At 67.4% G+C, this 57,671-nt stretch carries 54 protein-coding genes and 2 tRNA genes (2 of these 56 running past the window's edge); 20 read left to right on the forward strand and 36 right to left on the reverse strand.

What is annotated here, in order from left to right:
* Positions 1-486: the 5' portion of a DUF881 domain-containing protein gene (locus tag AAHH99_RS03895; RefSeq protein ID WP_418767450.1), read on the reverse strand. 300 nt of this gene lie to the left of the window's left edge; only the first 486 of its 786 coding nucleotides appear in the window; it begins with the start codon at positions 484-486; its stop codon lies off the left edge, out of view.
* 80 nt (positions 487-566) lie between these two features.
* Between AAHH99_RS03895 and crgA the strand changes: the two genes are divergently transcribed.
* Together crgA and AAHH99_RS03905 are read left to right on the forward strand one after the other, a co-directional pair.
* Positions 567-830 (forward strand): cell division protein CrgA, encoded by a 264-nt coding sequence (gene crgA / locus AAHH99_RS03900; RefSeq protein ID WP_418767451.1) that lies wholly within the window; start codon positions 567-569, stop codon positions 828-830.
* 154 nt (positions 831-984) lie between these two features.
* A complete protein-coding gene (locus tag AAHH99_RS03905) occupies positions 985-1,410 on the forward strand; it encodes a PH domain-containing protein (RefSeq protein ID WP_418767452.1) in 426 nt (141 codons plus the stop codon).
* 106 nt (positions 1,411-1,516) lie between these two features.
* Here AAHH99_RS03905 and AAHH99_RS03910 read toward each other — a convergent pair whose 3' ends face one another.
* Positions 1,517-2,044 carry a peptidylprolyl isomerase gene (locus AAHH99_RS03910; protein ID WP_418767453.1) on the reverse strand — a complete coding sequence of 176 codons (528 nt, stop codon included), beginning with the start codon at positions 2,042-2,044 and terminating at the stop codon, positions 1,517-1,519.
* Between the two features lie 106 nt (positions 2,045-2,150).
* Here AAHH99_RS03910 and cwsA point away from each other — a divergent pair, with 106 nt between their 5' ends.
* Entirely contained in the window at positions 2,151-2,591 is a 441-nt protein-coding gene (cwsA, locus tag AAHH99_RS03915; protein ID WP_418767454.1) for a cell wall synthesis protein CwsA, read from the forward strand.
* A 27-nt stretch (positions 2,592-2,618) separates the two neighbouring features.
* On the opposite strand, the gene AAHH99_RS03920 is transcribed toward cwsA, so the two are convergent.
* From AAHH99_RS03920 to dnaA, 11 genes are all read right to left on the reverse strand, one after another.
* Positions 2,619-2,691: transfer RNA gene (locus AAHH99_RS03920), tRNA-Ala, on the reverse strand.
* Positions 2,682-2,810, reverse strand: a complete 129-nt coding sequence (locus AAHH99_RS03925; protein ID WP_255392538.1) for a hypothetical protein — start codon at positions 2,808-2,810, stop codon at positions 2,682-2,684. Before AAHH99_RS03925 ends, AAHH99_RS03920 begins: the two co-directional genes overlap by 10 nt.
* 16 nt (positions 2,811-2,826) lie before the next feature.
* Positions 2,827-2,900 (reverse strand) — tRNA-Ile (locus AAHH99_RS03930).
* Between the two features lie 95 nt (positions 2,901-2,995).
* On the reverse strand, positions 2,996-3,898 hold the full coding sequence (locus AAHH99_RS03935) for a DUF3566 domain-containing protein (RefSeq protein ID WP_418767455.1): 903 nt from the start codon (positions 3,896-3,898) through the stop codon (positions 2,996-2,998).
* Positions 3,899-3,928: 30 nt separating this feature from the next.
* Positions 3,929-7,699 (reverse strand): intein-containing DNA gyrase subunit A, encoded by a 3,771-nt coding sequence (gene gyrA, locus AAHH99_RS03940; RefSeq protein ID WP_418767456.1) that lies wholly within the window; start codon positions 7,697-7,699, stop codon positions 3,929-3,931.
* Between the two features lie 46 nt (positions 7,700-7,745).
* The gene (gyrB, locus tag AAHH99_RS03945; protein ID WP_418767457.1) at positions 7,746-9,782 is read right to left on the reverse strand and encodes a DNA topoisomerase (ATP-hydrolyzing) subunit B; all 2,037 of its coding nucleotides are present in this window, start codon (positions 9,780-9,782) and stop codon (positions 7,746-7,748) included.
* A gap of 234 nt (positions 9,783-10,016) precedes the next feature.
* The gene (locus AAHH99_RS03950; protein ID WP_418767458.1) at positions 10,017-10,571 is read right to left on the reverse strand and encodes a DUF721 family protein; all 555 of its coding nucleotides are present in this window, start codon (positions 10,569-10,571) and stop codon (positions 10,017-10,019) included.
* Entirely contained in the window at positions 10,568-11,728 is a 1,161-nt protein-coding gene (gene recF / locus AAHH99_RS03955) for a DNA replication/repair protein RecF (RefSeq protein ID WP_418767459.1), read from the reverse strand. The genes AAHH99_RS03950 and recF overlap by 4 nt, the downstream gene beginning before the upstream one ends.
* Before the next feature lie 11 nt (positions 11,729-11,739).
* Positions 11,740-12,633 carry a phosphogluconate dehydrogenase (NAD(+)-dependent, decarboxylating) gene (gnd, locus tag AAHH99_RS03960; RefSeq protein WP_066840976.1) on the reverse strand — a complete coding sequence of 298 codons (894 nt, stop codon included), beginning with the start codon at positions 12,631-12,633 and terminating at the stop codon, positions 11,740-11,742.
* A 30-nt stretch (positions 12,634-12,663) separates the two neighbouring features.
* Entirely contained in the window at positions 12,664-13,863 is a 1,200-nt protein-coding gene (gene dnaN, locus AAHH99_RS03965) for a DNA polymerase III subunit beta (protein ID WP_418767460.1), read from the reverse strand.
* A 550-nt stretch (positions 13,864-14,413) separates the two neighbouring features.
* Positions 14,414-15,898, reverse strand: coding sequence for a chromosomal replication initiator protein DnaA (gene dnaA / locus AAHH99_RS03970; RefSeq protein WP_418767461.1), 1,485 nt, complete (start codon positions 15,896-15,898; stop codon positions 14,414-14,416).
* A gap of 552 nt (positions 15,899-16,450) precedes the next feature.
* Between dnaA and rpmH the strand changes: the two genes are divergently transcribed.
* From rpmH to AAHH99_RS04015, 9 genes are all read left to right on the forward strand, one after another.
* Positions 16,451-16,594: a 50S ribosomal protein L34 gene (gene rpmH, locus AAHH99_RS03975; RefSeq protein WP_418767462.1), complete on the forward strand. Its 144-nt coding sequence runs from the start codon at positions 16,451-16,453 to the stop codon at positions 16,592-16,594.
* A gap of 33 nt (positions 16,595-16,627) precedes the next feature.
* The gene (gene rnpA, locus AAHH99_RS03980; protein WP_418767463.1) at positions 16,628-16,987 is read left to right on the forward strand and encodes a ribonuclease P protein component; all 360 of its coding nucleotides are present in this window, start codon (positions 16,628-16,630) and stop codon (positions 16,985-16,987) included.
* An 8-nt stretch (positions 16,988-16,995) separates the two neighbouring features.
* Positions 16,996-17,364 (forward strand): membrane protein insertion efficiency factor YidD, encoded by a 369-nt coding sequence (gene yidD / locus AAHH99_RS03985; protein ID WP_418767595.1) that lies wholly within the window; start codon positions 16,996-16,998, stop codon positions 17,362-17,364.
* Positions 17,357-18,481, forward strand: a complete 1,125-nt coding sequence (gene yidC / locus AAHH99_RS03990) for a membrane protein insertase YidC (protein WP_418767464.1) — start codon at positions 17,357-17,359, stop codon at positions 18,479-18,481. Before yidD ends, yidC begins: the two co-directional genes overlap by 8 nt.
* A 34-nt stretch (positions 18,482-18,515) precedes the next feature.
* The gene (locus AAHH99_RS03995) at positions 18,516-19,061 is read left to right on the forward strand and encodes a protein jag (protein WP_418767465.1); all 546 of its coding nucleotides are present in this window, start codon (positions 18,516-18,518) and stop codon (positions 19,059-19,061) included.
* A 59-nt stretch (positions 19,062-19,120) separates the two neighbouring features.
* Positions 19,121-19,810: a 16S rRNA (guanine(527)-N(7))-methyltransferase RsmG gene (gene rsmG / locus AAHH99_RS04000; RefSeq protein WP_418767466.1), complete on the forward strand. Its 690-nt coding sequence runs from the start codon at positions 19,121-19,123 to the stop codon at positions 19,808-19,810.
* Positions 19,807-20,883: a ParA family protein gene (locus AAHH99_RS04005; protein ID WP_418767467.1), complete on the forward strand. Its 1,077-nt coding sequence runs from the start codon at positions 19,807-19,809 to the stop codon at positions 20,881-20,883. The genes rsmG and AAHH99_RS04005 overlap by 4 nt, the downstream gene beginning before the upstream one ends.
* Before the next feature lie 58 nt (positions 20,884-20,941).
* Positions 20,942-21,925: a ParB/RepB/Spo0J family partition protein gene (locus tag AAHH99_RS04010; protein ID WP_418767469.1), complete on the forward strand. Its 984-nt coding sequence runs from the start codon at positions 20,942-20,944 to the stop codon at positions 21,923-21,925.
* Between the two features lie 206 nt (positions 21,926-22,131).
* The gene (locus tag AAHH99_RS04015; RefSeq protein ID WP_418767470.1) at positions 22,132-22,971 is read left to right on the forward strand and encodes an acetyltransferase; all 840 of its coding nucleotides are present in this window, start codon (positions 22,132-22,134) and stop codon (positions 22,969-22,971) included.
* Here the strand turns inward: AAHH99_RS04015 and AAHH99_RS04020 are convergent.
* The 8 genes from AAHH99_RS04020 to AAHH99_RS04055 form a co-directional block, all read right to left on the reverse strand.
* Complete coding sequence (locus tag AAHH99_RS04020; RefSeq protein WP_418767596.1) at positions 22,926-24,122, reverse strand: N-acetylmuramoyl-L-alanine amidase; 1,197 nt, start codon at positions 24,120-24,122, stop codon at positions 22,926-22,928. The two genes, AAHH99_RS04015 and AAHH99_RS04020, sit on opposite strands and share 46 nt — an antisense overlap.
* 143 nt (positions 24,123-24,265) lie before the next feature.
* Positions 24,266-24,601, reverse strand: coding sequence for a thioredoxin (trxA, locus tag AAHH99_RS04025; RefSeq protein WP_068201416.1), 336 nt, complete (start codon positions 24,599-24,601; stop codon positions 24,266-24,268).
* 13 nt (positions 24,602-24,614) lie between these two features.
* Positions 24,615-25,586, reverse strand: a complete 972-nt coding sequence (trxB, locus tag AAHH99_RS04030) for a thioredoxin-disulfide reductase (RefSeq protein WP_418767471.1) — start codon at positions 25,584-25,586, stop codon at positions 24,615-24,617.
* A 90-nt stretch (positions 25,587-25,676) separates the two neighbouring features.
* Positions 25,677-26,294 carry a hypothetical protein gene (locus AAHH99_RS04035; protein ID WP_418767472.1) on the reverse strand — a complete coding sequence of 206 codons (618 nt, stop codon included), beginning with the start codon at positions 26,292-26,294 and terminating at the stop codon, positions 25,677-25,679.
* A gap of 57 nt (positions 26,295-26,351) precedes the next feature.
* The gene (gene sigM, locus AAHH99_RS04040) at positions 26,352-26,924 is read right to left on the reverse strand and encodes an RNA polymerase sigma factor SigM (RefSeq protein WP_418767473.1); all 573 of its coding nucleotides are present in this window, start codon (positions 26,922-26,924) and stop codon (positions 26,352-26,354) included.
* Between the two features lie 85 nt (positions 26,925-27,009).
* Complete coding sequence (gene murJ, locus AAHH99_RS04045) at positions 27,010-30,720, reverse strand: murein biosynthesis integral membrane protein MurJ (RefSeq protein WP_418767474.1); 3,711 nt, start codon at positions 30,718-30,720, stop codon at positions 27,010-27,012.
* Positions 30,717-33,128, reverse strand: a complete 2,412-nt coding sequence (locus AAHH99_RS04050) for a hypothetical protein (protein WP_418767475.1) — start codon at positions 33,126-33,128, stop codon at positions 30,717-30,719. Before AAHH99_RS04050 ends, murJ begins: the two co-directional genes overlap by 4 nt.
* Positions 33,125-34,012, reverse strand: coding sequence for an NUDIX hydrolase (locus AAHH99_RS04055; protein ID WP_418767476.1), 888 nt, complete (start codon positions 34,010-34,012; stop codon positions 33,125-33,127). Before AAHH99_RS04055 ends, AAHH99_RS04050 begins: the two co-directional genes overlap by 4 nt.
* Before the next feature lie 187 nt (positions 34,013-34,199).
* Between AAHH99_RS04055 and AAHH99_RS04060 the strand changes: the two genes are divergently transcribed.
* Complete coding sequence (locus tag AAHH99_RS04060) at positions 34,200-35,642, forward strand: CCA tRNA nucleotidyltransferase (protein WP_418767477.1); 1,443 nt, start codon at positions 34,200-34,202, stop codon at positions 35,640-35,642.
* Between the two features lie 144 nt (positions 35,643-35,786).
* Entirely contained in the window at positions 35,787-36,269 is a 483-nt protein-coding gene (locus tag AAHH99_RS04065) for a pullulanase (protein WP_418767478.1), read from the forward strand.
* 6 nt (positions 36,270-36,275) lie between these two features.
* Here AAHH99_RS04065 and AAHH99_RS04070 read toward each other — a convergent pair whose 3' ends face one another.
* Together AAHH99_RS04070 and AAHH99_RS04075 are read right to left on the reverse strand one after the other, a co-directional pair.
* Positions 36,276-37,052 carry a TIGR03084 family metal-binding protein gene (locus AAHH99_RS04070; RefSeq protein ID WP_418767479.1) on the reverse strand — a complete coding sequence of 259 codons (777 nt, stop codon included), beginning with the start codon at positions 37,050-37,052 and terminating at the stop codon, positions 36,276-36,278.
* A gap of 10 nt (positions 37,053-37,062) precedes the next feature.
* Positions 37,063-38,349 (reverse strand): MFS transporter, encoded by a 1,287-nt coding sequence (locus AAHH99_RS04075; RefSeq protein ID WP_418767480.1) that lies wholly within the window; start codon positions 38,347-38,349, stop codon positions 37,063-37,065.
* Between the two features lie 111 nt (positions 38,350-38,460).
* Here AAHH99_RS04075 and AAHH99_RS04080 point away from each other — a divergent pair, with 111 nt between their 5' ends.
* Positions 38,461-39,066 carry a YqgE/AlgH family protein gene (locus tag AAHH99_RS04080; protein WP_418767481.1) on the forward strand — a complete coding sequence of 202 codons (606 nt, stop codon included), beginning with the start codon at positions 38,461-38,463 and terminating at the stop codon, positions 39,064-39,066.
* A 3-nt stretch (positions 39,067-39,069) separates the two neighbouring features.
* Here the strand turns inward: AAHH99_RS04080 and AAHH99_RS04085 are convergent, their stop codons facing one another.
* Both AAHH99_RS04085 and AAHH99_RS04090 read right to left on the reverse strand, forming a co-directional pair.
* On the reverse strand, positions 39,070-39,423 hold the full coding sequence (locus tag AAHH99_RS04085) for a hypothetical protein (protein WP_418767482.1): 354 nt from the start codon (positions 39,421-39,423) through the stop codon (positions 39,070-39,072).
* Between the two features lie 80 nt (positions 39,424-39,503).
* Positions 39,504-40,640, reverse strand: coding sequence for an LpqN/LpqT family lipoprotein (locus AAHH99_RS04090; protein ID WP_418767483.1), 1,137 nt, complete (start codon positions 40,638-40,640; stop codon positions 39,504-39,506).
* A gap of 177 nt (positions 40,641-40,817) precedes the next feature.
* Between AAHH99_RS04090 and leuS the strand changes: the two genes are divergently transcribed.
* Both leuS and AAHH99_RS04100 read left to right on the forward strand, forming a co-directional pair.
* Complete coding sequence (gene leuS, locus AAHH99_RS04095) at positions 40,818-43,661, forward strand: leucine--tRNA ligase (RefSeq protein WP_418767484.1); 2,844 nt, start codon at positions 40,818-40,820, stop codon at positions 43,659-43,661.
* 98 nt (positions 43,662-43,759) lie between these two features.
* Positions 43,760-44,617 (forward strand): type IV toxin-antitoxin system AbiEi family antitoxin domain-containing protein, encoded by an 858-nt coding sequence (locus AAHH99_RS04100; RefSeq protein WP_418767485.1) that lies wholly within the window; start codon positions 43,760-43,762, stop codon positions 44,615-44,617.
* A gap of 45 nt (positions 44,618-44,662) precedes the next feature.
* Here AAHH99_RS04100 and AAHH99_RS04105 read toward each other — a convergent pair whose 3' ends face one another.
* Positions 44,663-45,328 (reverse strand): SDR family oxidoreductase, encoded by a 666-nt coding sequence (locus AAHH99_RS04105; RefSeq protein WP_064399009.1) that lies wholly within the window; start codon positions 45,326-45,328, stop codon positions 44,663-44,665.
* A gap of 53 nt (positions 45,329-45,381) precedes the next feature.
* Between AAHH99_RS04105 and ggh the strand changes: the two genes are divergently transcribed.
* Entirely contained in the window at positions 45,382-46,722 is a 1,341-nt protein-coding gene (gene ggh, locus AAHH99_RS04110; protein ID WP_418767597.1) for a glucosylglycerate hydrolase, read from the forward strand.
* Positions 46,723-46,726: 4 nt separating this feature from the next.
* On the opposite strand, the gene AAHH99_RS04115 is transcribed toward ggh, so the two are convergent.
* The 10 genes from AAHH99_RS04115 to AAHH99_RS04160 all read right to left on the reverse strand — a co-directional run bounded on the left by AAHH99_RS04115 (position 46,727) and on the right by AAHH99_RS04160 (position 55,959).
* Positions 46,727-47,173 (reverse strand): MarR family winged helix-turn-helix transcriptional regulator, encoded by a 447-nt coding sequence (locus AAHH99_RS04115; RefSeq protein ID WP_418767486.1) that lies wholly within the window; start codon positions 47,171-47,173, stop codon positions 46,727-46,729.
* A 77-nt stretch (positions 47,174-47,250) separates the two neighbouring features.
* Positions 47,251-47,994 (reverse strand): amino acid ABC transporter ATP-binding protein, encoded by a 744-nt coding sequence (locus AAHH99_RS04120; RefSeq protein ID WP_418767487.1) that lies wholly within the window; start codon positions 47,992-47,994, stop codon positions 47,251-47,253.
* Entirely contained in the window at positions 47,994-49,724 is a 1,731-nt protein-coding gene (locus AAHH99_RS04125; protein ID WP_418767598.1) for an ABC transporter substrate-binding protein/permease, read from the reverse strand. The genes AAHH99_RS04120 and AAHH99_RS04125 overlap by 1 nt, the downstream gene beginning before the upstream one ends.
* 99 nt (positions 49,725-49,823) lie before the next feature.
* Positions 49,824-50,501 carry a GntR family transcriptional regulator gene (locus tag AAHH99_RS04130; protein WP_418767488.1) on the reverse strand — a complete coding sequence of 226 codons (678 nt, stop codon included), beginning with the start codon at positions 50,499-50,501 and terminating at the stop codon, positions 49,824-49,826.
* Positions 50,502-50,553: 52 nt separating this feature from the next.
* The gene (locus AAHH99_RS04135) at positions 50,554-51,354 is read right to left on the reverse strand and encodes an LLM class F420-dependent oxidoreductase (RefSeq protein WP_418767489.1); all 801 of its coding nucleotides are present in this window, start codon (positions 51,352-51,354) and stop codon (positions 50,554-50,556) included.
* A 102-nt stretch (positions 51,355-51,456) separates the two neighbouring features.
* Positions 51,457-52,356, reverse strand: a complete 900-nt coding sequence (locus AAHH99_RS04140) for an alpha/beta fold hydrolase (RefSeq protein WP_418767490.1) — start codon at positions 52,354-52,356, stop codon at positions 51,457-51,459.
* Positions 52,357-52,450: 94 nt separating this feature from the next.
* Entirely contained in the window at positions 52,451-53,527 is a 1,077-nt protein-coding gene (locus AAHH99_RS04145) for an inositol-3-phosphate synthase (protein WP_064417760.1), read from the reverse strand.
* 47 nt (positions 53,528-53,574) lie between these two features.
* The gene (locus AAHH99_RS04150) at positions 53,575-54,129 is read right to left on the reverse strand and encodes a PadR family transcriptional regulator (RefSeq protein WP_064395160.1); all 555 of its coding nucleotides are present in this window, start codon (positions 54,127-54,129) and stop codon (positions 53,575-53,577) included.
* 118 nt (positions 54,130-54,247) lie between these two features.
* Positions 54,248-55,102, reverse strand: coding sequence for a DUF1707 SHOCT-like domain-containing protein (locus tag AAHH99_RS04155; RefSeq protein WP_418767491.1), 855 nt, complete (start codon positions 55,100-55,102; stop codon positions 54,248-54,250).
* Positions 55,103-55,125: 23 nt separating this feature from the next.
* A complete protein-coding gene (locus AAHH99_RS04160; protein WP_418767492.1) occupies positions 55,126-55,959 on the reverse strand; it encodes a thioesterase family protein in 834 nt (277 codons plus the stop codon).
* Between the two features lie 127 nt (positions 55,960-56,086).
* Between AAHH99_RS04160 and AAHH99_RS04165 the strand changes: the two genes are divergently transcribed.
* Positions 56,087-56,512: a DUF5318 domain-containing protein gene (locus AAHH99_RS04165; RefSeq protein ID WP_064421324.1), complete on the forward strand. Its 426-nt coding sequence runs from the start codon at positions 56,087-56,089 to the stop codon at positions 56,510-56,512.
* A 211-nt stretch (positions 56,513-56,723) separates the two neighbouring features.
* Positions 56,724-57,671, forward strand: partial view of a transglycosylase domain-containing protein gene (locus AAHH99_RS04170; protein ID WP_418767599.1) — the 5' portion only. Its footprint extends 1,473 nt past the window's final position; 948 of the gene's 2,421 nt are visible here — the first part of the coding sequence; the start codon lies at positions 56,724-56,726; the stop codon falls past the right edge of the window.

Here is a 57,671-nt window from a genome sequence, read left to right on the forward strand (position 1 = left end):
GGCCCCCGCACTCCACAACGCGTTGAGCACGGCGTCGATGTCCTGCTGGTGCACCACGAGGTCGTCTGGGGTCGCGTCGCGGGGGAAGCGACCCTCGGCGTCGCGTTGCGCGTCGTTGAGCGTGACGACCAGGCCTGGGCCGCGTAGCGGTTCCAGGCCCGCCTCGGTGGCCAGTCGCGCCGAGCGGGCGGTGATCGCGGTCAGGGCCGCATCCGCGCCCGGGCTGCCCCCGTGGTGGCTGTCGACGGTCGACACCAGCGCATCGCGTTCTGCGCTGAGCCGGTCCACGGACTGCTGGGTTTCGCGGACCAGATCGACCAGACGGGGGGCGTCGCTGCGGCGGATCTCGTCTCCGCCGGAGACGCCGTGGGTGGCGGCGAGCAGCAGGCCGGCGAGCAGACAGACCACCGGAACCCCGTACCGCCACGACGTCGACCGCCGACCGACCGCCTGCGGCGTCGGCTTCCGACGATGCGACCGCTGCAACTGCTTCCCTGACTCTGGTGTGCCGGGCCTACGTTAGGCTCGTAGGTACATCGTCGCACTCAGTTGTCCCGAAGGTAGCCATGCCCAAGTCCAAGGTCCGCAAGAAGAACGACTTCGCTGCCAACCCGGTGAGTCGTACGCCCGTCAAGGTCAAAGCCGGGCCGTCGAGCACCTGGTTCGTCGTGCTGTTCATCAGCTTGATGCTGATCGGCTTGGTCTGGCTACTGGTCTTCCAGCTGGCGTCGTCGGCCATCCCGTTCCTCGCCGAGCTCGGCCCGTGGAACTACGCGATCGCCTTTGCTTTCATGATTACCGGGCTGTTGCTCACCATGCGGTGGCGCTGAGATTCTTCCCTCTGAAATGAATTCAACCTCGTCGCCTGGCGTTACCCTGCCAGCAACCGTTCGGTAATCGGATCACACGGATGTGATTCATCCCCATTGGGGATAGCACTTGTGGATAACCGCATACATCCCGGTGGAAGGGTGTGGAGAACGCGTGCAGCAAACTCAGTGGAGCCCTCCCGCCGGCGGCGTCGCAGCATGCGCCGTAGGCGGAATTATCTTGGCTACCGTCGCTGTGAGCCTGATCACAGACCCGCCGGGGCGTCTCCTCGGCGGCGTTGCCGGGGTGGGTTTGCTCGTGTTTGCAATCTTCTCGTGGCGCGCACGACCCAAGCTGGCAATCAAAAATGACACCCTCGTCAGCCGCGGGTGGTTCGGCACCAAGGTTTTGCCACGCACCGAGATCAAACTGATCCGGATCACGGAGTTCCGCCGGTTGGCCCGCAAAGTCCGGCTACTCGAGATCGACACCCACAGTGGTGACCTGATCGTGTTCACCCGTTGGGATCTGGGCACCGACCCGCTGCACGTGCTCGACGCGCTGACCCAAGCCGGCTATGCCGGCAAGGGATCCTCCTGAGCGGTTACGTTGCCGGTGCCGAGACTGCGGTTACTGATGCGTACGGCGCGAACTTCGTCAGAAACCGTCGTCTCGGTGGTCTCGGCAAGCCTTCGGCGGTCGCGCGTCAGGCGATCGTGATCGAATCGACGACCACCGGATCGGTTGGCCGGTCGCTGCGGTCGGTCGCGGTGGTCGCGATGGCGTCGACGACCTTCCGCGACTCCGGGTCGACGACCTCACCGAAGATTGTGTGCTTGCGATTGAGGTGCGGGGTCTTGGTGACCGTGATGAAGAACTGCGACCCGTTGGTCCCGGGTCCCGCGTTGGCCATCGCCAGCAGGTAGGGCCGGTCGAACTGCAACTCGGGGTGGAATTCGTCCTCGAACTTGTAGCCCGGCCCGCCGCGACCCGTACCGGTGGGGTCGCCGCCCTGGATCATGAAGCCGTCGATGATGCGGTGGAAGACCACGCCGTCGTAGAAGGGTCCGGACGTGCCGCCCGATGCGTTCTCACCGCTGTAGTCCTTGGTCCCCTGCGCCAGGCCGACGAAGTTGGCCACGGTCTTGGGCGCGTGGTTACCGAAGAGTGCGATCTTGATGTCGCCGCGATTGGTGTGCAGTGTCGCAGTCGCTGTCTGAATGGGGCTCGTCACGGGATGTCAGTGTGCCACGCCGCGTTCGGTGCCCTTCCGGCACCGTTGGGTTCGGGTAAATGGCAGTCTGTTGTGGTCGCACCCCGGCCGCGAGAAAGGCACGCCCATGAGCACCAGGACCGAGATCCGGTTGACCCCCGGCCAGCGGTTGAGCCGCGGCCTGAAGTACACGGCGGTCGGGCCGGTCGATGTCACGCGAGGCGCTCTGGGTCTCGGAGTCGACGGCGTGCAGTCGTCGGCGGCGTGGGTGGGGGACCGGTATCGCCGGGGCCGCATCAAAGCTCAGCTGAGCGAGGATCTGGCCGCCGCGCAACAGGCGATCGCCCAGGAGCTCGCCGCGGCGCAGGAAGCCGTTTCCCAGGTGTTGCAAGGGACGGCTCCCACGCGTGCTGTCAAGGCCAGCCAGCGGAGGCGCCGGCTCTTGTTGGCGGCGGCCGGTGTCGTCGCGGTGGCCGGGGGAGCGGTCGCGTTCTCGATCGTGCGCCGGTCGACGCAACCCGAGCCCTCGCCGCTGCCGCCGAGTGTGGAAGTGACGCCGAAACCCTGAGCGATCTCAGGCGGCCGGGAATCGAAGTGGAGCCTAGGAGAATCGAACTCCTGACATCTACCTTGCAAAGGTAGCGCTCTACCAACTGAGCTAAGGCCCCTGGTCTGCAGGCGGCGCGTCGGGCGCCGCGTGCCACACCTCGATGCCGTGGCGCGAGCGCCAGACCGCGACGGTGACTGCCGCGGCGATCGCCGTGGCGATCAGCAGCACCCGCCTCATGGTGTGAACCTTTCCGTGGGGCTAGGAGGACTCGAACCTCCGACCTCTTCGTTATCAGCGAAGCGCTCTAACCGCCTGAGCTATAGCCCCGTACCGGCTCCGATGGCCGAGCGACGAGATTACCGCAATCGTGGGCTCGCGCCCAAACCGCGGTGTAGGCCTCAGTTCCGTCGGCGGGCCGACAATCAATCCCGGTCGGCGAGCGTGACTTCCACGCCGCCGACCAAGTCTGTGGTCAGGTTGTAGATGAACGCGCCGATGGTCGCCATCGCGGTCAGCAGCACGATGTTGACCAACCCGATGAGCGTGGCGCCGCCGAAGATGGTTCCGCTGGACACCAGCTCGCCGCCGGAACCACCGCCCGCGCTGGTGAGCAAGTCACCGACGTTGGTGTTTAGCTTGCTCCACACGCCCATGCCGCCGAGCACGAGGTACAGGAACGCGACGGCGATCATCCACACGAAGAACAGCGCGACCGACAGCACCGCCGACACCTTGAGCGTGCTCCACGGGTCGATCCGGCGGATCTGCATGCTGGCCCGCACCGGGCCCTTGTGCCGGGCGCCGACCTGGACGCGAGCCCCGACCGGGGGCCGGCTTCCCGGTTCCGGGTGCGGGCGGTCGGCGGGCTTGCGCTGCTGCGCCGGACGCGGCATCGGCCCGGAGAGGTCCGGTAGCTCGCTGGCGTACGCCTCAGGCCGTGGCGACTCGGACCGCTCGCTGCGCGCCGGCACCTCTTCAGTCGGCGTCGAACCGCCCACCATGAAGCGGTTCGGTCGGCCACCGACATTCGGGGAGTTGTTCGGATTGCCGCGCTGGTCCTCGGCCGTCCGCTCGGGTGGATGCCCGTCGTCGCCCTGGCTGCCCTCGCGCGGGCCCGGCCCAGGAGCCCGCCTCGGTGGCTCCGGAGGCCGCTGACCCGGCTGTGCGGTCCGCGCCGCCGCGGGGCCGCGCTGCCACGGCGGCACCTCGGCGCGGTCGGGAACCTCGGACCGCGTGCCGAGGGCGTCCTGGTTGGTCGCGGAGCCGTTGGCGCCGCCTGGACTGTCGCCCCCGCGGGGGCGTCCCGGCTCGTTCGGTGAACTCACCTACGGCTCCTCACTGGTCCCGTCCCCGGATCAGGCACCGGGGTCGGTGTTGACCTCGTCGGTGCTGTCGCCTTCCTCCGCGTTGCGCGCGATGGCTATCAGTGTCGTGCCCTCACCCAGGTTCATCAACCGAACGCCCTTGGTTTGCCGCCCGGCCTTGCGAACCTGGCGAGCCGCCGTCCGGATGACGCCCCCACCGGAGGTGATGGCGTACAACTCTGTGTCGTCATCGACGATCAACGCACCCACAAGATTGCCACGGCGCTTGTCGAATTGGATCGTCAGTACCCCTTTACCGCCGCGGCCCTGTACCGGGTACTCCTCGATCGCGGTGCGCTTGGCGTATCCACCGGAGGTTGCGACCAGCAGATACGTATCCGGCCGCACCACGTTCAGCGACAGCAGCTCGTCGTCCGTGTTGAACCGCATGCCCTGCACACCGGAGGTCGCCCGACCCATCGGCCGCAGCGCCTCGTCGGTTGCCGAGAACCGGATGGACTGACCCTTGGCCGACACCAGCAGCAGGTCGTCGTCGGCCGAGCACAACACCGCACCCACGAGTTCGTCGCCGTCGCGCAGGTTGATCGCGACGATGCCGCCGGAGCGGTTGGAGTCGAAATCGACCAGCCGCGACTTCTTCACCAGACCGTTGCGGGTGGCCAACACCAGGTACGGCGCATCCTCGTAGGTCTTGAGCTGGATGACCTGCGCGATCCGCTCTTCGGGCTGGAACGCCAGCAGGTTCGCCACATGCTGGCCCCGCGCGGTGCGCGACGCCTCGGGCAGTTCGTATGCCTTGGCGCGATAGACCCGGCCCTGGGTGGTGAAGAACAGGATCCAGTCGTGCGTCGAGCAGACGAAGAAGTGGTTGACGATGTCGTCCTGCTTGAGCCCGGCGCCCTGCACGCCCTTGCCGCCGCGCTTCTGGCTGCGGTACAGGTCGGTCTTGGTGCGCTTGGCGTAGCCGGTCTCGGTGATGGTGACGACGACGTCCTCGCGGGCGATCAGATCCTCGTCGGCGACCTCACCGTCGGCGGCCACGATCCGGGTGCGCCGGTCGTCGCCGTACTTGTCGACGATCTCTTTGAGTTCGTCGCGCACGATCGCGCGCTGCCGCTCGGGCTTGGCCAGGATGTCCTCGAGGTCGGCGATTTCTGCCTCGATCTTGGCCAGGTCGTCGACGATGCGCTGCCGTTCCAGGGCGGCCAGGCGGCGCAACTGCATGTCCAGGATCGCCTGGGCCTGGATGTCGTCGATGTCGAGCAGCTCGATCAGGCCCTGGCGCGCCGCGTCGACGGTCTCCGACGCCCGGATCAACGCGATCACCTCGTCGAGCGCGTCGAGCGCCTTGACCAGACCGCGCAGGATGTGGGCCCGCTCGTTGGCCTTGCGCAACCGGTAGCGGGTGCGCCGCACGATCACGTCGAGTTGGTGATTGACGTAATGGCGGATCAGCTGGTCGAGGCGCAACGTCCGCGGAACGCCGTCGACGATGGACAGCATGTTGGCCCCGAAGCTGGTCTGCAGCTGGGTGTGCTTGTAGAGATTGTTGAGCACCACCTTGGCGACCGCATCGCGCTTGATCTCGATGACGATGCGCAGTCCGACGCGGTCGCTGGACTGGTCCTCGATGTTGGAGATCCCACCGAGCTTGCCGTCGCGGACCTGCTCGGCGACCGAGGTGATGAAGTTGTCGTGGTTGACCTGATACGGCAACTCGGTGATGACGATCCCGGTGCGGCCGCGGCTGTCCTCCTCGATCTCCACCACACCGCGCATGCGCACCGACCCGCGGCCGGTGGTGTACATGTCGCTGATGCCCTGGGACCCCACGATCAGGCCCGAAGTGGGGAAGTCCGGACCTTTGACGCGGTCGGTGACGGCGGCCAGCGTGGCCTCCTCGTCGGCGTCGAAGTTCTCCAGGCACCAGTACACCGCGTCGGCTAGCTCACGCAGGTTGTGCGGCGGAATGTTGGTGGCCATACCGACGGCGATACCGCCCGAACCGTTGGCCAACAGGTTGGGGAACCGGCTCGGCAGTACCGTGGGCTCCTGCACACGCCCGTCATAGTTCGGGATGAAATCGACTGTCTCCTCGTCGATTTCGCGCAGCATCTCCATGGCCAGGGGAGTGAGCCGCGCCTCGGTGTTGTGGCTGACGAAGCCGTTCGTGATGAACGAGTGGTCTGCCGTATCGACTCGCAGGCTGTACACGGGCTGCACGCCCGCGTCAGTCACCGATGCCACACGGGCGTAGAAGAACCGACCGTCGGTGAGTTCCTGAGCGATCGCCCGGACGTCTGGATCGGCGATACGGCCGAGAATCTCAGCGCCATCGCGCTGCCAGCGAGACAGCCGATCGATGTTGTGTCTGTTCAGCCAGTCCCTATCGACCCAGCGGCTACCGCTATGCTTGCGAACAAATTGCGCGAGACCTGGGACGTAGTCACCGTCCCGGCCGGCTGCCGCCTTGGGAAGTGCGTCCAGTAACCGCTGCAGCTTTGCCTGCTTCATTCCGCCGAATCCAAGCTGCGCAGCGAACAGTTCTGCCTGCGCCCTGCTTGTCAGCACGACTTTGTGCTCCCCGGTCGCGTGTACGTAGCGGCGCGAGATCACCCCGAATTCCAACAGCATCTGCTGGATGTCCTTGGCAAGGCGTCCGCTGCGTGTCGAATACGAGACCTGAATCATGTTACGCGGCAGCGCAGAACACGATCCGTCTCCCTCGAACAGCGCCTGCAAGAACACTCGTTTAACGGCAGCCGGTGCATTCCACAGCCATTCCGGCACCGCCTTGTCGGCCGAGCGCTGCCCCACCAATTCGCCGAGTCGGGTCTTCTTCAGCGCAGTGAGGTTCTGTATGTCGAGCTCGTGGAGCACGGAGCCCGAGGCGATCGTGCGCGACGATACGTAGCGCCGACCACCGACAATTGTGTCGTAAGCAGTCAGGACGGCGTTGAAGAAATCGCGGTCCAGATTGTTGAAACCAGCACGGGTTTCCGATACGAAACCCTCGCTGATGAAGGCTCCGAGCAGTAGCGCCTCCAACGTGTCCTGCCAGTCCGCGGGACCGAACTCCGTCGGCGCGGTGCGCTGGAGAACTACGTAGTCGCCCGGTCGAACTTCTTCGGTCAGTTTCCATAGCAGCGTCGGCACACCACCCACGTCAACGAGGCATAGCAACGGGTGGTTGGCAGTGCCCGTGACCTCATAACCCTCTGCGGTGCGGACGGTGTATGTCTCATGTTCGCCGGAATGGAACAATTTGTCGGCAATCACGGGATTCCCGTGCCGGTCGAGGACCTTGAGATCAATGCTGTTGTCCGAGTTCGGATGGGCTCCGGCGACGACGTCACCGATGCGAACCGATTGCCCAAACGGCAAGCGCACCAATGCGTCGCCCGTCAGGCAATAGCGCATGGCCGCAGGTGGGTCGTTGCCCGGCGAGCCGAAGTTGCCCTGCCCGTCGACCAGCGGGTAACGCAGTGACCATGGCTGGGCCATCCGGACCAGGGTGTCGTAGATCGACGCGTCACCGTGCGGGTGGTAGTTACCCATCGTTTCGGCAACGGAGCGTGCGGATTTCGCGTGGCTGCGGTCCGGACGGAAGCCGGAGTCGAACATCGCGTAGAGCACCCGGCGGTGCACGGGCTTGAGGCCGTCGCGCACCTCGGGCAGCGCGCGCCCGACGATCACGCTCATCGCGTAGTCGATGTAGCTGCGCTGCATCTCCTGCTGGATGTCGACCGGTTCGATGCGATCGCCTGCTTCGTCGCCGGGCGGCAACGTCGTGTCAGTCATCAGTCAGCCTTAGTATCGGGTTGAATTTGCGCCGGTGTCCTTGTCGCTAAACATCAAGGAAGCGAACGTCTTTGGCATTTCGTGTGATGAAGCTGCGGCGAGCCTCGACGTCCTCGCCCATCAGGATCGAGAACAGCTCGTCGGCGGCCGCAGCGTCGTCGAGGGTCACCTGCCGCAGCACCCGCACCGACGGGTCCATCGTCGTCTCCCACAGCTCCTTGGCGTCCATCTCGCCCAGACCCTTGTACCGCTGGATGCCGTCGTCGGGGTTGATCTTCTTGCCCGCCTTGCGACCCGCCTCGAGCAACCCGTCGCGCTCGCGGTCGGAGTAGGCGAATTCCGGCTCGCTGCGCTGCCACTTGAGCTTGTAAAGCGGCGGCTGCGCGAGGAACACATGGCCGTTTTCGATGAGCGGTTTCATGAACCGGAATAACAGCGTCAACAGCAGCGTCGAAATGTGCTGGCCGTCGACGTCGGCGTCGGCCATCAGCACTATCTTGTGATAGCGCAGTTTCGAGATGTCGAACTCGTCGTGGATGCCGGTGCCCAGCGCGGTGATGATGGCTTGGACCTCGGTGTTCTTCAGCACCCGGTCGATGCGGGCCTTCTCGACATTGATGATCTTGCCGCGCAGCGGCAGGATCGCCTGAAACATCGAGTCACGGCCGCTCTTGGCCGAGCCGCCTGCCGAATCACCCTCCACCACATACAGTTCCGACTTGCGCGGATCGGTGGAACGGCAGTCGGCGAGCTTTCCCGGCAGACCGCCGATGTCGGTGGCGCTCTTGCGGCGCACCAGTTCCCGTGCCTTGCGCGCGGCGATCCGGGCCTGCGCCGACGAAACCGCCTTGTTCACAACGGTCTTAGCCTCAGCGGGGTTCGCGTCGAACCAGTGAGTCAGCTCCTCGTTGCAGATCTTCTGCACGAATGACTTGACCTCGGTGTTGCCGAGTTTCGTCTTGGTCTGGCCTTCGAACTGCGGTTCGGCGACCTTCACCGAGATCACCGCGGCCAGCCCCTCGCGGATGTCGTCACCGGTGAGGTTCGGGTCCTTGTCCTTGAGGAGCTTCTTGTCCTTGGCGTACTTGTTGACCACCGACGTCAATGCGGCCCGGAAGCCTTCCTCGTGGGTACCGCCCTCGTGGGTGTTGATGGTGTTGGCGAAGGTGTGTACCGACTCGGAATAGCCCGCGTTCCACTGCATCGCGATCTCGACCTCGTGGCCGGGACCCTTGCCGTCGAAGTCGATGATGCTCTGCTGGATCGCCGTCTTCGTCCGGTTGATGTGCTTGACGAAGTCCACCAGACCGCCGGGGTAGTGGAAGACACGGTGCTTGACCTTGTGCGGCTTCGAGTTCTCGGCGGCCTTCTCGTCGGCGCTCTTGGGCGCCTCGGCGGTATCGCTGACCACCTCGTCGACGACCTCTTCGGCGGTCACCCGCTCGTCTATCAGCTCGATGGTCAGGCCCTTGTTGAGGAACGCCTGCTCCTGCAACCGGCGAGCGACCGTCTCGAAGTCATATTCGGTGGTCTCGAAGATGTCCGGGTCGGCCCAGAACCGCACCGTCGTGCCGGTCTCCTTGGTCTTGCCGCCCTGCTTGAGCTCACCGGGCACCGAGCGGTCGTAGTACTGGAACCACTCGTAGCCGTCCCGCAGGATCGTAACCTCGACCCGCCTGGACAGCGCGTTGACCACCGAGACACCGACGCCGTGCAGACCGCCCGAGACTGCATATCCGCTGTTCTCGCCGCCGAACTTGCCGCCGGCGTGCAGTTGGGTCATGACGACGTCGACGGTCGGGATGCCCGCCTGCTTGTGTTTCTCGACGGGGATGCCGCGCCCGTCATCGGTCACGCTGACGCTGCCGTCGGCGAGGATCTTCACGTCCACCCGGGTGGCGTAGCCGGCCATCGCCTCGTCGATCGCGTTGTCGACGACCTCCCAGATCAGGTGATGCAGACCACGCTCGCCGGTGGACCCGATGTACATGCCCGGACGTTTGCGGACGGCTTCGAGACCCTCGAGAATGGTGATTGCATCGGCGCCGTACTCCTTAGGAGCACTCTTCTTCTGGGCAGCCACGTTGGACGGGTCTCCTTGGTCTCTTGCCGGGAAAGGCGGGCGCGGCGGTCGACCACCGCCTGCGGATCTGCCTTCCATCCTACCGGCAGAGCTTGACAGCACCGACTCTGAGGCGGCGTTTCTGCACACCTATTTGGGCCGCCTGTGGAATTTCTCGATCTCGGGAGCCTGAAGACGCTTGAGAACTAGGATTGCGGCGTTCTCGCGCCATTCAGGCAACGGCGGTTCCCGCCGCTATCCATATGTGTCGCGCGGTCCTCTGCCGGCGATGTGGTAGCGGCCCTTGCGCCACGACGGCGCGACCGGGCCGACGATTCTCAGCGATTTGACGACGCCGTCGCCCACCGCATCCGCAATCTTGGCCAACACCTGCGCCTGCACCATCCGCAACTGCGTCGCCCACGCGGTGGACTCCGCCGAGATGGTCAGCACACCATCATTCAGGGAGGTCGGCGTCGCGTGCGCGGCAATGCCCTCACCGACCACACCGGTCCAGCGGCCGAACACCGTGCCCTCGGCGACGCGGCCGGACCATCCGCGGTTGCGGGCCAGATCACTGGCCGCGGGTCCGAACGGCTGGGGATCGCGTGAGTCCGGGCCGGGACCCGACCACCGCCGACGACTGTTACCGGCGATCCTTCGAGGCGCCGCGCCGCGACCGCGACCGACCTCCTTACCTTGGCTGCGTGCCGCACCGCGCGCCTCCTCGAGCGTGCGCCGGACCAGATCCATACCGCGCAGGTTCGCCAGGTGCTCGGGCGGCCTCACTTCATCGTCGGGCGACGTCACCGCTCCACCCCCGAAATTCGTCCGGAATCCTCGTCGCGCATCGTCACTCCAATCCTGCGCGCATCCCAGTCCGCCGGGACGTCCTCTGAGACCGCGGCGGTGACCAAGACCTGCTCGGCCGAGGCCGCGACGGCTGCCAGTGCCTGCCTGCGCGCCTTGTCCAGTTCGGCGAACACATCGTCGAGTAACAACACCGGATCGCTCCCCTCGGCGCGTAGTAGCTCGTAGGCGGCCAACCGCAACGACAACGCCATCGACCATGATTCCCCGTGGCTGGCAAAGCCTTTGGCGACCTGATCGCCCAATCGCAGTTCGAGGTCGTCGCGGTGGGGCCCCACCAGGCATATGCCGCGTTCCAATTCGGTGTCGCGCCGGCGCGCCAACGCATCGAGCAGGGCGGCCTCGAACATCTCCGCATCAGCGGTGCCTACCGCCGCCTCTGCTTCCACCACGTCCACACCGCTGCGGTAGCGAATCCCCGCGGGCCGCGACGACGGCGCCAGCAGTTGGTATGCCTTCTCCACCTCGGGGGCCAGTTGGGTGGCCAGATCCACCCGTGCCGCGATGAGCTTCGCGCCCTTCTCGGCGAGGTGGCCGTCCCACACGTCGAGGGTGTCGAAAACGCTTCGGTCACCGCGGAATCGAGCACCGGATGCCGTCTTCAGCAGCGCGGTCCGCTGGCGCAGCACCTTGTCGTAGTCCGCGCGGATCGCGGCGACCTGCGGACGCCGGGTGGTGGCGAGTTCGTCGAGATATCGGCGCCGCTCACCGGGGTCGCCACGCACCAGCGCCAGGTCCTCCGGGGCGAACAGCACGGCCTGCAGCACGCCGAGAATCTCGCGGGCGGAGCGAACGGGGGAGCGGTTGATACGTGCCTTATTGGCACGCCCGGCCGTGATCTCCAGGTCCACCGACAGTTCCCGGCCTTCGTTGACGACGATGGTCGACACCACCGCGCGTTCGGCGCCGGTCCGGATCAGGGGAGCGTCGGTGGCGACCCGGTGTGATCCGAGCGTCGACGAATACCACAGCGCCTCAACGATATTCGTCTTACCGAAGCCGTTCGGGCCGACGAATACAGTGCGGCCTGGTTCGAGATCCAGTTCGAGGCGCGGCCACGATCGAAAGTCGGTCAACGCCAGGCGGCGGACGTACACGACGCGACCGCCTACCCCGACTCGCTGACTCGCTTGACCGCGTGCCCACCGAATTGGTTGCGCAGAGCAGAGACCGCCTTCATCGCGGGCGAGTCCTCCTGCCGCGAGGCGAAGCGCGCAAACAGCGACGCCGCGATCACCGGCATCGGCACCCGATGGCTGATGGCTTCCTCGACGGTCCACCGGCCCTCACCGGAATCCTCGGTGTAGCCGCTGATCTCACCGAATTCGGGGTCTTCCTTCAGCGCCTTGGCCAACAGCTGCTGCAGCCAGGACCGCACGACGGTGCCGTTGCTCCACGCCTGGATGACGGCCTGGGTGTCGGTGATCAGTTCTTCGGCGGCCAACAACTCATAACCCTCGGCGTAGGCCATCATCAAGCCGTACTCGATGCCGTTGTGCACCATCTTCGCGTAATGGCCCGCACCGACCGGCCCGGCGTGCACGAACCCGTCTTCGCGCGGCCCCGGCGGTCGCAGCGTGTCGAAGATCGGCATCGCGCGTTCGACGTCGGCGTCGCTGCCGCCGACCATCAGGCCGTAGCCTTCCGTCAAACCCCACACACCGCCGGAAACACCGGCGTCGATGAAGGTAATTCCCTTGTCACCCAACAACTTCGCGTGTGGGCCGTCCTCGGTGTAGCGCGAATTTCCGCCGTCGATCACCAGGTCGCCCTCGCCGAGCTCTTCCGCGAGGGCGGCGATGGTGTCGTGGGTGATCGGTCCCGAGGGCACCATGACCCACACCACCCGCGGGGCGACGAGGGCCTCGGCCAGCGCCGCGAGCGTGGGCACGTCGGTCACTTCCGGTCTCGGGTCATAACCGACGACCTCATGGCCTCCTTCGCGCAGACGCTCGCGCATGTTGAAGCCCATTTTGCCGAGACCGACCAGGCCGAGTTGCATGTGTGCGCCCCTTCCGTGGCGTCGGGCCGGTCAGCCAGGTAGGCGCACCGGCATCAGCAGGTAGACGTAGTCGGTCTGCTGGGCGGGGAACGGTCCCGTCGCACCGACATCTGCGTCGTCGTCATTGGCCGGACGCAACACCGCGGGACGGCTGGGCGTCGTGAAACCGAAGGTAACCCGCTCGGAATGCAACGAGCTCAGGCCGTCGGTCAGATACGTGGGGTTGAACGCGATGGTCAGTGGATCGCCGGCGAAGCTGACCGGAAGATCCTCCTCCGCGCGGCCCACGTCGTCGGCGCCCGCCGACAGGTGCAGCGAGTCCTCGGAGAATTCCATCCGCACCTGGGCGCCGCGATCGGCCACCAGCGCCACACGCTTGATGGCCTCGGTGAGTTCACCGACACCGATCGTGGCCATCGCGGTGTGCTCGGTGGGCAGCAATTGCCTGAATTTCGGGAACTCCGCATCGAGCAGACGAGTGGTGCTGCGCTTGCCCCCGCTGCTGATACCGAGCAGGCCTTCCTTGCCGACCGCCGATCCGGCACCCAGCGACAGGTGCACGTCGCCGCCATCGGAGCCGGCTTTGGCCGCTTCCGAAAGTGTCTTGGCGGGCACCAGCACGGCGGCTTCCAGGTCAGGCCCGGCCGTGGACCACGTCAATTCGCGGACCGCGAGCCGGAACCGGTCGGTGGCGGCCAAAACGACCTTCTCCCCGGCGATTTCGACGCGGATACCGGTCAGCATCGGCAGCGTGTCATCGCGGCCGGCCGCGACGGCGACCTGGCCGATCGCCTCGGAGAACAGTTCGGCGGACACCACGCCGGTCTCGTCGGGCAGTGCCGGCAGCGTGGGGTAGTCCTCGACGGCCATCGTCGGTAGCGAGAAGCGCGAACTACCGCACGTAAGCGACACCCGCGTGCCGTCGACGCTGACGTCGATCGGTTTGGCGGGCAACGCCCGCGTGATGTCGGACAACAGCCGACCGGAAACCAAAACGCTGCCGGGTGAAGCGATCTCGGCGGGCACCCGCACCTCGGCGGAAACCTCGTAGTCGAATCCGGAGATCGTCAACCCGTCCTCGGAGCCGGTCAGCAGGACGCCGGCGAGCACTGGGACCGTGGGCCTGGTGGGCAGATTGCGGGCCACCCATGCCACGGCTTCGGCGAAGTCTTCACGTACCAGACGGAACTTCAGATCGGTGACACCAACCGTTGTCGTCGCCACGTCCATAGGGTCCCTTCGATCACAATCACGACAAGCCTCAACAGCGGTTTCCCGGTGTCTCACCACGCGTCTCAACGATGCGTCCCCGACGACGGTAACGGCTGTGCTGAATCACCGTAGAGCTTTCCGCCCCAACTTGAAAGCTAATCGATCGGGGTGACATCGAGGCCCTTCGGCCGCTGGGACCGTCGATGGTTCCGTGCTTCCCCAAGTGCCTTCTTCGAAGGAGATTCTTCAGAGATATACAAGCAACAGTATTAGGGCCTGTGGAGACTGGGGATGAATACATGTCAGCGCTGCTTACGGGCGTAGGCGGCTGTGAGGTAACTGTGGATGACCGCGGCGCCGGGCGGGACAGACTGTGGAGATGCTGGAGGTTGTGTAGCAATCGGGTGGCAGTTCGGCCGTTGATCCCAGGTTCTCCACACCGGTGTGCACAACGCCTCGCTGTGACTGGCGATGCCAGCGGTACAGAAGATTTTTGACGAAATTTCTGTCGGGACGGCCGCATCCGGACGCGAACGAGCGCGACAGCAGGGGAGTGGGGCGAAGTGAGTCAGCGCTTGGAGCGTTGACGGATGCGCGTCGTGAGTTCTTTCACGTGATCGAAGACCTCACGCCGCTCGGCCATCTCACCGCGAATCTTCTTCTCCGCGTACATCACGGTGGTGTGGTCACGGCCGAACGCCTGCCCGATCTTCGGCAGGGACAGGTCGGTCAGCTCGCGGCACAGATACATGGCGATCTGACGCGATTGTGCGAGCGCGCGGGTCTTACCGGGGCCGCGTAACTCCTCGACCGTCGTCTCGAAGTACTCGGCGGTGGCGGCCATGATCGCCGCGGTGCTGATCTGCATGGTGCTGGCATCGGAGATCAGATCGCGGAGCACGATCTCGGCCAGCGACTTGTCGATCGCGGTCTTGTTCAACGACGCGAACGCGGTGACCCGGATCAGGGCGCCTTCGAGTTCGCGGATGTTGCGCTCGATGCTGCTGGCAATGAGCTCGAGGACGTCGTCGGGCACATCGAGACGGTCCATCTGGGCCTTCTTGCGCAGGATTGCGATGCGCGTCTCCAGCTCCGGGGGTTGGACGTCGGTGATCAGTCCCCACTCGAAGCGGGTGCGCAACCGGTCCTCGAGGGTCGCCAACTGCTTGGGCGGCCGGTCCGACGAGATCACAATCTGCTTGTTGGCGTTGTGCAGCGTGTTGAAGGTATGGAAGAACTCCTCTTGGATACCTTCCTTGCCTTCGATGAACTGGATGTCGTCGACCAACAACACGTCGATGTCGCGGTAGCTGCGCTTGAACGAGGCCTTGCGGTCGTCGCGCAGCGAGTTGATGAAGTCGTTGGTGAATTCCTCGGTCGACACGTACTTGACGCGCATCCCGGGAAACAGCCGCTGGGCGTAGTTGCCCGCCGCGTGCAGCAGGTGGGTCTTGCCCAGCCCGGACTCACCCCAAATGAACAACGGGTTGTACGCGCGCGCGGGGGCCTCGGCGATCGCGAGCGTCGCCGCGTGAGCAAACCGATTCGAGGCGCCGATGACGAACGTGTCGAAGGTGTAGCGCCGGTTGAGGTTGACTGCCGTCGGGTCGTCGGTCAGCGTGTTCGGTGGCCGGCTGGTGAAGTAGGTCGGCCAACTTTCCTCGGCGCTGACCCTGGCTTCGAGATCCTCGTCGACTTCGTCGGGTTCACCGACGGCCGAGAGTCCGCTGAGCGGACCATCGGTGTCGTCGGGCCCGGGGTCGGCAATGCGCACACCCAGTTCGACGCGCTGTCCGAGCTGGCGGCTCAACGCGGTGATGATCGGCTCCCGCAGATGACGTTCGATCTCGTTCTGCACGAACGGGGTGGGCACCGACAGCAGGGCAAAGCCTTCGGTGATCACAAGGGGTTTGACCAGCTTCAACCAGGCTCGTTGCTGAGGAGTGAGGCCCGGACCCGCCATGTCGCCACCCGCACCTGCGGGGCTGCCGTTGAGTTCGGCGACCACGGTGTTCCACACGGCCACGAACGGGGGGTCGGGGTCAGCTGTCAACGACGACTACCCCCTTGCGGCCGGCCCAGAGACGACCAAAGGAACGATGACGATCTGTCCACAAAGTTATCCACAGGCTGTGGAGACTGGACAGTCGTCGTCGTTCTGTTTTCTACCGGCGGGGAGGCCGCGGGTCGGGCCACATCACAGATGTGAGGCATCCTGTGGGCTCACGACTGGTCGGGCATCCTCGCTTCGTTGTCCGTCGCCGTTTCGTTATCGAACGGCACTGGCAGAAGCTAACAGTTTTCTTCGCGGGTGCCAACCGTTCTGCAACATTGCGTGGACGGATATTTTCCGCTGTTGGTCGGGGGTGACGCGTGTTGCAAATGTGGCTGTCCACACTGACATTCGGCCAGGTTTGACCCAGCGAAATCTCCTCAGTACCCTCGAACAGTCGCCCGTACGAGGCGATACGGCTGCGACCCGGGCATCGACCGGGGGCCGCGCCGGCTAGCAAGATGGACGAGCTTACCAACGGCAACTGCGTCCAAACCGATTCGTACGTCGTCGGTGGGGGCTGCGGGTGCCAGACGCAACAAGGAGACAGCCGTGGCCAAGGGCAAGCGGACCTTCCAGCCGAACAACCGGCGCCGGGCGCGCGTGCATGGCTTTCGGCTGCGGATGCGCACCCGGGTAGGCCGTGCGATCGTCACGAACCGCCGGAGCAAGGGTCGGCGCAAGCTGACTGCGTGACTCCCACGTGACTTCGAGCGGGAGTTGACGCTGGTGCTTCCGGCGCGGTACCGCATGACGCGTTCGACGGAGTTCGGAAACACGGTCAGCCGAGGGGTGCGCGCTGTGCAGCCCGATCTCGTCGTGCACGCCTTGCGGTCCGACGAGGCCTCAGAGCCCGGACCCCGGATCGGACTGGTCGTCTCCAAAGCCGTCGGCACCGCGGTGCAACGCCATCGTGTCGCGCGGCGGCTGCGCCATGTTGCGCGATCCCTCATCGATGAGCTGGACCCCGCCGATCGTGTGGTGATCCGCGCCCTGCCCAGCAGCCGGCATGCGATATCGGCCCGACTCGAACAAGAATTGCGCACCGCGCTTCGCCGAGTCAGACACGGCTCCGAGGCCGCCCGGTGAAGACGGGGCTGAGGTCGGCCGGGGCGCGGACGGCGCGCGCCGTCATCTTCGTGATCCAGCTGTACCGCCACACCATCTCGCCGTTGCGGCTGCCGACGTGTCGATTCACCCCGACCTGTAGCCAGTACGCCGTCGACGCATTGACCGAGTATGGGCTGGTGCGCGGCGGTTGGCTCGCGATGGTACGGCTGTTGAAATGCGGGCCGTGGCATAGGGGAGGATGGGACCCGATCCCGGACCGCCCGGCAGCCGGCGGACACGGCGACGAAAACGTGGCGGGCGCTCCCGCGGACGAGTCTTCAGAGGATCGGAACACCACTGCCGACGTCAGTGGCGGCCATCCAGCATTGCGAGCAGGAAGCGAGACGCGTGTTTAACTGGTTCAGCCTCGACATCATCTACTACCCGGTGTCGGCGATCATGTGGGTCTGGTACAAGCTGTTCGCCTTCCTGTTGGGTCCGTCGAACTTCTTCGCTTGGGCGCTTTCGGTGATGTTCCTGGTGTTCACCCTGCGCGCGATCCTCTACAAGCCGTTCGTGAAGCAGATCCGGACCACGCGCCAGATGCAGGAGCTGCAGCCTCAGATCAAGGCGCTGCAGAAGAAGTACGGCAAGGACCGTCAGCGTATGGCGCTGGAGATGCAGAAGCTCCAGAAGGAACACGGGTTCAACCCGATCCTCGGCTGCCTGCCGATGCTCGCTCAGATTCCGGTTTTCATCGGGCTGTTCCACGTGCTGCGGTCGTTCAACCGCACCGGCGGCTACGGGATCGGAGCCCAGCACCTGGATCCGGCGACGAACCGGTCGCTGCCCAACTACGTGTTCAGCGCCACCGACGTCGGGCACTTCCTGGACGCCCATCTGTTCGGCGCGCCGATCGGTGGGTGGATGATCCAGACGACGGGCCTAGACGCGTTCAAGGAGTTCAACCGTGCGTCGGTGATCGCCGTCGGTGTGCCGATCATGATCCTGGCCGGCGTCGCGACGTACTTCAACAGCCGGGCCTCGGTGGCGCGGCAGAGCCCCGAAGCGGCAGCCAATCCGCAGACGGCGTTGATGAACAAGCTGGCGCTGTACGTGTTCCCGTTCGGCGTCGTCGCCGGCGGGCCGTTCCTGCCGCTGGCCATCATTATGTACTGGCTCGCGAACAACATCTGGACGTTCGGTCAGCAACATTATGTGTTCGGCAAGATCGAGAAGGAAGAAGAGGCGAAGAAGCTCGAGGCGCAGGAGCGGCAGGCGAAGAACGCACCGCCGCCGGGGGCCAAGCCGAAACGCACCCGCAAGAGTCAGACGGGGAAGGCCTCCGAGGTTTCTGAGCCGGCGTCGAGCGACGAGCCCGAAAGCATCGAGGCCGCGTCTGAGAACGGCGCGGCGTCCGAGAAGCCGACGGGCAGCAGCCCGGGCAAGGCCGCGAGCGGCGCGGCGAACCGCACGCCGCGACCCGGGGCGAGCCCGCGACCCGGCGCGCGATCCAAGAAACGTAAACGGTGACCGGGCGAGCCCGGTGGGATGAGGAGAGAAGGACATGACTGACGCCGAGACGACCGAGCGCGACGAAATCGTCGATGAGGACAGCAATGCCTCCGCGCCGGTAGCCGAGGACGATCTGGAAGAGAAGCTGGTCGCCGAGGGGGAGATCGCGGGCGACTATCTCGAGGAGTTGCTGGACCTGCTCGACTTCGACGGCGACATCGATCTCGACGTTGAGGGGGACCGCGCGGTCGTGAGCATCGACGGCGGCGCCGACCTGAACAAGTTGGTGGGCCGCAAGGGCGAAGTGCTCGACGCGTTGCAGGAACTGACGCGGCTGGCCGTGCACCAGAAGACGGGGGAGCGCAGCCGCCTGATGCTCGACATCGCACGCTGGCGGCGCAGGCGCCGCGACGAGCTGGCCGCGCTCGGCGACAAGGTGGCGCGCCGGGTGCTCGAGACCGGCGAGCGCGAAGAGCTCGACCCGATGACGCCGTTCGAGCGCAAGATCGTGCACGACGCGGTGGCGGCCGTCGACGGCGTCCACAGCGAGAGCGAGGGCGTCGAGCCGTCGCGCCGCGTGGTTGTCCTCGCCGACTGACCCAGAGTTACAACTGTGTAGTTCATTGTCGTCGTCGGTCCGACGCGACGATCCGGAGGATGTTTCACGTGAAACATGGGGATGTGTCGGCGCCGCCGGACGTGGCCGCCTCCTTGTTCAAGGAGCGCCTCGACCGGACCCAGCGATACGCCGCGACGCTTGCGGGCGCAGGCGTCGAGCGCGGGCTGATCGGTCCGCGGGAAGTCGAGCGAATCTGGGAGCGTCACATCCTCAACAGCGCGGCGCTGTCCGAACTCGTCGGGCTGGACCAGAGAGTCGCCGACATCGGTAGTGGCGCGGGGCTTCCCGGGATACCGTTGGCGTTGGCCCGACCCGACCTACATGTGACGCTCATCGAACCACTCCTCCGCCGCAGTGAGTTCTTGCGCGAGATGGTCGACGAACTCGGAATCGACGTCACGGTCATTCGCGGGCGGGCCGAGGAGCCGGGGGTGAGGAAGCAGTTGGGGGAGACGGACGTAGTGGTGTCCAGGGCGGTGGCCTCCCTGGACAAGCTGACCCGATGGAGCATGCCGCTCCTTCGCGTCGACGGCCACATGCTCGCCTTGAAGGGTGAGCGTGCCGAAGAGGAGATCCGCGACCACCGGCGTGTGATGGCGTCGCTTGGCGCGGCCGATGTAAGGGTGATGAGGTGTGGCGCGAACTACTTGGATCCACCCGCGACCGTCGTCGTGGCACGGCGGGAGAAGACGGTAACGCACCGGCCAACGGGCAGGAGACGAGGATGAGCGCATCGCAGAACGGGGTGCAGGCACCCGCGGAATCCGTTGGTCAGCCCGCGAATGTTTCACGTGAAACCGGCGTGATCGCTGTCGGACGCGCAGCCCGAACGGCCGATGTTTCACGTGAAACCTCGCCGCGCACCACTGACACCCAAAAGGAGAAGTGGCCGGAGAAGGCGGAGCAGGACCGATGGGAGGATCCCGTCGGTCTCGATACACCGATCGGCGCCGAGGCCGAGCGTGCGGTGCGACTGCTCCACGCCGCGTCGAAGGGCAGCCTTCCGCGGCCTGATCGGCAGCGCGTGTTCACGATCGCCAATCAGAAGGGTGGGGTCGGCAAGACGACCACGGCCGTCAACATCGCGGCGGCGCTCGCATTACAGGGACTGCAGACGCTCGTCATCGACCTCGACCCACAGGGCAACGCGAGCACGGCACTGGGCATCGAGCACCGGCCGGGGACGCCGTCGTCATATGAGGTCTTGATCGGAGAGATCCCGCTGCGCGATGCGCTGCAACGCAGCCCGCACAACGAACGGCTCTACTGTGTGCCCGCGACCATCGACCTGGCCGGCGCCGAGATCGAGTTGGTGAGCATGGTGGCCCGCGAGGGCCGCCTGCGCACGGCGCTGGCGTCGCTCACGGAGTTCAACTTCGACTACGTGTTCATCGACTGTCCGCCGTCGCTCGGCTTGCTCACCATCAACGCGTTCGTCGCGGCGCCCGAGGTGCTGATCCCGATCCAGTGCGAGTACTACGCACTGGAAGGTGTCGGCCAGCTGATGCGGACCATCGAAATGGTCAAGGCCCACCTCAATCCGCAACTCGACGTGACCACGGTGATCCTGACGATGTACGACGGCCGAACCAAGCTCGCTGACCAGGTGGCCTCCGATGTGCGGGCCCACTTCGGCGACAAGGTTCTTCGCACCGTCATCCCGCGCAGCGTCAAAGTGTCCGAGGCGCCCGGTTACGGGATGACGATCCTCGGCTACGACCCGGGCTCGCGCGGAGCGATGAGTTATCTGGACGCCAGCCGCGAGATCGCCGATCGCGGTCAGAATCGAAACAACCGATGAGCGTTTGCGGAGAAAGGCAGAACGTACCGATGAGCGCTTACGCGAAGAGGAGCAGACGATGAGCCAACCCACACGCAAGCGCAGCGGTCTCGGCCGTGGCCTGGCTTCGCTCATCCCCACCGGCCCAGCGGACGGCGACCAGTCCGGGCTCGGTCCGCGGATGGGTGACGCGGCCGCCGATGTCGTGATCGGCGGGCCGTCCAACGGTGTGGTGAACGAGGTCGGCGCGGTGTACCGCGAGATCGACCCGGCATCGATTGAGCCGAACCCGCGGCAGCCGCGCCAGGTCTTCGACGAGGAGGCGCTCGCCGAGCTCGTCCACTCGATCCGCGAGTTCGGCCTAATGCAGCCGATCGTCGTGCGCGCGCTTCCGCAGCCCGAACCTGGAGGTGCCCGCTTCCAACTCGTGATGGGGGAGCGGCGCTGGCGCGCGGCCCAGGAGGCCGGCCTCGCCACCATCCCGGCGATCGTCCGTGAGACTACCGACGACAGCATGCTGCGCGACGCGTTGTTGGAAAACATCCACCGCGTGCAACTGAACCCGTTGGAGGAGGCGGCCGCCTATCAGCAGCTGCTCGACGAATTCGAGGTCACCCACGATGAACTGGCGTCGCGGATCGGGCGCTCGCGTCCGGTGATCACGAACATGATCCGGTTGCTGCGCCTGCCCATCGCCGTGCAGCGCCGGGTCGCCGCCGGGGTGCTCTCCGCCGGACATGCGCGCGCTCTCCTGTCGCTGGAAGGCGGACCGGAGAAGCAGGAGGAGCTCGCCGCGCGCATCGTCGCCGAGGGGCTGTCCGTGCGAGCGACCGAGGAAGCGGTCACGGTGGCCAACAGCGCGGGCCCGGCGGCGCCGGCCGCGCCCAAGCGCAAGCCGATCAACATGCCGGGCCTCCAGGACGTTGCCGAGCGGCTGTCCACGGCGTTCGATACGCGAGTCACGGTCAGCCTCGGCAAACGCAAGGGCAAGATCGTGGTCGAATTCGGATCAGTCGACGATTTGCAGCGCATAGTCGAACTGATGAGCGCATCCGAACGGTGACCTACCACACCGGGTAATTACGTCACTGTGACACAACCCGGGCCTCATCGCCGTGATCGCCGCCTTCGAAGGAAACCACCTGTGACACAACGCGTTTCGCCGCTCCGTGCGAGAGGCACCCGAATCGGAGCGTCGAGGTGTCCGCACCCTTCTATTCTGGAGGGGCAGCTATGTACCTCTGCACCGCGTAGGACTCGGGGACTCTAGTGTCGGCACGCATCACGCCTCTGCGGCTCGAAGCGTTCGAGCAGTTGCCCAAGCATGCCCGTCGCTGCGTGTATTGGGAGGTCGATCCCTCGACCCTCGGGCGGGATGCGACCGGCGCCGCGGTTCCCGGCGTCGACGACCACCTGTCGGATCCCGAATTCGAGAAAGAAGCATGGCTGTCGATGGTCATGCTCGAATGGGGATCGTGCGGTCAGGTCGCGGTGCAGTGTGCCGAGGGCGAGACCGACGACGGACCCGTTCCGCTGCGCGGGGACGAGGCGTGCCTGGGATACGCGTTCTACGCGCCGCCCGGTGCCGTCCCCCGTGCACACCGGTTCCCGACCGCACCCGTCAGCGCCGACGCCGTCCTACTCACGTCGTTGGGTATCGAATCCGGTGAGGACTCCGAGGGATTGTCGCGGGCGCTGATCTCGGCTGTGGTGGGTGATCTTGTTCGCCGCGGCGCCCGTGCGCTCGAAGCGTTCGCGCACACCACCGAAGTCCGCGAGCTCGCCGAACCGGGTGCGGTGACGCCGGCGCTGCGCCCGGTCTTGGAAGTCCTCGGCGACTGCTCGGTCGAACAGTGCGTGCTCGACGCCGACCTACTTCTGGACGCGGGCTTCGTCATTGTCGCCCAGCACCGGTACTTCCCACGACTGCGTCTGGAGTTGGAGCAGGGGTTGGGCTGGAAGGCCGATGTCGAAGCGGCGTTGGAGCGGCTGTTCGAGTTCGCGCAGTTACGCCAGCCGGTCGGTGCGGGTGCGAGTTCGGTGTCTTTGACCGCGATCGGCGGTCAGGACGGGCTGACGCGTCCGGCCTGCTCGACCGAGAGTTCGTGAGCGAGCAGTTCGGCGAACGTGAAAGTCCCTGTGGGACGGTCGTTTTTACCGAGTAGGTAGAGCCGCTTGACGGCGGCGAGCATGCCCTCGGCGATGGCGTCGCGGGCCTGCGAGGACACCAGCATGGCCCGGTCGTGCGGGTTGGTGATGTAGCCGACGTCGACCTGCACCGTGGGCATTCGGGTCAGACGCAACAGGTCCCACGTCCGCCCATGGGTGCGGCAATCGCGTAATCCGGTGCGGGCCACTACTTCTCGTTGGATGAAGTCGGCTAGATTGCGGCCGATGGTGGACACCGAGCCGTGTGAGTTCCCGAAGTGGAACGACGCGACACCGTTGGCGGCGGGGCTGGGCTGGGTGGCGCAGCGCAGGCTGATCATCAGGTCGGCTCCGACGGCGTTCGCGGTCGCGGCGCGTTCGGCGTCCGAGGGGGCACGGTTGGCCGGCCGCGACAGGAACGTCTCCATCCCGATCGCGGTCATCCGCCCCTCAAGCCGACTCGCCAAATCCCACACGATGTCTGACTCGCTGATCGGCCCGCTCGGGCCTTGCATGATCTGACCGTGGTCGTCACCGCCGCGGCCCGGGTCGATGATGATGCGCTTACCCGAGAGCCGGGGACCGGAGCGGCGGACCAGCTCCTCCTCGCGAATCGCATGCGGAGAGCCGCCGGTGACGCGTGATCCCAGAAAGTACAAGGAGCGCAACGTCTCCGGGCCGCAGATCCCGTCGGGGTACAGGCCGTACTCGCGCTGGTACGACATCAACGCGTTGTGCGTGCTCAGACCGAAATGTCCGTCGACGAGGCCGGTGTAGAAGCCGAGGTCTTGGAGTCGGGCCTGCAGTGTGGCGACGTCGTCGCCGAACATCGGGGCACCGAACTGGTGGCTGAGGGTGCGGGCACCAAGCCGGTACGACGCTTCTTTGAGCGCACGATACGTCGCTTCGCCGACGATCCCGTCGACCAGCAGACCTCGATGCTGTTGGAAGGCGCGCACGGCATGGTCGAGTTCGGCGTCGAACAGGTCCAGCGCGATATGCCTGCCGGTGGTGATCTCCTCGTCGGAGTTGTCGAGCATGCCCAGCGCCGTCAATGCAGCCCTGATCTCGGTGACCGCGGACCCGCGGTCACCGCGACGCAGACTGGACATATGCGGCCTTTCAGTCACGGTTGTCAGCTGCGCGAGGGCGCCGACCAAGTTGACGGGCTAGGCACGATTGTCGCAGACGCTTCGCCGATTCAAGAAAACGCCAGGCGGGTGTCCGTGCCCTGGATTGCCGCGCCGGAGGGCCGCTAGAGCACGTCAGAAAGCTCGCGCAGCAGCGCAGCCTTGCCTTTTGCGCCGACGATCCGCTTCACCGGGGAGCCGTCTTTGAACACGATGAGCGTCGGGATCGACACCACCTGAAAATCCCGCGCCGTGACCGGGTTGGCGTCGACGTCGAGCTTGGCAACGGTCAGCGCGCCCGCCTTTTCGGTGGCGATCTCCTCGAGCACCGGGGCGATCATCTTGCAGGGACCGCACCAGGTCGCCCAGAAGTCCACCAGCACCGGTGTGCTGCTGGACAACACGTCCTGAGAGAACGAGTCGTCGGTCACCGCTACCGTGGATCCGGTGGTCTCGGTCATCGGGGTACTCCTATCAGACGGGTGTTTCGATGGTTTCATCGCTTGGGCCAGAACCGATTTCGGCGAGCCAGCGTTCGGCGTCGATGGACGCCGAGCAGCCGGTGCCCGCAGCGGTGATGGCCTGGCGGTAAGTGCGGTCGACGAGATCGCCTGCGGCGAAGACACCTTCGATCGAGGTGCTGGTCGAACCCTGCTGCGTCAGGACGTAACCGTCCTCGTCGAGGTCGACCTGGCCGCGAATCAGATCCGAACGCGGGTCGTGGCCGATCGCGACGAAGACACCGGTGACGGCCAGCTTCGACTCCTCGCCGGTCACCTTGTTACGCAACCGGACTCCGCTGACCTTGGGGCTGCCTTCGATCTCGAGGACGTCGGTGTTGGTCAGGAACGTGATCTTCTCGTTCGCGCGGGCACGATCCAGCATGATCCGCGACGCGCGGAACTCGTCGCGGCGGTGCACCAGGGTGACGCTGCGGGCGAACTTGGTGAGGAAGATCGCCTCTTCCATCGCCGAGTCGCCGCCGCCGACGACGATGATGTCCTCTTCGCGGAAGAAGAACCCGTCACAGGTCGCGCACGTGCTCACGCCCATGCCCATCAAGGCCTCCTCGCCCGGCACGCCGAGGTGCCGGGCCGCAGCGCCCATCGCCAGGATGACCGCGCGGGCCCGGTAGGTGTCGTCGCCGACCGTGACGGTCTTGACTGGACCCTCGAGCGAGACAGCGTCGACATCCTCCATGCGCAGGTCCGCACCGAAGCGCAACGCCTGTTCACGCATCTCGTCCATCAACTCGGGACCGGTGATGCCGTTGCGGAAGCCGGGATAGTTCTCCACCTCGGTGGTGGTCATCAACGCACCGCCGAACTGGACGCCTTCGAACACCAGCGGCTTCAACTGCGCACGCGCCGCGTAGATCGCTGCGGTGTAGCCGGCCGGACCGGATCCGATGATGATCAGATCGTGAACCGTGGATGTGGTGGTCATGAGCGCCTTTCTGCCACTTTCGCGGCACCGGTATAACACCAGCGTAGGCGGTGGTGTTCCCGGAGTTTCCGAACAACCTCGGGGGACAGACTACGGTCGTGCGACCACGGTTTCGGCCAGCAGCCCACCGTGAGCCCCATGGCACGCCGCGTCGACGGCCACCGCGAGGACGTCGGCGTCCGCGCCCGAGGGCAGAAGCAGCACGACAGCCGTACGCCCGGACAGCTCGACCGGGAGCGCCCCGAGGACGGGCGTGGTCCCCGGGTGCCCCAGTCCCTCGAGGCAGGCGGCGCGGCGGCGCGGATCGGACAGCGGCCCGTATTCGGGGGGTGCCGACAGCAGGCCGGCGAGCTGGGGACCGGTCAGCGGGAAGGCGGGCGCACGACGCGGCACGGTGATGTGCTCGGCGGTGGGCCCGGCCTGGGAGAACCGTGGTGCGGGATCGCGCACCACCATCGACGTGCCGATGATGACCCCGGCGGTCACGGCGGCGAGGCCGGTGACCAGCCCGAGAACCTGCATTCGGCGCAGCCGGGGCCGTTCGACGGCGTGATGAGGTTCACCGGCGGCCCGTATCGCGGCACCGATGCGTGCGGTGACGCCCGCGGGCACCTCCGGCGCGGAGTCCTCGTCGTGCGCCAACTCGGCCAGGCCGCGACGCACTCGCTCAACTGCGGGATCCGAGTCGTCGTCCGTTCCGGTCTGCATCGCTAGCCAGTCTCCACCACGACACATAAGACGCGGCGGATGCGCCCGCGGTTCCCCTCAGTCGGTGCGAGCGGGGGTTTCCGCGTCGAAGTACTCGAGTGCCTCGGCCAGCTTGGCCCTGGCGCGGGAGCATCGGCTCTTGACGGTGCCTTCGGGCACGCCGAGCATGCGGGCGGTCTCGGCCACGGAGTAGCCCTGCATGTCGACGGCCACCACCGCGGCGCGCTGTTGGACGGGCAACCGCATCAGGGCCCGCTCGACGACGATCGCGGTGTCCACGCGCGAGGCCGGGTCGCCGATGTGTCCGTCGTCGTCGGACAGCGCTTCGGCAACGCGGGTTTTGTTGCGCCGCAGCCGATCCAGACACGAGTTCACGACGATGCGGTACAGCCAGCTGCTCACCGCCGCGTCGTAGCGGAAGGCGGGCGCCCGCCGGTGCGCCTTGAGCATCGCGTCCTGCAATGCGTCGGCGGCATCGTCGGGATTGCGACTGGTGATGCGCGCGATCCGGTACAGCTGCCGCTGGTGGCGGTAGAACAACTCCTCGAACGCGTAGCGGTCACCGGCGACGTGCGCGGCGAGCAACTCCGCGTCGCTGCGTCCCCCGTCCGGCCCCCCGAAGCTCCCCACAGCCGAACACTAAACGGCTACGCGGGTGCCTCCCGACACATCTTTGGCGGGCTGGGGATGAATCCGGTCAACGCCGACCGTCCGGTCAGGACGCCGACCTGACCGTGACCTCGGCGATGTCCGACCGGCTCTCCCCGTTGACCTGGCCCAGCGTCGACACCCAGACCAGCAGGTTGGAGGTGGGCGAGGCGTTCTCGACCTTGATGGTGTTGGAGCCCGGCTTGAGTTGGGTGGCCGGCGTCAGCACGGTGGTGTCGGCAAGCGAGGACGGTGTCGGTGACTGCGCAGAGCGGATCTCGACGGCCGTGCCGGTGCTGTTGAGGTCGATGTCGACCTCGCCGACCGTGGTGGACTGCGGCAGCTGCAGCATCAGCCCAACCCCGTTCTTGAAGTTCGGGAACGGCACCGGGTCGGTGTAGGTGTCGATCGGCCAGACCGCGGACTTGTCACCGTCGATCGCCTTGGGCGCATCGGACGGCGCATCGGCCTCACCCTCGGGTGAGAAGACCGTCACCGCAGTCGGTTTGACGACATTGCCGCTGCCGGTGCTGCCTTCCGCCGACTCTGTGGCGGTCGGGTCGTTGAGCCCGAGCCGGTCGCCGCCCAGGCCGTCGCCGACGTCGCCGAAGATCCGGCTCAGCACCGTCGCCAGCACCACGAGCGCGACCACGACGATGGCGCCGCCGACGCCGAGCCCGATCATCAGGGCCTTGCGGCGCCGCGCCTCGGTCTCCGGGTCGGTAGCGCCGGCGACGCCCGGAGTCACCGAGCGGTCGGCTTCGTCGACCGGGGAGATCAGCTCGGTGCGATCGGCGATCGCCGTCGCTTGCTGGAGCAGGTTCAGCAACGTCGGCGCGCTGCGGATACCGCCGCCTTCCTGGACTGCGCGCGCCGCCGCGGCCGAGATCTGGAACGGGATCTGGCGATCGACCGCGCGCGGTTCGATCGGTTGTCCGGCCGAGTCGAGGTCGGCGGGGGCCAGGCCGCTGCGCACACCGTGCTCGGGCAGTGGCCACCGGTTGATCAGCAGGGCGTACAGCGCCGCCCCGATCCCGCGGATGTCGTCCTCGGGCGTCGCGTCGGGCAGCGTCGCCGGGAAGGCCAGCGCGACGTCACCCTCGATGCTGACCCGGACCCGCCCCGGGTGATCGAGCGAGAGCGCGACCCCGGCCCGGTGGGCGGCCTCGGCGGCGGCCGCCAGCGACTGCATCGCCCTGGCGCCGCCGATCGGGGACGGCGACGTGTCGGCGACCTCGGTCAACGAGCCGCCTCGGATCCACTCCGACACGACCAGTCCACCGGATCCGGTGTTGACCACGTCGAGCACCCTCGCGATGCCGGGCATGTCGATGCTGCTGAGCTTGCGGGTGCGGGTCAGGATCTCGCGAAGCGTCTCGTCGGACAGGGTGTTGTCCGGGTCGACGAAGGTGAGCGCCACCTGGCGGTCCAGGGCGGTGTCGAGTGCCTGCCAGAACTGCAATGTCGGCGGGCCGCCGTGGAACACCAGCAGGCGGTAGCGACCGCCGCCGACCATCGCGCCCGGGATGAGGTGGATGTCCTCGTCGGAGGTGGCGGCCTCGATGGCCGGTTCGCGCGGCGGGTCGAACGCGAGGGGCTCGCGGGTGGGATCACCGCCGTAGTCCGAGGGTGGCCGGCCCGATACCGGTAGCCGGGTTGTGCCGTTCTCGGCGGCGAACTCGGTGGTATGACCGGGTTCGGGGACGTCGGGCCGCAGGTCGTCGGCGACGACGTCGGACTGCCCGGTCGGAATCTCCCTGGTCGCGGAATCGGGTGTGGGCGCGGAGCCGCCTGCGGGTTCGTCGCTCACCGCTGGTCCTTTCCGCATCCGGTCCCCGGCAACGGGGGCAGGTGGTCCGCGCCGGACGGCCGGCGGGCGGTGCCGACGCCCTGGTGCGGACGAATTCCTCTGTTCAGGGTACGGGAGAGGGGTGCGCGTCCGTGGCCGGTCGGCGGCCCCGACAGCTACCCCGTCGCCTCGGGTGCCGGGCCGGGCACCAGCGCCGAGTCGGCGCCGGACCGCGTCCACGGCCGCTTGGGCATCCGGGACGCGCGCGCCGAGGAGGACGCCGACGATGACCGGCACCATGACCACGCCGAGCACCACCAGTCGCAGCAGGGAGCCGGCACCGCCCCAGTTTCGGGTCAGCGACTCCAGACCGAACAATTTGTCGGCGACCTGGCCGGCCATCGCCGCGAGCAGCGAGGCGGCGATCGTGACCAGCACCGAACGCACGACTTGCAGGTTGATGAGCCGACCGCCCGGCGGGTCGAGATTGGCGCGCAGCAGGAAGTAGCCGACCACCGCACCCGCGACGAAGCCCAGGCCGTTGGCCGTTCCGAGGTAGCCGGCGACCAGTTCGGGGTCGTCGGTGAGGTAGGGCGCGATCAGCGACGCGATGATCTTCACGGTCGTGATCACGACGATCAGCAGGATCGGTGTCCACGGTTGTTGTCGCGCGTAGAACACCCGAAGTTGAAGCAGCACAAGCGCATAGGGCACCAGCGTGAACGCCGACAGGGTGATCGCCATACCCAGGTAGTTGGCGTCGACCTCACCGAAATTGCCGTAGGCGAACAGCGCGCTGCCGATCGCGGGTCCGCCGACCGTCATCAGCGCGACGATGGGGATGAGCGTGACCATCGTCAGCCGGGTGGCCAGCGAAAGGTCTGCGAGCACCGCGCGTTGATCGTTGGAGGCGGCGTTGCGGCTCAACCGTGGCATCACGACGGTCAGCACCGTCACCCCGATCATGCCGAACGGCAACTGCAGCACCAGCCACGTGTAGTTGTAGATCGCCGGCCCGGAAGCCGCGGCGCCACTGGCGATTCGGTTGCCGACGATCAACCCGACCTGGCTGATCAACACGTACAGCACCATCGCCGAGGCCATCGCACCGAACTGCTTCATCCGCTCGTCGATGCCCCACAGCGGGCGAAGGCTGATGCGTTCGCGGCGGATCGCGGCCAACAGCACCAGGACCTGCGTCACCGTTCCGAGCGTCATGCCGATGCCGAGCACGAGGAGCTTCGCGTTGCCCATCCGCACGGGGTCGACCGAGAGTTCGCCGGGGACTATGAGATACACGCCGAGCGTCACGATCGCGACGATGTTGTTGCATACCGGCGCCCATGCGGGTGGCCCGAACACATTGCGGGTGTTCAGGATTGCCATGAACACCGACGACAACCCGTAGAACAGCACTTGGGGCAGCAGCAGGTATGCGAACGCGGTGGTGAGGTCGCGGTTGACTTCGGGGTCGCTGCCGAGCATGAGGTTGACGAGCATCGGCGCCGAGGCCACCGACAGCGCGGTGATGATCAGCAGCAGCGTCGTCGTCAGCGTGACCAGGCGCCGGATGAACGCCGTGCCGTTGTCGGGATCGTCGCGCTCAGCGCGCGCCAGCACCGGCACGAAGATCGCGGTGAAGGTCGCCTCGAGCACGAGCGCCGCAATCAAGTTGGGTAGCTGGTAGGCCACCGAGAACGCGCTGGTGAGTGCCGCGCCGAGGATGGTCGCGAGCAGCACGATGCGGGCGAACCCGGTGAGCCGGCTGACCAGCGTCGCGACCGCCATGCCCCACGACCGCGACACCACCGCCGCGTCGGAGAGTTCTTCGCGGCCGGCGCGGCGGCGGGGGGCGGGTCCGCGGCTGAGCCGCGGCGGGCCGTCGCGCCGTGGTGTGCTCGGCGGCGGGGGAGGGAAAGGTGTGTGGCCGGGCCACTTTCGTGGCGGTGCCTGCGGGTGGGGCCGAGGCGGCGGCGCGGGGGTGCTCACTCGGCACCGTCGCGGGTGCCCGAGCCTCTGCGTCCGGCCCGGCTCAAGGTTGTGTCGGTGTCGTCGTCGTAGTGCAGCGCGACCTCGAGCGGGTCGGGACGGTCGAGGTCGGCGGGATCGGGCTGGCCGCGGAAGCGATGCCAGAGCCGACGCCCGGCCAGCAGTACCAGGACGGCGCCCGCCGAGAGCGTGATGAAGAACAGCACCTTGCCGTAGGCGTTCGAGTGCACCGACAGCCGCACCGGTTCCCCGAGCGGCAGACCGTTGACCGTGCGCAGCGCGACGTCGACGGCGACGCGCTGGGTGAAGTGCACCTCGATGGGGACCCGCAGCGGAAGGTAGCCCGGTGGCAGCACGATCTCGCCCATGTCGGTGACCGTCATCCCCGGTGGTGCGTCGACGTCGAGGCGGACCCGTATCGGTACCGGCAGGTCGTTGCGCAACGCCAGCGGTAGCGGGCTGCGTTCGGTCGCCAGCGTGTAGGCCCCGCCCGGGTTGACGATCGTGACCGCTCCGAAGATGTCGTCGACGGTGTGGCCGACCGTCGTGAGTCGTTGTTGCGCAAGGCCGTTGCGGGTGTCGGGCGGCACGGACTGGCTCAGTGCGCGGAGCATGTCCTCGCGCAGCGGGGCGGTGTAGCCGTATCCGGTCAGCCCCGTGCGTTCGTCGGTGGTCAGCGCCGCGGTCAGCCCCCACAACCGCCCGGTGACGGTGGCGATGCCCGACACGACGGCGTCGTCGAAGCGGGCGTCGGGGTCGCCCAGCTCGTCGCTGGGCAGCGGGGACATGTCGTCGGGCGGGACGGCGCTGCCTTCGCCGATCACCGCGGTGAGCGGTCGCGGTTCGGCGAGCCCGGCGTTGATCGCGGTGGCGACCGCCCGGAACATCGCCCGCGCGTCGTCGGGGCCGATGCTCCACGCCATCGGCGGCATCAGGATCTGGGTGCGCGGGGAGACGTCGGGATTGAGGGCGCGCCACAGCACGGCCCCCAGGGCGTCCTGGCGCCGGGCCACCGCCGAATCGTGTTGCAGCGGGATGTCCAGCGACGGGTCCAGATACCCCGGCGCCACGGGGTCGGTGCCCGCGCCGGCGAGCGCCGCGCCGACGGCCGGGTCGAACGGCGCCGCGACGACCTGCGGTGTGTAGCGGACCGGCTCGGTGTCGGCGACGCCGGAGTCCGCGACGTCGGTGCCGTCGTCCGAGCCCGATTCGGCGGCCGCGACGGCCACCGTCTGGCCACCCTGGTCCGACAGCAGACGCACCGCGGGGCCGGTCAGCGGACCGTCGCCGACCAGGCTGGCGCCGCGCACCGAGTTGACCCCCAGAATCTGGTCGACGATGTCGCCCGCGGAGCTGGTCGCTATCCGGCTGAGTCCGGGGTCGCGGACGCGGCGGAGCGCGTCCAGATCGGCTTGCGCATAAATGGTGGAGGCGACGCACATGCCAGTCGCCAGGTTCGTGAGCCGGTTCAGCCACGCCACCGCCGCGTCCTGCCCGGTACCGGGGCGGGTGGGGGTGCCGGACCCCGCGTCGGGTCCGTTGTTGACGACGTAGCCGCCCCTCATCGCGTTGACGGTGACGAGCAGATCAGGGTCGACCGCCAGACATGTCGCAGCGCGCACCCGTCCGTCGGGATCGACCTGGGGGCTGGTGGCGAACTCGACGGCCGACAGGAGCGTGTCGAGGCGCCCGCCCGGTGCCAGCGAGGACGCCAGCTCGTCATCGATGAGCCGTACCGGGGTGGCGCCGCCCGGTGCGCCCGCGGCCAGCCGCGGCCGGTCGGCGATCGGCCACAGCAGCGTCAGCCGGACCGGCTTGGATGTGTCGGGCGCTGAGATCGCCGTGACTGCGTCACCTGACTCGGCGCCCGGGTCGGGTGGGACACCGAGCACCGGCAGCAGGAAGCGGGCGTCGTCGAGGCGGGCGGGCGCGCCGTAGTCGGGGGTGCCGTTGACGTTGACCATCACCGGGTACACGCCGGGCGCGTCGATGCTGAGCGACGGTCGGTCCGCCGACCGCAGGGGATAGGACAGGGTGAACGGAACCTCTTGTCCCCGAGCGAGTTCCGGTGAGAGGGGGACGAACTCGCCGATCGGCTCGTACTGGTCGACGTCGCCGGTGAGGTTGGTGCGCAGGCCGGTCGACGTCCGCACCGCCGCGGCATCCTCCAACCGAACGACCACATCGCGCACCGGCCGGTCGCCGACGTTGAGGACGGCGCCGGCCACCGTGACCACCGGCTCGCTGGTGGTGGTCACCACGTCGGGGGTGACGCGGTCGACGCGGACCTGCAGGAACGGCGTCGAATCGGGTTGGGCGGTGCCCGCCGGCGGCAGGACGAGCGGCAGGGCACTCAGCGCCAGCACGATCAGCGCGGCCAGCGCGCGCGGCAGCGCTGCGGCGGTCACGAGCCCTGTCCGCAACCGTTCGTCCGGCCGGGCTGCATATTCTCCCACTCGTCCCCCTGCCCTTCGGGCGGGCGTCGTCCCCACCGCTCCGCCCCCGGGGACGGTTGGGGGCGTTCGTCGGGACGACGGTTGCGGGTGTGCGAGTGCGTCTGGGGGCGGCGCCGCGGCGATGAGCGGGGCAGGGGCGGCAGCGCGGAGGGGCCGTGGGCGTGCAGCTGGTCGATCAGCTCGCCTGCGACCTCGGCGAGGCGGCGTTCGTCGGCGTAGGCCAGCCGCTTGGGCAGTTCCTTGAGCGGCACCCACGCCACCTCGGTGACTTCGACGTCCTCGTCGGACAGCTCACCGCCGAGGAAACGCATCAGGTAGTGGTGCACGGTCTTGTGGACGCGGCGGCCCTCGGTGACGAACCAGTAGTCGATGCTGCCCAGCGCGGCGAGCACGCTGCCCTGCACGCCGGTCTCCTCGGCGACCTCGCGGACGGCGGTCTGCTCGGCGGTCTCACCCATTTCGATATGGCCCTTGGGCAGCGACCACAGCATGCGCCCGCGCCGGTCGATGCGACCGATCAGCGCGGCGACCTGGCTCTCCTTGGGGCCGTCGATACCGTCGATGACCAGCCCACCCGCCGAGGTTTCGTGGACGGTGCGCAGCCGGTCGGGTGGCCGCCGCGGCCGCGACTTCTTGGACTGCCCGCGCTTGCCGTCCTTGTTCCCGTCGACGACGGCACCGTTCTTCGGTGCGGCGTTGGTGTGGCCGGCCGGTGGCTGCGGAATGGGGCGGCGCTGCGCCGATGGGTCGGGTGCGGCCTCGGGCGGACCTGCCGCGCGTCGGCCACGACGTCGCCCGCGGCGCCGTCGTGGTTTGGCCTGTTCGCCGTCCGACACCCAAGCGATAGTAGTTGCCACGCATATTCGCCCCCGCCGCACTCACCGGTCGTGATAGAGCCGTTGCACATTTGTGTGGCTCCGCGGCCCGGGGGCCGCTTGATCGTCGCCTGACTAGGTTGGATCGTCCGGCTCCTCAACGCGGCCCGGGGGGCGCTTGATCGTCGCCTGACTAGGCTGTCCGAACGTGCCCGCCTCCTCCACCGACGCCGAACTCCTTGCCACCGCGCAAGTGGAGCTGAACCGCCACGGCGCGGTGCTGCGCGAACTCGGCCGGCTGTTCGCCGACGCCGGTCACGAGTTGTATCTCGTCGGCGGCAGTGTCCGTGACGCGCTGCTGGGCCGTGCGCTGACCGACCTCGACTTCACCACTGACGCCCGCCCCGACCGGATGCAGAAGTTGCTGCGGCCGTGGGCCGACTCGCTGTGGGACACCGGCATCGAATTCGGCACTCTCGGCGTCGGCAAGGGCGACGAGCGTCTCGAGATCACCACCTACCGCGCCGACACCTACGACCAGGTGTCCCGCAATCCGGAGGTGCGCTTCGGCGACAACCTCGACGACGACCTGGTGCGGCGCGACTTCACCGCCAACGCGATGGCCGTGCGCATCACCGCCGACGGATCCGCCGGCTTCCACGACCCGCTGAACGGGCTGGCGGCGCTGCGCGCGAAGGTGCTCGACACCCCCGCCGCGCCCGAGGTGTCGTTCGGCGACGACCCGCTGCGCATGCTGCGCGCCGCGCGATTCGTCTCGCAGTTGGAGTTCACCGTCGCACCGCGCGTGATCAGCGCGCTGGTGGAGATGGCGCCGCAGCTGGGACGCATCACCGCCGAGCGGGTGGCCGCCGAACTGGACAAGCTGCTGCTCGGCGCCGACCCGGTCGCGGGCGTCGACCTGATGGTGCAGACCGGGCTGGGCGAGGTGGTGTTGCCCGAGGTGGGCGCGATGCGAATGGCGATCGACGAACACCACCAGCACAAGGACGTCTACTGGCATTCGCTGACCGTCCTGCGGCAGGCGATCGCGCTCGAGGACGACGGACCCGACCTGGTGCTGCGCTGGGCGGCGCTGCTGCACGACATCGGCAAGCCCGCCACCCGCAAGCACGAACCCGACGGCGGGGTGAGCTTTCACCATCACGAGGTGGTCGGCGCGAAGATGGCGCGAAAACGGCTGCGCGCGCTGAAGTACTCCAAGCAGATGGTCGACGACGTATCGCAGCTGGTGTACCTGCACTTGCGGTTCCACGGCTACGGCGGCGGCAAGTGGACGGATTCGGCGGTGCGTCGGTACGTGACCGACGCCGGTCCGCTGCTGCCGCGGCTGCACAAGTTGGTGCGGGCCGACTGCACGACGCGCAACAAGCGTCGCGCGGCCCGGCTCCAGGCCAACTACGACGACCTCGAGCAGCGGATCGCCGAACTCGCCGAGAAGGAGGACCTCGCGCGGGTGCGCCCCGATCTCGACGGCAACGAGATCATGGAGATCCTCGGTATTCCCGCCGGTCCTCAGGTCGGCCAGGCGTGGCAGTACCTCAAGGAGCTGCGCTTGGACCGCGGACCGCTGTCGCGCGACGAGGCCGTCGAGGAACTGCTGGCGTGGTGGAACGCCCGCGGCGGGCAGTAACCACGCGCCGGGTCCGCACATAGGACTCACTCGCCGAGCCCGACGTTTTGGTTGGTTAGCGCGCGCGAATTCGACCATTGCGTCGGTCTCGAGCGAGGCGGAGGCGTGTGGAACCCGCCGCGGCTGCGGTGCGTCCCATAAGTCATGGACTACTGCCTCAGTGACGGCGACGGTTCGGCGACGATCTGGTCCGCGACGCCCGACGTGGATGTCGACGGTGACGGCGCATTCGAAGCGGTCGGGCTCGACTTCGACGGCGACGGTCTGCTCGACGACGCGATGGCCGACCTGGACGACGACGGTATCGCCGAGCGCCTCGTGCGCGACCACGCCGACGCCGCAATGCACTTCACCGACGATGGCAGCGGAACCTGGACGGTCAGCGTCGAGCGCGGGCTGCGCTGGTTCGGTCTCGACGGGGTCGAGCAGTTCGGTGGGCCGATGGTCGACCTCGATGCCGACGGCGACGTCGACGACCGCCTAATGGACGCCGACGCAAACGGGCTCGCCGACCGCGCGCTCGCCGGTGAGAACGCCTACGTCGACGCCGACGCCGACGGCAAGTGGGACATCAAGCTGACCGACAGTGACGGCGACGGCCGCGCCGATTCGGCCGTCGATTTGTGAAGCGCGTTAGCCGCGGCCGGACCCTGGCGGGCCGGCGAACGCCTGCGCGATGCCCAGCCACTGTTCGGCGTCGTCGCCGACGGCGCGCACGTCGAGTTCCGAACGTGGGCGCCGCTGGGTCACGAGCATGCAGAAGTCCTCCGCCGTACCGGTGACTCGCTGGTCCGCGTCCTCCGGCCCCCACGACCACGTCGACCCGTCCGGTGCGCGCAACTCGACGCGGAACGGTTCGGCAGGCGGCTGTCGACCGTTGACCACGAACGCGAAGTCGCGGGTGCGCACACCGATGTGGGCGATCGAGCGCAGCCGCGCTGTGGGCGGCCTGCGCGCACCGAGGGCGTCGGCGACGTCGAGTCCGTGGGCCCACGTCTCCATCAGCCGCGCGGTCGCCATCGACGCGGCGCTCATCGGCGGGCCGAACCAGGGCAGCTTGCGACCCTCGGCGACGGTCAGCAGTTCGTCGTGCAACCGGGACCGGGTCGTGCGCCACTCGGCAAGCAGGTCCGGAGGCGGCAGGGCGGCCACCTCCTCGGCGCCCGCGTCGACGAAGCCGGTCGGGTTCTTGCCCGCCTCTTCGAGCAGGCCGGCGAACGCGGCCTCGTCGGTGACGGCGGTCAACGCGACGCGGTCGGTCCACAGCAGATGCGCGATCTGGTGAGCGATCGTCCAGCCTTCCGCCGGCGTGGGTTCGGCCCACCGCGCGGCGGGAAGATCGGCCACGATGGCATCGAGTTCGTCGCTCTCGGCGCGCAGGTCGGCCACCATCGGCGCGGCACCAGCCATGCCGGTCACCTTAACCCGGGGTCGGCGTCGCCGGTCTCGCGATTGCCGCGTGCGCGGCCAGACCGGCGAGGTACACGCCGACGCCGGCCAACGCGAGCGCGGGTTGGCGACCGTCCGGCGGAATCACGCTCGCCGTCAACGCGATCGCGCCGATGAACGTCATCCAGAACAGCGAGTCCTGCACGGTGAACACGTGACCGCGCAGGCCGTCGTCGACGTCGAGCTGCATGGCGTTGTCCGCGCACAACTTGACCACCTGACCGGCCATGCCGAGCAGAAACCCGCACACCACCATCATCGCCAGCTGCAGGCCGGACCCGGCCAGCTGGACCAGCGCAGCGATCGCCAACGCGCCGTTGGCCGTGGCGTACCGGCCCCAGCGGCGCACCGCCACCGGCATGATCGCGGCAGCGATGAAGGCTCCCGCGCCGGTCGCCGCGACGAACAGCACCGCGGTGCCCAACCCCGCGACCTGCTGAGTGTCGGTGTGCCGCACCATCACCAGCACCAGCAGGCTATTGATCCCGAACACCATGCGGTGCGCGGCCAGCCCGGTCAGCGTCGCGGCAACGGCGGGCACCGCCAGCACGGTTTTTACGCCGTGCACCCACCCGGTTGCGACCGCGTAGAGCACCGAGCCGTGCACCGCGCGCGCACTGTCGTCGGGCCCCAGCATCCGCGGCGGGAAACGCCACGCCAGCCACAGCGCCAGTGCCACCGGGGCGGCCACGATCAGGATGATGACCGCAGCGCCGGCGTCGTCGGCGCCGAACAGCCGGCGGGGCAGCAGCATGAAGTTGGCGCCGAGGAACGCGGCCGCGGCACCGGTCGCGATCGCAACCGAGTTCATCGCCACCACTTGATCTCTGGGCACCACGTGCGGCAGCGCCGCCGACAACCCCGACGACACGAAGCGGGTGAACCCGTTGACGATCAGCGCGCAGCACAGGATCGCCAGATCGCCCGCGCCGGACTCGAGCAGCTGCGCGACGGCCAGCACCAACACCAGGCGGCCGGCGTTGGCCGCGACCAGTACCAGCCGTCGATCCCAGCGGTCGAGCAGCGCGCCGGCGAACGGACCGAGCAGCGAGTAGGGCAGGAACAGCACCGCGAACGCCCCGGCGATCGCCCACGGTTCGGCGGCGCGCTGCGGATTGAACAAAATCGCGCCCGCCAACCCCGCCGCGAACAGACCGTCGCCGAACTGACTCACCAGCCGCAGCTCCAGCAGCCGCCGGAACTCGGGCAGGCTGCGCACCGACCGCCAGACGGCGACGGGCGCGCGGAAATCGGGCACGGGAGATCACGTTCTCAGAAGCGGCGGATCGGACCGCATCCACAGTACAAATATCGCGGCGGCGTCGCGCTTGTCCGCCACGACGGGCGTTGCCGGTGCCATGATGGACGGGTGGCGCAGTCAGAGGACCCAGAGGATTTCATCGCCCCTGCCGCGCCTCGAGTGCGGGCGGGGACGCTGCTTCTCGCCAACACCGACCTGCTGGAGCCGACGTTCCGCCGCAGCGTCATCTACGTCGTCGAACACAACGACGGCGGCACCCTCGGCGTCGTCCTGAACCGGGCGAGCGAGACGGCGGTCTACAACGTGTTGCCGCAGTGGGCAAAGCTGGCCGCCAAACCGAAGACCATGTTCATCGGCGGACCGGTCAAACGCGATGCGGCGCTGTGCCTGGCGACGCTGCGCGCCGGGATGGAGCCCGCCGACGTCCCCGGTCTGCGCCATGTGCAGGGACGGATGGTGATGGTCGACCTGGACGCCGATCCCGACTCGATCGCCCCGGTGGTGGAAGGGATAAGAATCTTCGCCGGCTACTCGGGGTGGACGATCGGCCAACTCGAAGGCGAGATCGAGCGCGACGACTGGATCGTGTTGTCCGCCCTACCGTCCGACGTTCTGGTCGAACCGAAGATCGACCTGTGGTCGCGGGTGCTGCGTAGGCAGCCTCTTCCGCTGTCGTTGCTCGCGACGCATCCGATCGACGTCAGCCGCAACTAGACCTCAACTGCAGGACAGCGTGCAGGTGGCGCACCCGCCGCCGCAACCGCTCGCGTCGCTGCGCTCAGCGCTCGATAGACGGACGGCCATCTTCGCGCTCTGCCAGCATCCGGCTCCGACGGTCCCGAGCGCTCCGACCACGCAGACGATCAACACGACGAGGGCCGTGCCGGGATCGGCCGCCAGTGCGACCGCACCGCCGGCGGCCAGCATCGCGGCCGCCGCCAGTTGGGTCGGCGCCACCGAGCGCAGCACCGTGCGCACCGGGTCTTCCGATTGCGGTCGGCTCAATAGCCACCCGCCGACCGCGGCGACGGCGCCGGCAGCGCACAGGCAGAGCACCGCGGCGATGAGCATGGGCCACAGGATATCGAGACGCGTCGCTCTCGACGAGTTGGGACGTCCCCCGGGCGCCAGGCTTCGCCCGGGGGACGGGCCTAACCCGGCAGGCCCGGCTGGGTTCCCAGCGCAGTCGCGCTCGGGGACCGCTGGGCGGCCGGCGCCGTCGCTGCTGACGGCGGATTCGACACCGGCGATGCCGCGCCGGGAGCGGCCGGGGCGGATGCACCGGGAGCCGCAGGCGCAGCAGGGGGTGCTGCGGCAGGCGCCCCGGGGACCGTGACCCGGAAACCGTTGACGATCGCGTCGGTGGCCTCAGCGGCCGGGACAACCTGGTCGACGCTCGTGGTGACGGACAGCGACACCAGATACTTGTCGGGCCCGGCCGTGGCGATGACGTGACGCCGTGAGGTGTTCAGCGTCATGTTGTTCTCGCGATAGGTCCCCTCGATCAACGCCGACGGCATGCCGCCGAACTCGGCCAGCGACGCGTCGGTGCTGCGCCACGCGGGCAGCTGCTGGCTGTCGACGAAGCCGTGGCTGATCGCCTCTTTCGGGTCGAAGTCGCCGACGAGCTTGTACACCACGACCTGAGCGTTCGAGGTGTACAACCCGTTGCCGCCGACCCGGTCCGCGATCACCGCGAAGGCATCGGGCACGTTCGGGTCGGGGACGTGCTCCCAGCCGCGCGGCATCGGCAACACGATGGTGAGCGCCTTGAAGTCGCGGCTGTTCTGTGGCTCGAGTTTGACCCCCTTGTCGGCGAAGAACTCGGAGAGCGTGCCGGAGGTGGCGGGCATGATCGTCGCGACCGGCGCCGGGGGGACGGGTTGGGCGGCCAGGCCCGGGGCCGCGGTGCCGGCTGGCGCCGCCGCTCCCGCCGGCATCGCCGTACCAGCCGGCGCCGCCGCTCCCGCTGGCATCGCCGCACCGGCCGGAGCGCCCGCTGGAGTCGCCACGCCTGCTGGACTTGCTGCTCCGGCTTGAGCCGCCGCGCCGGCCGGGGTCCCCGCGGTGGCAGACGTCACACCCGGTGCGGTCACCCCCTGTTGGGTGAGGGGCTGGGCGTTCGGTGTGACCGTGACGGTCTGCGTGACCGTGGGCAACGCGGGCTGGGGTGGCTGCGGAACGAGAGGTTCGGCCGATGCGGTCGTGCCCGCGAAGCCGAGGACGCCGGCGGTGGCGGTGGCCACACTTGCGGCCAATATCCGCCAGCGAGGGGCGATCTCGATCATCTGCGTCGGTCCTTCCGAACTGCACGGGAAGAGGTCAGGCGCTGACTGTATCCACCCGCGAAGCACGGCGACCAGCGTCGGAATCGACCTGCAACCGTGTTCTGACTTCCCCGCAATGCAACCGAGACCGACCCGTGGCCGAAGCATCGCGGATATCGGTGCTTATACCCTGTTCACGTGACAGACGCGCCGACCACAGACACCCCCCAGCACCGCTACACCGCGGAGCTGGCCGGGCAGATCGAGCGCACCTGGCAGCAGCGGTGGGCCGACGCGGGGACTTTCCACGTGCCGAACCCCGTCGGGTCGCTGGCGCCCGCCGACGGTTCGCCGGTGCCCCCAGACAAGATGTTCGTCCTGGACATGTTCCCGTATCCGTCGGGTGAGGGCCTGCATGTCGGGCACCCACTGGGTTACATCGCAACCGACGTCTACGCCAGGTACTTCCGGATGACCGGGCGTAACGTGTTGCACGCCTTGGGGTTCGACGCGTTCGGCCTGCCCGCCGAGCAGTACGCCATCCAGACCGGGACACATCCCCGGATCCGGACCGAAGCCAACATCGTCAACTTCAGGCGCCAGCTGGGCCGGCTGGGGTTCGGTCACGACTCGCGACGCAGCTTCGCCACCACCGACGTCGACTACTACAAATGGACGCAGTGGATCTTTCTGCAGATCTACAACGCGTGGTTCGACCCGACCGCACAGAAGGCTCGGCCGATCGTGGAACTGGTCGAGCAGTTCGAGTCGGGAGCGCGCAGCCTCGACGACCGCCGGTCATGGTCCGACCTGTCGAAGGGTGAGCGCGCCGACGTGATCGACTCGTATCGGCTGGTCTACCAATCCGACTCGCTGGTGAACTGGTGTCCGGGGTTGGGCACAGTACTGGCCAACGAGGAGGTCACCTCCGACGGCCGCAGCGAGCGCGGGAACTTCCCGGTCTTCCGTAAACGGTTGCGGCAGTGGATGATGCGCATCACCGCGTACTCCGACCGCCTGCTCGACGACCTCGAACTGCTGGACTGGCCGGAGAAGGTCAAGACCATGCAGCGCAACTGGATCGGCCGGTCCACCGGCGCATCCGTCCTGTTCGGCACCGACGTCGGGGACATCGAGGTGTTCACCACTCGCCCCGACACACTGTTTGGCGCGACGTACATGGTGCTGGCGCCCGAGCACGAACTGGTCGACAAGGTGGTCGCCGACCAGTGGCCCTCCGGTGTCGACGAGCGATGGACGTACGGTGGCGCGACGCCCGCCGAAGCCGTCGCCGCCTACCGTGCTGCGATCGCGGCCAAGTCGGACCTGGAGCGTCAGGAGAACAGGACCAAGACCGGTGTGTTCGTCGGCGCGTATGCGACCAATCCCGCCAACGGTCAACGCGTACCGATCTTCATCGCCGACTACGTTCTGCTGGGCTACGGCACTGGAGCCATCATGGCGGTGCCGGGACACGACCACCGCGACTGGGAATTCGCGAACGAGTTCGGGCTGCCGGTCGTGGAAGTTGTTGCCGGCGGCAATGTCTCGCAGGACGCGTACACCGGAGAAGGCGAGATCGTCAACTCCGACTACCTCAACGGGCTGAGCGTCGCCTCGGCGAAGGAGGCGATCACCGCGCGGTTGACGGCAGACGGCCGCGCCCGCGAGCGCATCGAATACAAGCTGCGGGATTGGCTTTTCGCGCGTCAGCGGTATTGGGGCGAGCCGTTCCCGATCGTCTACGACGAGGACGGCCGCGCGCACGCGCTGCCGGAGTCCGCGCTGCCGGTCGAGCTGCCCGACGTACCCGACTATTCGCCGGTGCTCTTCGCCCCCGACGACGCAGACAGCGAACCGTCGCCGCCGCTGGGCAAGGCCACCGAGTGGGTGAACGTCGAACTGGACCTCGGCGACGGCCTCAAGCGCTACACACGCGACACCAACGTCATGCCGCAGTGGGCAGCCAGCTCCTGGTACGAGCTGCGTTACACCGACCCGCACAACTCAGAGGAGTTGTGCGCCAAGGAAAACGAGGCCTACTGGATGGGGCCGCGGCCCATCGAACACGGCGCCGACGACCCGGGTGGTGTCGACCTGTACGTCGGCGGCGTCGAGCACGCGGTGCTGCACCTGCTGTATGCGCGCTTCTGGCACAAGGTGCTCTACGACCTCGGACACGTCAGCTCCTCTGAGCCCTACCGCAGGCTGGTGAACCAGGGCTACATCCAGGCGTTCGCCTACACCGACTCTCGCGGCGCATACGTGCCCGCCGCGGAAGTGGTTGAGCGGGAGGGCAAGTTCTACTGGACCGGGCCCGACGGTGAAATAGAGGTCTTCCAGGAGTTCGGGAAGATCGGCAAGAGCCTGAAGAACTCGGTGTCGCCCGACGAGATCTGCGACAACTACGGTGCGGACACGCTTCGGGTTTACGAGATGTCGATGGGCCCGCTGGAGGCGTCGCGGCCGTGGGCCACCAAGGACGTCGTCGGTGCACACCGGTTCCTGCAGCGGGTGTGGCGCCTGGTGGTCGACGAGGAGACCGGCGCCAACCGCGTCGCCGAACACGAGGCGATCGACGAGCCGACGCTGAAGTTGTTGCACCGCACCATCGCCGGAGTGTCAGACGATTACACGAGCCTGCGCAACAACACCGCGGCGGCCAAACTGATCGAGTACACCAACCACCTGACAAAGGAGGGGGTGACGGCGCGCGCGGCGTTGGAGCCGCTGGTGTTGATGGTCGCCCCGCTCGCCCCGCATCTGGCCGAGGAGCTGTGGCGTCGGCTGGGTCACGAATCGTCGCTGGCGCAGGGTCCGTTCCCGGTGGCCGACCCGCAGTATCTGGTCGAGGACACCGTCGAGTACCCCGTCCAGGTCAACGGGAAGGTGCGCGGGCGGGTGACGGTCGCTGCGGACGCGGACGCCGATGCGCTGGAGGCCGCCGCGTTGGCCGACGAGAAGGTTCAGGCGTTCATCAACGGCGCGACGCCGAAGAAGGTGATCGTGGTGGCCGGCCGCCTCGTCAACATCGTCGTCTAACGCGCGATTTCGGTGTCGTTGGTTGCGACTGGCGCAACCATTGACACCGAAATAGCGGCACAGGGAACCGGAGGAGCGGTTGTCGCGTCCATCACTAAGTGCTCAACGATCATCTCCGTCGGCACGATGGTGTTCTGACGCTCAGCCAGGCTCGCCTCATGGGGATGAGCAGGTCCGCAGTTCACAGGCGCGTGCGGTCCGGACTGTGGCGGCAGTGCGCACGCGGCGTCTACTTCGTCGACGACCGTCCATTCAGTGACGCCGCGCGTATACGCGTCGGGGTGTGGAGTTGCGGGGAGACCGCCGTCGCGAGCGGATTGACAGCTGCGTGGTGGCACAGCCTCACCCGTTTCGCACCGAATGTCGTTGAAGTCACCATGCCTCGCAACGGCAGCGGCCGAGCTCCCAGAGGCGTGAGGTTGCGCCGCCGGAACCTTGCATCCGAGGACATCGTCGAATGCAAGGGGCTACGCGTCACTTCCCGACCATTGACCGTTCTTGAGGCCGCCGTCCGGACTCGCGATGGCGCAAAGATCATGGATCGCGCACTCCAGGCGGATGTAGCGCTGCGGGATTTGTGGCGCGCCCAACTCCGCAACAATGGCCGCTACGGTTCACCCTCGGCGCGCGTACTTCTGCAGGCGGCGTCGGACGGCGCGCGATCGACGGCCGAGCGGCTGCTGCTCAGGCTGCTCCGGGAAGCCGGGATCACCGGGTGGCAGGCGAACTACCCGGTGGGTAGATATCGCGTCGACGTAGGATTTAAGGGCCCGAAGGTCGCCATCGAAGTTGACGGCTTAGCGTTCCATATCGGTTCTGACGAGTTCCATCAGGATCGGGTGCGACAGAACCACATAACCCTTCTGGGGTGGCAGGTGCTGCGCTTCACCTGGCTCGACCTCACGGAGTACCCCGATCGCGTGATAGCGCTCATCAAATCGGCGATTTCGATGTAGCTGGTTGCGCCTCCCGCGACAAACTACACCGAAATCACCGAACTACTAGCGGGGGCGGACGATGACCTCGTGCATGTGGGCGTCCGGCGGCGTGTGCACCGCATCGGCGATCACCTTCGCCACACTCTGCGGGCTCAGAAACCGTGACGGGTCGTACTCCCCGCCCTCGTAGGCGACCAGACCCTCCTGCATCTCCGTGGCGATCCGGCCCGGGTGCACGGACGTCACACGCAGCGACGGCTCATCGGCCCGCAGTGAGTCGGCGAACGACCGCAAGGCGAACTTGCTGGCCGAATACGACGCCAATCCCGGCGACGCGTTGATCCCCGACCCCGAGTTCACGAAAAGCACGTGTCCGCCCGCGGCCCGCAACGCCGGCAACAGCGCGAGCGTAAGAGCAACCGCGCCAATGACATTGACCTCCATGGAGGTGCGCCACTCGTCGACGGTGGATTCGGCGACCCGACCCGGGAACGCCACCCCAGCGTTGTGAATCAGTACGTCGAGCTCGACGATCGGCTCGACCGCGGCCTCGATGCCGGAAACATCAGCCAGGTCGATCGGCCACGTGGTGGCACCGAACTGCGCGGCGACCTCGTCGAGCGCCGCCGACGGTCGCCCGGCCAGAAACAGAGTGTGGCTGTCGGCGAGCGCCGTGGCGATCGCCGTCCCGAGCCCTCGTGAGGCACCCGTGATCATCGCGGTCGGCATGTCGAAACCCTACCGACCTGCGCTCCGGGGAGAAGCGTCGCATCATGGAACGGATGCCACCCGACCACAGCTTCGCGCCCACCCAGCTCGCGGCCCGCGCCGCGTACCTGCTGCGGGGTAACGACCTGGGCACCATGACGACCGCGGCGCCGTTGCTGTACCCGCACATGTGGAGCTGGGATGCGGCGTTCGTGGCGATCGGGCTGGCCCCGCTGAGCGTCGAGCGCGCGGTCGTCGAACTCGACACCCTGCTCTCGGCGCAGTGGACCAACGGGATGATCCCGCACATCGTCTTCGCCAACGGTGTCGACGGCTACTTTCCCGGCCCCGCGCGCTGGGCCACCTCCGCGCTGGCCGCGCACGCTCCCCGCAACCGGCACACGTCCGGTATCACCCAGCCGCCGGTGCACGCGATCGCCGTGCAGCGCATCCTCGATCACGCCCGCACCCGCGGCCGCTCCACCCGCGCCGTCGCCGAAGCGTTCCTCGACCGCCGCTGGTCCGACCTCGTCCAGTGGCACCGCTGGCTCGCCGAGGCCCGCGACCCGAAAGGACACGGCCGCGTCACGCTGTACCACGGCTGGGAGTCCGGTATGGACAACTCCCCGCGCTGGGACAGCGCTTATGCCAACGTGATTCCGGGCAACGTGCCGGAGTACCAGCGCGAGGACAACACGATCGTCACCGACGCCACCCAGCGCCCGTCCGACCTCGAGTACGACCGCTACCTCTGGTTGCTCGAGGAGATGAAGTCGGCCCGCTACGACGACGAATTGCTGCCCAAGGTCATGAGTTTCGCGGTCGAGGACGTGTTCGTCTCGGCCATCCTCGCGGTCGCCTGCGACGTGCTCGCCGAGATCGGTGAGGACTACGGCCGCCCCCGCGCCGACGTCCGCGACCTCTACGCGTGGGGCCAGCGGTTCCGTGAGGGCGTCATCGACACCACTGACGAAAGAAGCGGCGCAGCACGGGATTTCGACGTGCGAACGGGCAAGTGGGTGGCCACCGAAACGGTCGCGCAGTTCGCCCCGCTGTTGTGCGGCGGTCTGCCCCACGACAAGGAACGCTCGCTGGTAAAGCTGCTGGAGGGCCCGCGCTTCTGCGCTCATCCCGACCTCAAGTACGCCTGCATTCCGTCCACCTCGCCGGTGTCACGCGAATTCCGGCCGCGCGAATACTGGCGCGGCCCGGTTTGGCCGGTGGTGACGTGGCTGTTCTCGTGGTGCTTCGCGCGCCGCGGCTGGGCCGAACGCGCACGTCTGCTTCGCCAGGAGGGACTGCGCCAGGCCAGCGACGGGACGTTTGCCGAATACTACGAACCCTTCACCGGCGAGCCGCTGGGCAGCATGCAGCAGTCGTGGACGGCGGCAGCGGTTCTGGACTGGCTGGGTTGATCCGCTACTCGGCCAGCCGCTCGAGCGGGTCGATGGCCTTGGTCAGCGTCTCGATGTCCTCCGGGCTCAACTTGGCCAGCAGGCTGGCCAGATGCGCGCGCCGAACCTCGAGCGCCTCCTGGTGCTGAGCGCGACCCTCCGGGGTGATATCGACGAGCACCGCCCGCAGGTCGGACGGGTCGCGCGAGCGTTTGACGAGGCCCAGCTTCTCCAGTCGGCGGATCGCCACCGTGGTCGTGGGCGTGCGAACACGCTCGTGGGCGGCCAGGTCGGTCATCCGCATCGGGCCCTGCTCCAGCAGCGTGAGCAGGATCGACAGCTGGGCCAACGTGAGGTCTCCCGCGTCTGTCCGGCTCGTGTCGCTGCGACGCAGCACGGAGAACACCCGGGACAGGACCCGCTGCAGCTCCCCCGACAGCTCCACGACCTGCGGTTCGACGACTTCCGCCATAATTTCGGCAGTCTAACCTGTCAGGCGATGCCAGGTTGCGTGACGGACGCGTTAGTTCAAAGTCGTCGAAGGCCCGGTCACAGCACCTGCGAGAGGAACCGCTGCAGACGTTCGGTTTCGGCCGCATCGAAGATCTGCTCCGGCGGTCCGGCCTCGACGACCTTGCCGTGATCCATGAACACCACAGCATCCGAGGTCGATCGGGCGAAGCCCATCTCGTGAGTCACCACCACCATGGTCATGCCGTCGGCGCCGAGGTCGGCGATCAGCGCGAGGATGCCCTTGACCAATTCGGGGTCGAGCGCCGAGGTCGCCTCGTCGAAGAACATCACCTGCGGCGCCATCGCCAACGCCCGCGCGATCGCCACCCGCTGCTGCTGGCCACCGGACAGCGTCGTAGGCCGCACGTCGGCCTTGTTGCGCAGGCCGACGCGCTCCAGGTGCGCCAACCCGAGCTCGCGGGCTTCCTCGGCGCTGAGCCGCTTGAGCTTGCGCGGCGCGAGCGCCACGTTGTCCAGCACGCTGCGGTGCGGGAACAGGTTGAAGTTCTGGAAGACCATCCCGATGCGCTGGCGCAACTGGTCGGGATTGTCGGCGAGCACCGAGCGGCCGTCGAGCAGGATGTCGCCGCGGTCGGGCTCGTAGAGCCGGTTCAGCGTGCGCAGCAGGGTGGACTTGCCTGACCCCGACGGCCCGATCACCGCGGTGGTGCTGCCCGCGGGCACGTCGATGTCCACCCCGCGCAGCACCGGGTTCGGACCGAACGATAGGTGGATGTCGTTGGTGCTCAACGACACCGGATCGAAACCGGACGTGCGCATCAGATCATCTCCTGAGACGTCGCCATTGGGAGCGGATCCTCCTCGGAGGGCTTTCGCCCACGGCGCAACCGGTTGTCGATGTAGTTGACCAGATGCGTCAGCGGCACGGTGAGCATCAGATAGAAGAAGCCCGCGGCCACCAGCGGTGACAGGTTGCCGGTCTGCGCGTTGAGGTCGCGCCCGACCTGGAACAGCTCACGTTGATCGGCCACCAGCCCGAGGAAGTAGACCAGCGACGAGGCCTTCAACAGCGAGATGAACTGGTTCATCAGCGCGGGCAGCACCCGCCGCACACCCTGGGGTATCACCACCAGCTGCATCGATGCGGTGTATGAAAATCCCAGTGCGCGTGATGCTTCCATCTGTCCGGGCTCGACGCTTTGGATGCCGGAACGGAAGATCTCGCCGACGTAGGCCGCAGCCATCAGGCCCAGCGCGGCGATGCCCAGCGGGAACGGGTTGTTGCCGGTCAGGCCGCCCACGATCGGCCCGACGCCGAGGCCGATCAACAAGATGATGACCACCTCGGGCAGGCCGCGGAAGATGTCGGTGTACACCCGCGCCGGCCACCGCAGCCAGCGGTGCCGCGAGATTCCCGCGACCGCCAGCAGCATCCCCAGCACCAGGCCGATGACGGCTGCGCTGACGGTCAGGATCAACGTGTTCGGCAGGCCGGTTTTCAACAGGTCGGGAACCGCCTGCCGGTACAGGTCCCAGTTGAGGAACGAGTCCTTGAGCTGCGTCAGAGTCGATTTCGGCGCCGCGGGCCCGGTGGAAGCCTGCTGGTTCTCGGCGGCGATCGCGTTGAAGTCCGGTAGTTGTGGTGGCGGAGCCGCTTTGGAGCCTGGCTTCCACCCGGGCGGCAGCGCCCGCGGTACCCATTCGGAGTACAGCCGCGCCCAGGTGCCGTCGGCGATCACGGCGTCCAGCCCGGAGTTCAACGCGTCGATGAGCGGGCGGTTCTCAGTGGCAACCGCCCATGCGATGAAATTGTCCAAACTGAAGGTGTTTTCGATGATCTCGGCTGGATCGCCGGGCTGCACCGTCCCCGACGCCTGCTGAGACGGGGCGACCCAGGCATCGATCTGCCGGGTCTTCAGGCTGGCGTAGACGGTGTTGTAGTCGGGGTACTTGACCGGCTGCAGGCCCAGGGTGTCGACGACGTAGGACTCCTGCACGGTGCCCTGCACCACGCCGATGCGCTGTCCGGGCGCCAGTTTGTCGAAACCGGTGATCGGCGACCCGGTGGGCACGACGAGCGAAAAGTAGCCGAAGTCATAGCCGTTGGTGAAACCGACCGTGCGGCGGCGCTCCTCGGTCGTGGTGATCGACGAGGACCCGACATCGAAGCGTCGCGCCGCCACCTGCGCGAGCAGCCCGGAGAATTCGGTGCCGACGAAGTTGATCCGCAGACCCAGCTTGTCGGCGATCGCGCGCAGCACCTCGTTGTCGAACCCGGTGAACTGACCGGCCGAGTTGATGCAGATGCTCGGTGGCGCGTCCGACAAGGTGCCGACAGTCAGCGTGCCCGGCTGGATCAGACCCAACGCGTTCACGTCCACCGCCGCGAGCGGCACCACGGATGGCGTGGTGTACCGGTCCTCGTCGGGCCCGGTCGCCGCCGCGGCGAGGTTGGTAGGAAGGGCGCTGGCACTCTCGACGCCCGGAGGTGCGCACTGGTCCACGTTGGCGTGCGCGGGCCCGGCTACGCCGACGCCGGTCATTAGCATCGCGGCGAGCGCCACCACGAAGATCTTGCCGAACCGCGCAAACGTGGTCATCTGTGCAACGTATCGGTCTGGGCCGCACGTTCGCCGGGTTGGGCTCGATCAGAACGTCACCGGCGAGGCGCCCGCCCCGCGCAACACACCCCGTCGGACCAGTTCGGTGACCATGATGCGACCCATCGCCTCGCTGCGGGTGACGCACGCGTTGCGGGCGGCCTCCTCGTCGCCGCCACGGATCGCGGCGGTCTCGTCCTCGTAGAACGGCAGCATCTCGTCGTGATCGCTCAGATATGTCACCCAGAACGCCCTGGGTGTAAAGGCTTGGACCGACCGAATGAGCGCCGTCAGCCGGGGGCCGGCGTACGCGTCGGTGATCACGGTGCGGTACTGCCATGCGGCGTCGTAGAAGGTGCGCGAGTCGCGGGTGCCGCGCAGCGTGTCGGTCAGCGCGCCCAGCCGGTCGAGGACGCCGGGATCCGGTTCGGCGGCGGCGCGCGCCGACGCCATGCCGGTCAGGAAGCCGTGCAGCTCATGGTGCTCACGCACGAACGCCTCGTCGAAGCGTTCGACGAAGGCACCGCGGTGGTACCGGGTGGACAAGATGCCGTCGTGTTCCATCTGCACGACGGCCTCTTGAATGGGCACGCGCGACAAACCGAGGTCTTGTGCGATCTCGTTGCGGTCGATCCGATCACCCGACCGGAGCTTGCCGGTCAGGACCAGGTTCACGACGTGCGCGACCACAAGGTCTTTTTCCTTGACCCCATACTTTTTGGGCATGGCGGCGACAGTCTCTCACGCACCACGCCTCGCCGGGAGGGGTTACGCCGGTTCAGCCGCCTTCGTTTCGACGACGGTCGCGCCACCGGACCAGCGCCTCGGCTTCTGACAGGTCGTAGTCGGGTCCGTTGACCCCGACGGTCAGCATCGTGACGCCGAGGTCGGCGAGCGCGTCGGCCTCGCCGACCAGGGCCTCGGCGGTCTTGCCCGATACGCCGGCCGACCGCTCGATGGCGTTCGGATCGCGGCCCACGTCGGCGCAGTGGCCCGCCAAAACCTCGGCCTTGCGCGGATATTCGCCGCTGTCGGAGAAGCTGTGCCAGATGTCGCCGTACTCGGCGACCAGACGCAGCGTCTTCTTCTCGCCACCGCCGCCGATGAGGACGGGGATGCCGCGGGTGGGCTGCGGATTGAGCTTGGCAAGACGCGACGTGATGCGCGGCATCGCCTCGGCGAGGTCGTCGAGCCGGCTGCCTGCGGTGCCGAACTCGTAGCCGTACTCGTCGTAATCCTTCTGCTTCCAACCCGAACCGATGCCCAGGATCAGGCGGCCGCCGCTGATGTGGTCGACAGTGCGCGCCATGTCTGCCAGCAGCTCCGGGTTGCGGTACGAGTTACAGGTCACCAGCGCACCGATCTCGATGCGCGACGTTTGCTCGGCCCAGGCGCCCAGCATGGTCCAGCATTCGTAGTGGGCACCGTCGGGATCGCCGTAGAGCGGGAAGAAGTGGTCCCAGTTGAACGCGACGTCGACGCCGAGGTCCTCGCACCGTCGGACCGCGGCGCGGATATGGCTGTACTTCGGGGAGTGCTGCGGCTGCAGTTGCACGCCGACACGGATTGGATAGGTCACGCTTCAACCGTACGCAGCATCATGTGCCACTCGCGAGCGACCGTATCTGTACGCGACACGCCGCCGATCCGCGACCAATTGCGGTCGCTCGCGGCCCGCGGGCTACTCGGCCAGAACGGCCCGCAGGATCTGAATCAACTTGCCCGGCTGATCGCTCTGCACCGAGTGTCCGGAATCCTCGACAATCTGTACGTCCTTGAATCCCGGTGCACGACCGGCGAACTCAGCGGCATCGTCGTCATTGACGAAGAACGAGTTGGCGCCGCGCACCAACGTCGTCGCCACCTCCAGCCGCGGGACGTCGTCCCACAGCCCTTCGAAACCCTCACCCTTGCGCATCTCGTCATAGCGCCAGGTCCAGGTGCCGTCGTCGAGCCGCTTGGCGTTGTGGAACACGCCGCGCCGCAACGATTCCCGGTCACGGTGTGGCGCCGCAGCGACCGTCTTCTCCAGCATCGCCTCGAACGAGGGGAAGATGCGGTCGCCCTGCACCAGAGCGACAGTGCCCTTCTGCGCCTCGGTCATCTGGGTGTGCCGCTCGGGCGCCGACGGCGTCACATCGACCAGCACCAGCCTGCGCACCAGGTCCGGCGCCGCGACGGCCAGACGCAACGCCGTCAGGCCGCCCAGCGACATTCCGACCACGAGATCGGCGTCCGAAGCCAGTGAGCGGACGACGGGTTCGATCGCGACGGCGTTGTTCTTCGGGCCGTAGTCACCGTCCTCGCGCCACGCCGACCGGCCGTGCCCGGGCAGGTCGATGGCCAGCGCCGGCTCGCCCAGCCCGACGATCACGGTGTCCCAGGTGTGCGCGTTCTGTCCGCCGCCGTGCAGAAAGACCACCCGCGGCGGTGCGTCGCCGAACTTCAGGGAGCTGATCGGTCCGGAGGCGAGACGCTTCACCGGCGGCACCGCCTCGACACCGGCCTGGCGCGCGTTTTCCCGTAGGAAGGTGAACTCGTCGAGCGCAGCCAGTTCGTCGTCAGGCGAGATCTCGGTCATCAGGTGACCCTACAGAACGCCGAAACCGACGTAGTGGCGGTCCGCACTCGCGCAAATCCGCCAAAACGCCGGTTTCGGTATCGACGAGCGAGGGTCAGCCCTCGATGAAGGTTTCGAGCTGTGCCCGGGCCACATCGTCGGGCAGCTGCTTGGGCGGGCTCTTCATCAGGTAGGCCGAGGCGGCCTCCACCGGGCCGCCGATGCCGCGGTCCTTGGCGATCTTCGCCGCGCGAACGGCGTCGATGATGACACCGGCCGAGTTCGGCGAATCCCACACCTCGAGCTTGTACTCCAGGTTCAGCGGCACGTCACCGAACGCGCGGCCCTCGAGCCGCACGTAGGCCCACTTGCGGTCGTCGAGCCAGCCGACGTGATCGGACGGGCCGATGTGCACGTCCTTGGTCTTGAACTCACGCTGCAGGTTGGAGGTGACGGCCTGAGTCTTGGAGATCTTCTTCGACTCCAGCCGCTCGCGCTCGAGCATGTTGAGGAAGTCCATGTTGCCGCCGACGTTGAGCTGCATGGTGCGGTCGAGCTGCACGCCGCGGTCCTCGAACAGCTTGGCCATCACGCGGTGGGTGATCGTCGCACCGATCTGGCTCTTGATGTCGTCGCCGACGATCGGTACACCGGCGTCTGCGAACTTCTTGGCCCACTCCGGGTCGGAGGCGATGAACACCGGCAGCGCGTTGACGAACGCCACGCCGGCGTCGATCGCGCACTGGGCATAGAACTTGTCGGCCTCGTCCGAGCCGACCGGAAGGTAGGACACCAGGACGTCGACCTCGGCGTCCTTGAGCGCCTTGACGACGTCGACCGGGTCGGAGTCGGAGACCTCGATGGTGTCGGCGTAGTACTTGCCGATGCCGTCGAGGGTCGGGCCACGCTGCACGGTGACGTTCAGTGGCGGCACGTCGGCGATCTTGATGGTGTTGTTCTCCGACGCGAAGATCGCCTCGGACAGGTCGAAGCCGACCTTCTTGGCGTCGACGTCGAAGGCGGCGACGAACTTGACGTCGCGCACGTGGTAGGGGCCGAGGCGCACATGCATCAGGCCGGGCACGGTCGCCGTCTCGTCGGCATCGTGGTAGTACTGCACGCCCTGTACGAGCGAGGACGCGCAGTTGCCCACGCCGACAATCGCGACCCGCACCTCTCCGTTGGATGACATGACGTCTCTTCCCTTCGTAATCCCTGTCGTAGTTGGTTCGGTTCTGCTTAGGGCTGCACTGTGTTGTCTGAGCGCCCCTGGCTCAGACGCTCCGCCGCTATCAACTCGTTGAGCCACTTCACCTCGCGCTCGCTCGACTCCAATCCCAGCTGATGGAGCTGCCGGGTGTACCTGTCGATCGAGCTGCTAGCCCGCGCAACGGCTTCACGCAGACCCTCGCGGCGTTCCTCCACCTGACGACGACGCCCCTCCAGGATCCGCATCCGGGCCTCGGCCGGGGTGCGGTTGAAGAAGGCGAGATGGACACCGAATCCGTCGTCGGAGAAGTTCTGTGGGCCCGTGTCGGCGACCAGTTCGGAGAAGCGCTGCTTGCCCTTCTCGGTGAGCTGGTAGACGCGTCGCGCCCGGCGCATCTTCGGGGTGCCGTCCGGCGCCGCATCCTCGACGATCAGCCCATCGTTCTGCATGCGCCGTAAGGCGGGATAAAGCGATCCGTACGAAAATGCGCGGAAGGCGCCGAGCAACCCCGTCAATCTCTTGCGAAGTTCGTAACCGTGCATCGGCGATTCCTGCAGGAGTCCCAGGATGGCAAGTTCCAACACCGAAGACACCCCCTCCAGAAATCGCTCGTCGTTACCGCGGTTCGACACCTCGCACCATAGTATCGCGCCGATATATTCGACGCGAACGTTGGGTTACCGTCGCGCGAACGCTCGGACCTCAGTTGGGGTAGTTGACCTGCTTGACCGTGCCGTCACCTGCGAGCTCGATGTAGCCGCTGCCGTAGTCGCTGGACACGTAGACGTCGATCGACAGCGCACCCGGGGTCGTCGGGTCGGTGGCCGGAGCGATGGACAGATAGGTGCTCGTGACGTCCTCGGGTTTCATGCCGAGCGTCTCCGGGGCGCCGCGCAGGACGCCGACGACCGCCTTGGCGTCGAACTTGCCCAGGTCGACCTCGACGGCATCGCTGGTCTTCGAGGACGACGAGGGATCGTCCCAGCCGCCGCGGTAGGTGTAGATCAGTTCGCGGCGCTCCTCGGTCGGATCCGGCCGGGTCAGAGATGCGTAATCCGGATAGACGACGAGCCGGTACCCGTTGGTGTCGCCGAACCGCTGCTTCATCTGTTCCATGAGTCCCGTCAGTCCGCCGAGCGAGTGCAGCTGCTTGGGCGGGGTGAGCACCACCGGGGTGATGCCGTCGGACTTGGCGCCCGGGTCGGAGGTGAAGTTCAGCGGCGACGGAGTGTTGCCGTAGAGACCCCATCCGATCGCGATGCCGAGCACCACCAGCACGCCGGCCACCGCGAGACGCAGCCCCCAACCCGTGCCGGCCATGGGCAGTGCCCGCGGCTTCTTCAGCGTGGGCAGTTGCACCGGTGCGTTGTTGGTCTGAAGGTCGGCCACCAACGCCTGCAGCTCGCCGAGCGTGGTCGCGGTCGTCGCCGCCTTGACCCGGTCGCCGTGCTCGGTCATCGACAGCTGGCCCTCGGCCAAGGCGCTGTCGAGAATCTGGCACGTGTCATTGCGATCGCTGTCTTTGGCCCGCGTCGCCGATGTCTGCCGGATTGCCACGCCGATGATCGTAGAAGCAAAAGTCAGCGGATGAGTCCCTGTGAAGTCATCACGGCCAGCAGCGATCCATCCGAGCCGCGCAGCGAACCGTAGGCCGAGACGCCTCCGCTGGCGACCGAACCCCGGGCCTCGAGCAGTCGCCACGCCGTGGACGGCACCAGGTGCGCCCCGGGTTGCCACACCAGGCTGAGGTCCAAACTCAGCAGCCAGGCGTCGACGAATCCGCTGACCTTGCCCGGCGCATCGAAGAGGTGTGCGTCGGCATGCAGGACGTCGGCGATCTGCGGATGGGTAAGCGGGTCACCGGGCGAATCGCTGTCGGCGCTCACCCACAGCGCCACCTCCGGCCGACGGTCCGCGAAGCGGGTCAGGCTGGCCGGGTAGTCCAGGCCACGGCGATGGGCGAACCGCAGCGACCGATACTCCTGGCCGATCCAGTCCAGCGCGGGCGCCGACTCCGGTTCCGGCAGCGGGACGGCGTAGCGCTCGAAGGGGACGGGTGCGTCGACCGACGGCGGCCCGAGCCAGCCGTCGGCGAACCAGCTGTTGGCGATGAGGATGGTGCGTTCCCGCTGGCGGATCGTGGCCTCGACGGCAGCGGCGGTGCGGCCGCCGCGGATGCTGCGGACGTCGATCCCGAGCGGTCCGGGCGCCCCGGCGTCGACGAAGGTCACCGACAGCGACGCCGCGGCCGGCCTGCCGCTGTGCGCGAACATCGCGGCGAGCGCCAACGCGGAGGTATAGCCGCCGAATGCCCGACCGTCGAAGCACCACTGTTCGGGAAGGTCGCGGGTGAATCGGCTCGAGCCTTCACCGGCGGGCCCGCCGTCGAGGGCGAAGTCGCGCCCGTCCAACATCGAGTCTCCTGAGTTCGCCGCACACGGCACATTGCGGTTGCCGTCGGTCCAGATCAAACACCTTAGAGAGGGGCGTGACCGTGCCGTCACGCTCCGGTAGTCCCATCGCCGACGTACTCTGGTCCTCGTGCGATTGCAGCGACAGGTGGTGGACTACGCACTTCGGCGGCGGTCCCTGCTGGCCGAGGTCTATTCGGGACGCACCGGTGTCTCCGAGGTCTGCGACGCCAATCCCTATCTGCTGCGCGCCGCCAAATTCCACGGCAAACCCAGTTCGGTGACGTGTCCGATCTGCCGGAAAGAACAGCTCACCCTGGTGTCGTGGGTATTCGGCGACCATCTTGGCCCGGTATCGGGTTCCGCACGAACGGCCGAGGAGTTGGTCCTGCTGGCATCCCGATACGACGAGTTCTCCGTACACGTGGTGGAGGTATGTCGCACCTGCAGCTGGAATCACCTGGTCAAGTCGTACGTGCTCGGCGCGGTCCCGCCACCCAAGGGATCGCCCGGCACTCGAACCGCGCGCTCACGGGCGCGCACGGCCAGTGAATAGCGAAGGGCGCCACGACCGGTCAGTCAACGATGTCCGTTCAGGACACGGGGCTGATGGCGTGAGCGCGCCAAACCCCAACGCCGGCGACGGCGGCCGACGCCGGCGTCCCGGGGATGCACCGCAACAGCGCCCGTCCGCCGACGCAGCCCCACAGCGCCCGTCCCCCGACGGACCGCAACACCGACCGCAGGCGGATTCCCGGACACGGCCGATGCCGCCCGACGACCGGCACACCTCGGTGCTGCCGCCCGTGCGCGAGGCCCGGCCGCCCCACCTGCGCGACCCCGTCGACGTCGTAAAGGCGGCGCTTGACGGCACGCCGACGCGCAAACCCCCTACGCCGCCACCGCCACCGCCCCGACCGCCGGGTGGGGGTGGGCCGCCGAGCGGCCCGTCGGGTCCGCGGCGCGGGCTGCCCAGCCAGATCAACTGGACGTGGGTGCGTCGCGGCGGCCTCATCGCGGCGGCGGTGTTCATCGTGCTGCCGCTCATCACGTTCGGGATGGCCTACATGATCGTCGACGTCCCCAAACCCGGGGACATCCGCACCAACCAGGTGTCGACGATCCTGGCCAGCGACGGCAGCGAGCTCGCGAAAATCGTTCCGCCTGAAGGCAACCGCGTCGACGTCAACATCGACCAGATTCCGGTGCAGGCGCGCAACGCGGTGATGGCCGCCGAGGACCGCGACTTCTACTCGAACCCGGGCTTCTCGTTCACCGGTTTCGCGCGCGCCATCAAGAACAACCTGTTCGGCGGCGACCTGCAGGGCGGCTCGACGATCACCCAGCAGTACGTCAAGAACGCGCTGGTCGGTTCCGAGCGCTCCGGCATCGGGGGCCTGATCCGAAAAGCCAAGGAGCTGGTCATCTCGACGAAGATGTCCGGTGAGTGGTCCAAAGACCAAGTGCTGCAGTCGTACCTGAACATCATCTACTTCGGTCGCGGGTCCTACGGCATCGCCGCCGCCTCCAAGGCGTACTTCAACAAGCCGGTCGAACAACTCAACGTCGCCGAGGGCGCGCTGCTGGCCGCGCTGATCCAGCGGCCGTCGGCGCTTGACCCGGCGGTCAACCTCGAGGGCGCCACGGCGCGCTGGAACTGGGTGCTCGACGGCATGGTGGAGATCGGCGCGCTGTCGCCCGAGGAGCGGGCCGCG

The sequence above is a fragment of the Mycobacterium neumannii genome (assembly GCF_048452905.1).
Classification (GTDB): domain Bacteria; phylum Actinomycetota; class Actinomycetes; order Mycobacteriales; family Mycobacteriaceae; genus Mycobacterium; species Mycobacterium neumannii_B.

What these genes read in the sequence shown, in the direction of transcription:
- crgA (WP_418767451.1), top strand. Translation starts at nt 567, where the DNA reads ATGCCCAAGTCCAAGGTCCGCAAGAAGAACGACTTCGCTGCCAACCCG.
- cwsA (WP_418767454.1), top strand. Translation starts at nt 2,151, where the DNA reads ATGAGCACCAGGACCGAGATCCGGTTGACCCCCGGCCAGCGGTTGAGC.
- AAHH99_RS03925 (WP_255392538.1), bottom strand. Translation starts at nt 2,810, where the DNA reads ATGAGGCGGGTGCTGCTGATCGCCACGGCGATCGCCGCGGCAGTCACC.
- gyrA (WP_418767456.1), bottom strand. Translation starts at nt 7,699, where the DNA reads ATGACTGACACGACGTTGCCGCCCGGCGACGAAGCAGGCGATCGCATC.
- gnd (WP_066840976.1), bottom strand. Translation starts at nt 12,633, where the DNA reads ATGCAACTCGGCCTGGTCGGTCTCGGCAAAATGGGCTTCAACATGCGC.
- dnaN (WP_418767460.1), bottom strand. Translation starts at nt 13,863, where the DNA reads ATGGACGTGGCGACGACAACGGTTGGTGTCACCGATCTGAAGTTCCGT.
- AAHH99_RS03995 (WP_418767465.1), top strand. Translation starts at nt 18,516, where the DNA reads ATGACTGACGCCGAGACGACCGAGCGCGACGAAATCGTCGATGAGGAC.
- rsmG (WP_418767466.1), top strand. Translation starts at nt 19,121, where the DNA reads ATGTTTCACGTGAAACATGGGGATGTGTCGGCGCCGCCGGACGTGGCC.
- AAHH99_RS04005 (WP_418767467.1), top strand. Translation starts at nt 19,807, where the DNA reads ATGAGCGCATCGCAGAACGGGGTGCAGGCACCCGCGGAATCCGTTGGT.
- AAHH99_RS04010 (WP_418767469.1), top strand. Translation starts at nt 20,942, where the DNA reads ATGAGCCAACCCACACGCAAGCGCAGCGGTCTCGGCCGTGGCCTGGCT.
- AAHH99_RS04020 (WP_418767596.1), bottom strand. Translation starts at nt 24,122, where the DNA reads ATGTCCAGTCTGCGTCGCGGTGACCGCGGGTCCGCGGTCACCGAGATC.
- trxA (WP_068201416.1), bottom strand. Translation starts at nt 24,601, where the DNA reads ATGACCGAGACCACCGGATCCACGGTAGCGGTGACCGACGACTCGTTC.
- trxB (WP_418767471.1), bottom strand. Translation starts at nt 25,586, where the DNA reads ATGACCACCACATCCACGGTTCACGATCTGATCATCATCGGATCCGGT.
- AAHH99_RS04035 (WP_418767472.1), bottom strand. Translation starts at nt 26,294, where the DNA reads ATGCAGACCGGAACGGACGACGACTCGGATCCCGCAGTTGAGCGAGTG.
- AAHH99_RS04065 (WP_418767478.1), top strand. Translation starts at nt 35,787, where the DNA reads ATGGACTACTGCCTCAGTGACGGCGACGGTTCGGCGACGATCTGGTCC.
- AAHH99_RS04070 (WP_418767479.1), bottom strand. Translation starts at nt 37,052, where the DNA reads ATGGCTGGTGCCGCGCCGATGGTGGCCGACCTGCGCGCCGAGAGCGAC.
- AAHH99_RS04085 (WP_418767482.1), bottom strand. Translation starts at nt 39,423, where the DNA reads ATGCTCATCGCCGCGGTGCTCTGCCTGTGCGCTGCCGGCGCCGTCGCC.
- AAHH99_RS04090 (WP_418767483.1), bottom strand. Translation starts at nt 40,640, where the DNA reads ATGATCGAGATCGCCCCTCGCTGGCGGATATTGGCCGCAAGTGTGGCC.
- AAHH99_RS04105 (WP_064399009.1), bottom strand. Translation starts at nt 45,328, where the DNA reads ATGCCGACCGCGATGATCACGGGTGCCTCACGAGGGCTCGGGACGGCG.
- ggh (WP_418767597.1), top strand. Translation starts at nt 45,382, where the DNA reads ATGCCACCCGACCACAGCTTCGCGCCCACCCAGCTCGCGGCCCGCGCC.
- AAHH99_RS04115 (WP_418767486.1), bottom strand. Translation starts at nt 47,173, where the DNA reads ATGGCGGAAGTCGTCGAACCGCAGGTCGTGGAGCTGTCGGGGGAGCTG.
- AAHH99_RS04120 (WP_418767487.1), bottom strand. Translation starts at nt 47,994, where the DNA reads ATGCGCACGTCCGGTTTCGATCCGGTGTCGTTGAGCACCAACGACATC.
- AAHH99_RS04125 (WP_418767598.1), bottom strand. Translation starts at nt 49,724, where the DNA reads ATGCTAATGACCGGCGTCGGCGTAGCCGGGCCCGCGCACGCCAACGTG.
- AAHH99_RS04130 (WP_418767488.1), bottom strand. Translation starts at nt 50,501, where the DNA reads ATGCCCAAAAAGTATGGGGTCAAGGAAAAAGACCTTGTGGTCGCGCAC.
- AAHH99_RS04140 (WP_418767490.1), bottom strand. Translation starts at nt 52,356, where the DNA reads ATGACCGAGATCTCGCCTGACGACGAACTGGCTGCGCTCGACGAGTTC.
- AAHH99_RS04145 (WP_064417760.1), bottom strand. Translation starts at nt 53,527, where the DNA reads ATGTCATCCAACGGAGAGGTGCGGGTCGCGATTGTCGGCGTGGGCAAC.
- AAHH99_RS04160 (WP_418767492.1), bottom strand. Translation starts at nt 55,959, where the DNA reads ATGTTGGACGGGCGCGACTTCGCCCTCGACGGCGGGCCCGCCGGTGAA.